Origin of the sequence: Luteolibacter arcticus, assembly GCF_025950235.1 — a bacterium.
GTDB classification, from domain to species: domain Bacteria; phylum Verrucomicrobiota; class Verrucomicrobiia; order Verrucomicrobiales; family Akkermansiaceae; genus Haloferula; species Haloferula arctica.
Genome location: NZ_JAPDDT010000003.1, coordinates 228148 through 285243, shown reverse-complemented (window position 1 = coordinate 285243; position 57096 = coordinate 228148). Strand labels below are relative to the sequence as shown.

At 63.1% G+C, this 57096-nt stretch carries 48 protein-coding genes and 1 tRNA gene (2 of these 49 cut by a window edge); 27 read left to right on the top strand and 22 right to left on the bottom strand.

The features are described from left to right. The 4 genes in view from kdsA to OKA05_RS09530 are tightly spaced (at most 40 nt apart) and all read left to right on the top strand, a layout consistent with a single transcriptional unit that may run on beyond the window. Nucleotides 1–689: the 3' portion of a 3-deoxy-8-phosphooctulonate synthase gene (gene kdsA / locus OKA05_RS09545; protein ID WP_264486902.1), read on the top strand. Its footprint begins 136 nt before the window's first position; only the last 689 of its 825 coding nucleotides appear in the window; the start codon falls outside the window, past its left edge; the stop codon is at nt 687–689. Nucleotides 690–706: 17 nt separating this feature from the next. After that, nucleotides 707–2521, top strand: coding sequence for a hypothetical protein (locus OKA05_RS09540; protein ID WP_264486901.1), 1815 nt, complete (start codon nt 707–709; stop codon nt 2519–2521). 7 nt (nt 2522–2528) lie between these two features. Beyond that, complete coding sequence (gene lptB / locus OKA05_RS09535; RefSeq protein ID WP_264486900.1) at nt 2529–3284, top strand: LPS export ABC transporter ATP-binding protein; 756 nt, start codon at nt 2529–2531, stop codon at nt 3282–3284. A 40-nt stretch (nt 3285–3324) separates the two neighbouring features. Continuing rightward, nucleotides 3325–4449, top strand: a complete 1125-nt coding sequence (locus OKA05_RS09530) for a serine hydrolase domain-containing protein (protein WP_264486899.1) — start codon at nt 3325–3327, stop codon at nt 4447–4449. Nucleotides 4450–4767: 318 nt separating this feature from the next. On the opposite strand, the gene OKA05_RS09525 is transcribed toward OKA05_RS09530, so the two are convergent. Next, nucleotides 4768–5139: a glutaredoxin family protein gene (locus tag OKA05_RS09525; RefSeq protein WP_264486898.1), complete on the bottom strand. Its 372-nt coding sequence runs from the start codon at nt 5137–5139 to the stop codon at nt 4768–4770. A 246-nt stretch (nt 5140–5385) separates the two neighbouring features. On the opposite strand from OKA05_RS09525, the gene OKA05_RS09520 reads away from it, so the two are divergent. Together OKA05_RS09520 and OKA05_RS09515 are read left to right on the top strand one after the other, a co-directional pair. Then, a complete protein-coding gene (locus tag OKA05_RS09520; RefSeq protein ID WP_264486897.1) occupies nt 5386–5772 on the top strand; it encodes a hypothetical protein in 387 nt (128 codons plus the stop codon). A gap of 144 nt (nt 5773–5916) precedes the next feature. Continuing rightward, nucleotides 5917–6546, top strand: coding sequence for a RibD family protein (locus tag OKA05_RS09515; RefSeq protein ID WP_264486896.1), 630 nt, complete (start codon nt 5917–5919; stop codon nt 6544–6546). Here the strand turns inward: OKA05_RS09515 and OKA05_RS09510 are convergent. Together OKA05_RS09510 and lpxB are read right to left on the bottom strand one after the other, a co-directional pair. Next, on the bottom strand, nt 6540–6746 hold the full coding sequence (locus tag OKA05_RS09510; protein ID WP_264486895.1) for a hypothetical protein: 207 nt from the start codon (nt 6744–6746) through the stop codon (nt 6540–6542). The genes OKA05_RS09515 and OKA05_RS09510 overlap by 7 nt on opposite strands. A 55-nt stretch (nt 6747–6801) precedes the next feature. Next, nucleotides 6802–7929, bottom strand: a complete 1128-nt coding sequence (gene lpxB / locus OKA05_RS09505) for a lipid-A-disaccharide synthase (RefSeq protein ID WP_264486894.1) — start codon at nt 7927–7929, stop codon at nt 6802–6804. Nucleotides 7930–8060: 131 nt separating this feature from the next. Here lpxB and OKA05_RS09500 point away from each other — a divergent pair, with 131 nt between their 5' ends. The 3 genes from OKA05_RS09500 (at nt 8061) to nadA (ending at nt 10768) form a co-directional block, all read left to right on the top strand. Then, the gene (locus OKA05_RS09500; protein WP_264486893.1) at nt 8061–8918 is read left to right on the top strand and encodes a tetratricopeptide repeat protein; all 858 of its coding nucleotides are present in this window, start codon (nt 8061–8063) and stop codon (nt 8916–8918) included. Nucleotides 8919–8976: 58 nt separating this feature from the next. Then, nucleotides 8977–9594 carry a bactofilin family protein gene (locus OKA05_RS09495; protein ID WP_264486892.1) on the top strand — a complete coding sequence of 206 codons (618 nt, stop codon included), beginning with the start codon at nt 8977–8979 and terminating at the stop codon, nt 9592–9594. A 235-nt stretch (nt 9595–9829) separates the two neighbouring features. After that, entirely contained in the window at nt 9830–10768 is a 939-nt protein-coding gene (nadA, locus tag OKA05_RS09490) for a quinolinate synthase NadA (RefSeq protein ID WP_264486891.1), read from the top strand. On the opposite strand, the gene OKA05_RS09485 is transcribed toward nadA, so the two are convergent. Further along, the gene (locus OKA05_RS09485; protein WP_264486890.1) at nt 10686–11366 is read right to left on the bottom strand and encodes a hypothetical protein; all 681 of its coding nucleotides are present in this window, start codon (nt 11364–11366) and stop codon (nt 10686–10688) included. The genes nadA and OKA05_RS09485 overlap by 83 nt on opposite strands. Before the next feature lie 227 nt (nt 11367–11593). Between OKA05_RS09485 and OKA05_RS09480 the strand changes: the two genes are divergently transcribed. After that, nucleotides 11594–11670, top strand: a tRNA-Arg gene (locus tag OKA05_RS09480). A gap of 92 nt (nt 11671–11762) precedes the next feature. On the opposite strand, the gene OKA05_RS09475 is transcribed toward OKA05_RS09480, so the two are convergent. The 4 genes from OKA05_RS09475 to OKA05_RS09460 all read right to left on the bottom strand — a co-directional run bounded on the left by OKA05_RS09475 (nt 11763) and on the right by OKA05_RS09460 (nt 21260). After that, nucleotides 11763–15410, bottom strand: a complete 3648-nt coding sequence (locus tag OKA05_RS09475; protein ID WP_264486889.1) for a PQQ-dependent sugar dehydrogenase — start codon at nt 15408–15410, stop codon at nt 11763–11765. A gap of 50 nt (nt 15411–15460) precedes the next feature. Next, complete coding sequence (locus OKA05_RS09470) at nt 15461–18043, bottom strand: LamG domain-containing protein (RefSeq protein WP_264486888.1); 2583 nt, start codon at nt 18041–18043, stop codon at nt 15461–15463. A 473-nt stretch (nt 18044–18516) separates the two neighbouring features. Further along, complete coding sequence (locus OKA05_RS09465; RefSeq protein ID WP_264486887.1) at nt 18517–20694, bottom strand: serine/threonine protein kinase; 2178 nt, start codon at nt 20692–20694, stop codon at nt 18517–18519. Continuing rightward, a complete protein-coding gene (locus tag OKA05_RS09460) occupies nt 20691–21260 on the bottom strand; it encodes an ECF-type sigma factor (protein WP_264486886.1) in 570 nt (189 codons plus the stop codon). The genes OKA05_RS09465 and OKA05_RS09460 overlap by 4 nt, the downstream gene beginning before the upstream one ends. A 190-nt stretch (nt 21261–21450) precedes the next feature. Here OKA05_RS09460 and OKA05_RS09455 point away from each other — a divergent pair, with 190 nt between their 5' ends. Further along, nucleotides 21451–22206: a DUF4339 domain-containing protein gene (locus OKA05_RS09455; protein ID WP_264486885.1), complete on the top strand. Its 756-nt coding sequence runs from the start codon at nt 21451–21453 to the stop codon at nt 22204–22206. 1 nt (nt 22207) lies between these two features. On the opposite strand, the gene OKA05_RS09450 is transcribed toward OKA05_RS09455, so the two are convergent. Both OKA05_RS09450 and OKA05_RS09445 read right to left on the bottom strand, forming a co-directional pair. Beyond that, the gene (locus tag OKA05_RS09450) at nt 22208–23335 is read right to left on the bottom strand and encodes a redoxin family protein (RefSeq protein ID WP_264486884.1); all 1128 of its coding nucleotides are present in this window, start codon (nt 23333–23335) and stop codon (nt 22208–22210) included. Continuing rightward, nucleotides 23332–25095 carry an ABC transporter ATP-binding protein gene (locus OKA05_RS09445; protein ID WP_264486883.1) on the bottom strand — a complete coding sequence of 588 codons (1764 nt, stop codon included), beginning with the start codon at nt 25093–25095 and terminating at the stop codon, nt 23332–23334. Before OKA05_RS09445 ends, OKA05_RS09450 begins: the two co-directional genes overlap by 4 nt. A 137-nt stretch (nt 25096–25232) precedes the next feature. Between OKA05_RS09445 and OKA05_RS09440 the strand changes: the two genes are divergently transcribed. From OKA05_RS09440 to OKA05_RS09410, 7 genes are all read left to right on the top strand, one after another. Next, the gene (locus OKA05_RS09440) at nt 25233–26009 is read left to right on the top strand and encodes a hypothetical protein (protein WP_264486882.1); all 777 of its coding nucleotides are present in this window, start codon (nt 25233–25235) and stop codon (nt 26007–26009) included. A gap of 39 nt (nt 26010–26048) precedes the next feature. Then, on the top strand, nt 26049–26852 hold the full coding sequence (locus OKA05_RS09435) for a hypothetical protein (RefSeq protein ID WP_264486881.1): 804 nt from the start codon (nt 26049–26051) through the stop codon (nt 26850–26852). A 71-nt stretch (nt 26853–26923) separates the two neighbouring features. Further along, a complete protein-coding gene (locus OKA05_RS09430) occupies nt 26924–27103 on the top strand; it encodes a hypothetical protein (RefSeq protein ID WP_264486880.1) in 180 nt (59 codons plus the stop codon). After that, nucleotides 27100–27279, top strand: a complete 180-nt coding sequence (locus OKA05_RS09425; protein WP_264486879.1) for a hypothetical protein — start codon at nt 27100–27102, stop codon at nt 27277–27279. The genes OKA05_RS09430 and OKA05_RS09425 overlap by 4 nt, the downstream gene beginning before the upstream one ends. Beyond that, nucleotides 27276–27473, top strand: coding sequence for a hypothetical protein (locus OKA05_RS09420; RefSeq protein WP_264486878.1), 198 nt, complete (start codon nt 27276–27278; stop codon nt 27471–27473). Before OKA05_RS09425 ends, OKA05_RS09420 begins: the two co-directional genes overlap by 4 nt. A 70-nt stretch (nt 27474–27543) precedes the next feature. After that, a complete protein-coding gene (locus OKA05_RS09415; RefSeq protein WP_264486877.1) occupies nt 27544–27960 on the top strand; it encodes a SufE family protein in 417 nt (138 codons plus the stop codon). Nucleotides 27961–28060: 100 nt separating this feature from the next. Further along, nucleotides 28061–28876, top strand: coding sequence for a TerC family protein (locus OKA05_RS09410; RefSeq protein ID WP_343226959.1), 816 nt, complete (start codon nt 28061–28063; stop codon nt 28874–28876). Nucleotides 28877–29191: 315 nt separating this feature from the next. Here OKA05_RS09410 and OKA05_RS09405 read toward each other — a convergent pair whose 3' ends face one another. Together OKA05_RS09405 and OKA05_RS09400 are read right to left on the bottom strand one after the other, a co-directional pair. Then, nucleotides 29192–29626, bottom strand: coding sequence for a hypothetical protein (locus OKA05_RS09405; protein WP_264486875.1), 435 nt, complete (start codon nt 29624–29626; stop codon nt 29192–29194). Between the two features lie 26 nt (nt 29627–29652). Further along, complete coding sequence (locus OKA05_RS09400; protein WP_264486874.1) at nt 29653–35019, bottom strand: choice-of-anchor D domain-containing protein; 5367 nt, start codon at nt 35017–35019, stop codon at nt 29653–29655. A gap of 306 nt (nt 35020–35325) precedes the next feature. Here OKA05_RS09400 and OKA05_RS09395 point away from each other — a divergent pair, with 306 nt between their 5' ends. Together OKA05_RS09395 and OKA05_RS09390 are read left to right on the top strand one after the other, a co-directional pair. Further along, nucleotides 35326–36237 (top strand): hypothetical protein, encoded by a 912-nt coding sequence (locus tag OKA05_RS09395; RefSeq protein ID WP_264486873.1) that lies wholly within the window; start codon nt 35326–35328, stop codon nt 36235–36237. Next, nucleotides 36234–37571, top strand: a complete 1338-nt coding sequence (locus tag OKA05_RS09390) for a hypothetical protein (protein ID WP_264486872.1) — start codon at nt 36234–36236, stop codon at nt 37569–37571. The genes OKA05_RS09395 and OKA05_RS09390 overlap by 4 nt, the downstream gene beginning before the upstream one ends. Nucleotides 37572–38448: 877 nt before the next feature. Here the strand turns inward: OKA05_RS09390 and rpoD are convergent. After that, nucleotides 38449–40446 carry an RNA polymerase sigma factor RpoD gene (gene rpoD / locus OKA05_RS29280; RefSeq protein WP_319800646.1) on the bottom strand — a complete coding sequence of 666 codons (1998 nt, stop codon included), beginning with the start codon at nt 40444–40446 and terminating at the stop codon, nt 38449–38451. Nucleotides 40447–40577: 131 nt separating this feature from the next. Next, complete coding sequence (dnaG, locus tag OKA05_RS09375) at nt 40578–42452, bottom strand: DNA primase (RefSeq protein ID WP_264486871.1); 1875 nt, start codon at nt 42450–42452, stop codon at nt 40578–40580. Between the two features lie 129 nt (nt 42453–42581). On the opposite strand from dnaG, the gene OKA05_RS09370 reads away from it, so the two are divergent. Together OKA05_RS09370 and OKA05_RS09365 are read left to right on the top strand one after the other, a co-directional pair. Beyond that, nucleotides 42582–42749: a hypothetical protein gene (locus OKA05_RS09370; RefSeq protein ID WP_264486870.1), complete on the top strand. Its 168-nt coding sequence runs from the start codon at nt 42582–42584 to the stop codon at nt 42747–42749. Between the two features lie 62 nt (nt 42750–42811). Further along, nucleotides 42812–43276 (top strand): tetratricopeptide repeat protein, encoded by a 465-nt coding sequence (locus OKA05_RS09365; protein WP_264486869.1) that lies wholly within the window; start codon nt 42812–42814, stop codon nt 43274–43276. Between the two features lie 502 nt (nt 43277–43778). Here OKA05_RS09365 and sucD read toward each other — a convergent pair. The 5 genes from sucD to OKA05_RS09340 all read right to left on the bottom strand — a co-directional run bounded on the left by sucD (nt 43779) and on the right by OKA05_RS09340 (nt 49655). Next, nucleotides 43779–44675, bottom strand: a complete 897-nt coding sequence (gene sucD / locus OKA05_RS09360; RefSeq protein WP_264486868.1) for a succinate--CoA ligase subunit alpha — start codon at nt 44673–44675, stop codon at nt 43779–43781. Nucleotides 44676–44740: 65 nt separating this feature from the next. Next, a complete protein-coding gene (locus OKA05_RS09355; RefSeq protein ID WP_264486867.1) occupies nt 44741–45118 on the bottom strand; it encodes a VOC family protein in 378 nt (125 codons plus the stop codon). Nucleotides 45119–45131: 13 nt separating this feature from the next. Beyond that, nucleotides 45132–45533, bottom strand: coding sequence for a VOC family protein (locus tag OKA05_RS09350; RefSeq protein ID WP_264486866.1), 402 nt, complete (start codon nt 45531–45533; stop codon nt 45132–45134). A gap of 21 nt (nt 45534–45554) precedes the next feature. Further along, on the bottom strand, nt 45555–46736 hold the full coding sequence (gene sucC / locus OKA05_RS09345; RefSeq protein ID WP_264486865.1) for an ADP-forming succinate--CoA ligase subunit beta: 1182 nt from the start codon (nt 46734–46736) through the stop codon (nt 45555–45557). Nucleotides 46737–46865: 129 nt separating this feature from the next. Further along, a complete protein-coding gene (locus tag OKA05_RS09340; RefSeq protein WP_264486864.1) occupies nt 46866–49655 on the bottom strand; it encodes a hypothetical protein in 2790 nt (929 codons plus the stop codon). Between the two features lie 192 nt (nt 49656–49847). Here OKA05_RS09340 and truA point away from each other — a divergent pair, with 192 nt between their 5' ends. From truA to OKA05_RS09320, 4 genes are read left to right on the top strand one after another with little or no spacing between them, the layout of a single operon-like run. Then, on the top strand, nt 49848–50606 hold the full coding sequence (truA, locus tag OKA05_RS09335; protein ID WP_264486863.1) for a tRNA pseudouridine(38-40) synthase TruA: 759 nt from the start codon (nt 49848–49850) through the stop codon (nt 50604–50606). Nucleotides 50607–50612: 6 nt separating this feature from the next. Further along, nucleotides 50613–51311, top strand: coding sequence for a tRNA (N6-threonylcarbamoyladenosine(37)-N6)-methyltransferase TrmO (gene tsaA, locus OKA05_RS09330; RefSeq protein ID WP_264486862.1), 699 nt, complete (start codon nt 50613–50615; stop codon nt 51309–51311). 24 nt (nt 51312–51335) lie between these two features. After that, nucleotides 51336–52841, top strand: a complete 1506-nt coding sequence (locus OKA05_RS09325) for an ankyrin repeat domain-containing protein (RefSeq protein WP_264486861.1) — start codon at nt 51336–51338, stop codon at nt 52839–52841. Nucleotides 52842–52854: 13 nt separating this feature from the next. Then, nucleotides 52855–53310, top strand: coding sequence for an ACT domain-containing protein (locus OKA05_RS09320; RefSeq protein WP_264486860.1), 456 nt, complete (start codon nt 52855–52857; stop codon nt 53308–53310). A gap of 186 nt (nt 53311–53496) precedes the next feature. Here the strand turns inward: OKA05_RS09320 and OKA05_RS09315 are convergent, their stop codons facing one another. After that, nucleotides 53497–54288: a glycoside hydrolase N-terminal domain-containing protein gene (locus tag OKA05_RS09315; protein WP_264486859.1), complete on the bottom strand. Its 792-nt coding sequence runs from the start codon at nt 54286–54288 to the stop codon at nt 53497–53499. Nucleotides 54289–54397: 109 nt separating this feature from the next. Between OKA05_RS09315 and OKA05_RS09310 the strand changes: the two genes are divergently transcribed. Beyond that, nucleotides 54398–54916: a hypothetical protein gene (locus OKA05_RS09310; RefSeq protein ID WP_264486858.1), complete on the top strand. Its 519-nt coding sequence runs from the start codon at nt 54398–54400 to the stop codon at nt 54914–54916. Between the two features lie 259 nt (nt 54917–55175). Here OKA05_RS09310 and OKA05_RS09305 read toward each other — a convergent pair whose 3' ends face one another. Together OKA05_RS09305 and OKA05_RS09300 are read right to left on the bottom strand one after the other, a co-directional pair. Next, nucleotides 55176–56789, bottom strand: a complete 1614-nt coding sequence (locus OKA05_RS09305) for a solute symporter family protein (RefSeq protein ID WP_264486857.1) — start codon at nt 56787–56789, stop codon at nt 55176–55178. A 4-nt stretch (nt 56790–56793) separates the two neighbouring features. After that, on the bottom strand, nt 56794–57096 hold the 3' portion of the coding sequence (locus tag OKA05_RS09300) for a DUF485 domain-containing protein (RefSeq protein WP_264486856.1). It continues 21 nt past the right edge of the window; only the last 303 of its 324 coding nucleotides appear in the window; its start codon lies off the right edge, out of view; the stop codon is at nt 56794–56796.

Below are 57096 nucleotides of genomic sequence, written 5' to 3'. Positions count from 1 at the left end.
GCACCGGCATCAACTACCTCTTCAAGGCGTCCTACGACAAAGCGAACCGGACCTCGGTGAAGTCATTCCGCGGCCCCGGCGTCGAGGAAGGCTGCCGGATTCTGGGCGAGATCGGGAAAGAGCTGGGCGTGCCGGTGACCACCGACGTCCACAGCCCGCAGGACGCGGAGATCGCCGCGGAACACATCGACCTGCTGCAAATACCGGCCTTCCTGTGCCGCCAGACCGACCTGCTGGAGGCCGCGGCCAAGACCGGCCGCGCGGTGAATGTGAAGAAGGGCCAATTCCTCGCGCCGTGGGACACGGTGAACATCGCCGACAAGCTCCGCTCCTTCGAATGCCGGAATTTCCTGATCACCGAGCGCGGCACCACTTTCGGCTACAACAACCTGGTGGCCGACATGCGCTCGCTCTACTGGATGCGGAAGGAAGGCCTGCCGGTCATTTTCGACGCCACCCACTCGGTCCAGCGCCCCGGCGGCCTCGGTGGCACGACCGGCGGCGATGGCGAACTCGCTCCGGTCCTGGCCCGTGCGGCCATCGCCACCGGCATCGATGGCATTTTCATGGAAACGCACTCCGACCCGGCGAACGCGCTTTCGGATGGACCGAATCAAATTCCTCTCGAATTTCTGGAGGACTTGCTCGTCCGACTGGTCGCCATTCACCACGCTGCGCACGGCGCTTGATCTGATCCGCCCCGCCTATGCCCCTCCGCCCCCTGCGTTCGAAATTCTCCCTGCCCGGCCCGCTCGTCGTCAGCCTGATGGGAGCGGCGCTCGGGCTAGCGGTCGCCACGGCGCAGACGACTGTCCCCGAACGCGTCCCGCAGACGGACGGTGAGGAGTCGGCGGATGAATCGGGCGGGCTGTTTTCCGGCGGACTGCTGCCGAATGGCAGCATCCTCAAGAATGTGGTGCTGCCGAGCTACGATCTGAAGAACAACCAGACCTCCTCGGTGAATGCCGGGGATCTGACCATCTTCACGCGGGAGGAATCCCGGATGGATGCCAAGACCGGCAAGCCGAAGACCGTCGCCGTGCTCGACAAGGTGAAGATCAATGACCTGCGCATCCGCTTCTTCAATCCCGATCGCACGCTGAAGGGCAACATCGCCATGTCGCGAGCGCTGCTCGAGATCCGGAAAAAGATCTCCCTGCTCACTTCGGAGGAGCCTGTCTCCTTTGTTTCCGACGATTTGAAAGTCGACGGATCCGCCTTGGCCTTCGACACCAAGAACAACCGTGGATTCCTGCACGGCCCCGTCACGGCGGTGGCCAAAACCACCGACAAGCGAACTTCCATGAATGCCTCTCCCGCCCAACGCGCCCTCGCGGCCGGAGCCATGATGATGGCTGCCGCCACTGCTCAGGAAGCCGCTCCGGCCCAGCCGGCGACTACTCCGGCCGCTCCCGCGGCTACCACGACCGAGCGCTTCGCCAGGGCCCGGCTGTCCCAGGTCGAACTCGACCAACTGGCTGCGGAAAAGGCGAGCCGCGCCTCCCAGCATGATGCAGGCACCAAGGCTGCCGACGAGGAACTCGGGGCGGTGAAGGCCAAGTCCGAGGATGCCCGAATCACCATGAACAGCTTCCTGCAGGCGGCCTCGCTGGCCAGCGTGATGGCCGCGCCGACACCGGGCGTCTTGCCGGATGTTCCGCGTCCGCCTGCCCTCGACGACCCGAACGACACCGTGGTGAAGTCCAAGGATGGTGCCTATTTCGACTCGGAGGAAGGCCTGCTGATTTTCCTCGGCGATGTGACCGTGAAAAATCCCGAGCTCGACCTGAGCGGTGCGAGCGAGGTGAAGATTTTCATGGAGCCGCAGAAGGATGAGAAGACTGCTAGCGTGGATCCCAATGCCCCGCCGAAGGAGGTGACTCCGGAGATGCTGGAGAAAATGGCAGCGGCCAAGGCTGCCAAGGATGCGCAGCAGACGACGCCAACGCCGCAGCCGACGGAAAAGAAGCCGGGGGACCCTGCCGCGGAGAAGCCTCTCGATCCCGCTACCCAACTGACGCCGGAGCAACTGGAGAAGATGAAGGCCACGAAGGGGCAGAAGACTGCGCCGACCCCCGAACAACTGGAAAAGGTGAAGGCAGCCCAACTGGCCGCCGGTCTCGACGCGGGTGGAAAAGGCGGCAAGTTTGGCGACATCAAGCGCATGGTCGCCACCGGGCCAGCCGTTCGCATTCGCTACAAGTCCGGAAGAGAAGGGGACGCGCCGGTCGAAGCCTCCGCACACACCGTGGTCTACGATTTCGAGAAGCACCAGATCCTCCTGCAAGGCGGTTCGCCGTGGGTCTATCAGGAAGGTGAAGACGGCATGAGGGGACAGGCGCACGGACCCAACGCTTACATCCTCGTTTACACCGACGATGACGGCAACTTGACCAAGGTGCTCTTTGAGAACCAAGGGGGACACTCCACCTTCAACGTGAAGACGCCAGAGAAGGACGACCCGAAGAAGAATCAGAAGCCCAAGCAGGATAAGCCAAAGCAGGTGCAACCGAACCGCTGACCGATCGATGTCATCTCCCTCCTCCTCGAACGGCCACCGGCTCCTCACCGCCACCGGCCTCCGCAAGTGCTACGGTGGCCGTGCCGTGGTCGATGGCGTCAGCCTCGCGGTCTGCCCCGGTGAAATCGTCGGCCTGTTAGGCCCGAACGGCGCTGGCAAGACCACGTCCTTCTACATGATCGCCGGCCTGATCCCGCCGGACGCGGGCTCGGTGCAATTCAATGGCACCGACATTTCCCGGATGCCGATGCATCGTCGGGCGCGTCTCGGCCTCGGCTACCTGCCGCAGGAAGAGTCGGTATTCCGCAAGCTGACCGCTTTCGAGAACCTACTCGCGGTGTTGGAAACCCGGCCGGGGCTCTCGAAGAAAGAGCGCAAGGCCCGTGCGGAGGAACTGCTGGAGCGCTTCAAGATCACCAAGGTCCGCAACTCCGAGGCGATCGCGCTTTCCGGTGGTGAGAAACGGCGCCTCGCCATCGCGCGCTCGCTGTGCACGGAGCCGCGGTTGCTGATGCTGGACGAGCCGTTCGCCGGCATCGACCCGATCGCGGTGGAAGACATCAAGAGCATCGTGCGTGAGTTGCGCGAGCGGGATGGGCTGACCATCCTGATCACCGACCACTCGGTGCGTGAGACGTTGTCGATCGTCGATCGCGCTTTCCTGATCCACGACGGCCGGGTGATCCTCGAAGGGGACTCGGACGTGCTGGTGAATGATCCGGTGGCGCGGAAGTACTACCTCGGCGAGGATTTCAGGCTCTGAGCGGTTGCCAAGCCCGGCTGCTTGGTTCACGCCATCGGCCGTGTCTCCGTCCGCGCTCGGTGAATTGCTGTCCGTCTTCGAAGAGAACTTCCGCAGCCGCGGTGAGATCGGCGCGTCGGTGAGCGTCTGGTGGCGCGGCGAGGAAGTCCTGTCGGCCGCGGAAGGCTGGTGCGAAAAGGAACGGACGCGCGCTTGGACTGCGGACGCCTTGGTGCCGGTTTACTCTGCGACGAAGGGGCCGGCGGCGGCGACGCTGTTGCTCGCGCTGGATGCCAAGGGCCTCGGCCCGGACACGCTGGTGCGCGAGGTGTGGCCGGCGTTTCCCGTGGCGGAGGCTACGTTTGCGCATCTGCTTTCCCATCAGTGTGGATTGGCCGCGCTCGATCAACGCGCGCTGATCTGGGATCACGCTGCGGTTGTCGCGGCGATCGAGGCGCAGGCTCCTGCCTGGCGACCGGGCGAGGGGCACGGCTACCATCCGCGGACTTTCGGGGCCTTGGTGGAAGAGCCGGTGCGGCGTCTAACAGGGAGGCCGCTTGGGGCGGTGTGGCAGGAGACGATTGCCGCTCCGCTTGGCCTAGAATTCTGGATCGGCCTGCCGGAAAGCGAGTGGCCGCGGGTTGCCCGGCTTTATCCGGGCAAGGCATCTGCGGAGGATATGCAGGATGGCTTTTACAAGGAGTTCAATACCGAGGGGACCGTGACGCGCCGGGCCTTTGGCTCGCCTGCCGGACTGAGATCGGTGCAGGACGTGAATGACCCGAAGGCATGGTCGGCCGGCCTGCCGGCGATGGGTGGCGTGGGGACGGCCTCGGCCTTGGGGAAGTTCTATCAGGCGGCGATCGGCGCGATCGAGAGCCCGCTGAATGATCGCGTGCGGCAGGCGCTTTCGCAGGTCCGCGTTACTGGCGATGACCGGGTGCTGATGCAGCCCACGGCTTTCTCCTGCGGCTGCCAGCTCGATCCGCTGGATGCATCGGGGAAGAAGGTCCGGGAGCTTTATGGGCCGTCGGTTCACGCCTTCGGCCATCCTGGTGCGGGCGGTAGCCATGCGCTTGGGGATCCCGAGAGTGGCGTGAGCTTCACGTACGTGATGAACCAGATGGAGCTCAGTGTTCTCCCTGGAAAGAAGAGCGTGGAGATGGTGCGGGCGTTGTTTTCGTAGGGCTTCTCATTCGGTAGGCGCGTTGGTGACAACGCGGAAGCACGGGGGCGGGTCGGCTTGAAGGGACCGCTCCGCACTGTCACCAGTGCGCCTACGCTAAAGGCGGGGACGTGGAAGGTAGGCGCGTGGGTGACAACGCGGAAGCACGGGAGGAGTCGGCTGCCGGGTACCGCTCCGCACTGTCACCAGTGCGCCTACGCCAAAGGCGGGGAGGTGGAAGGTAGGCGCGTTGGTGACAACGCGGAAGCACGGGAGGAGTCGGCTCCAAGGGACCACTCCGCACTGTCACCAGTGCGCCTACGCTGAAAACCCAGAGGCTCAGCCCAGGAACTTGATCTTGCCCGGCAACTTGAAATCGCCGCGGGCCATTGCCTCGTGCTGTTCGTCGCTGCAGGCGGAGTTTGTCGGCGCGTCAGCCGCGGCTTCGTTCTTCTCGAAGTAGCCGTTCTTGGTCAGCCATGCCTCGACCTCGTCGCCGGAAATGTCGGGCAGCATGGTGCCGTCGATCTCGACGCAGGGCGACAGCGATTGGCCGCTGCGCTGCTCCATTTCCCAACGGAAGGCGGGATTCTTGATGATGTCCTTCTCCTCGAACTCGAGATCGTACTTCCGCATGATCGCGCGGACGCCTTCGCTCCAGCCGCAGAAGGTCTTGAGGTAGGCGGTGATTTTCGGTGCGGGCTTGCTCATGGCGCGGAAAATACATGCCGGGGCCGTTCCCGCAAGCCTTGCCACCCATTTCGGCGGTCTGCTGAGTCTATCCAGGGCCGGAGCAGCCCCACAGGGGACGAGGACATTCCATTTACGCCATGTCGACGGAACGTCGACACCCCTTATTCCGGGCCTGCGACATGCCAGGGAATGAGGGCGGTGATCTCCCGATTGGGGCTTGCTCAGGCGCGGCACGGTGTTTCCGATGGGAAGACCGCATGAATCATGGACGCCGATGTCAATGACCCGCAATCGTGGACGCGCGCCGATAGCGTGAAGGCGGTGATATCGCTGTTCCTCGGAGTCGCTCCGATACTCTTCATCGTTCTCGAATGGTCGGTGGCATGGTGGACTCTCGGTCATCGTCCACGACCGATGGTCGATGATCCGAAGTGGATCGGGGAACTGGTTTCATTCCTCCACTGGCTTTCGCTGCTCGCTCTTATGGCGCTGATTCTGATCTTTCCGTGGTCGGCGCTTCACTGGATGGCACGCCATGGCGGCAGCAGGGGCGGTCAATTGGTGGCGCTCGGCTGTTTCCTTTTTCCTCTCTCTACATTGGTGATCCTTTATTACTCCAACTTCGAGCCCATCGGCTGGTGGATGGACTGATCCATGCAGAATCGCATGCGCCACGGCCGTCGACCCGCCTTGGCAAGGTGATGGCGCTTGCCAATTTCCTGCTGCCAGTGGCGTCTTTCTGTATCCCGACATGGATCCTCTGGGAATCGTGAGCGGGTGGTTTGACTGAAAATAATGGATCGTCCGCTCGTCAGCATCAACTTCGCCCTCTCCGCCGATGGGAAGATCTCGTCGGTGCAGAAGCGGCCGTCGGGATGGACGTCGAATGACGATAACGCGCGTTTGTTAGAGCTGCGGAAAGAGGCCGATGCTCTGTTGGTGGGTCGTGGGACCTTGGAGTCGGACCGGATGACGATGAAGGCCCTGCAGAATCCGCTGCGCTGCGTCGTTTCGCGGAGCGGGGAGTTCGATCCGCAGCATCCGTTGTTTCATACGCCGGGCGGGGCGGTGCATCTGTTAGCCACGGAGGGCACGTGCCGTGAAATCCCGGGCGCGATCCTTCATCGGGGCAGCCTCGCGGAGTTTCTAACGGAACTCAGCGCGCTCGGTGTGGGCCGCGTGCACTGCGAGGGTGGGGGAGAGTTGGTCCGCGAGCTTCTGGAGCTCGATGCGGTCGATGAGATCCATCTGACCTGGGCGGGCCACAAGCTATTCGGTGGGCGCGAGGCACCCACCTTGAGCGGCGTGCCGGGGGACTTCCTGCCGGCGTCTCGGGAGTATGAGCTGACGGAATTCGATCCTCGGCCGGAGACCGGCGAGTGCTTTCTCAGCTACCGGCGGAAGCGCGAGGCTAGGGCTCAGTGAGCCTTTTCCTCACCGTGCTTTTCGACCTTGTGGTCGTCGCCGTGAGCTTCTCCATGGGCCGCGTCGTGACCTTCGCCATGGGCGGCGTGGCCGTGCTTCTCGTGGAGCTTCCTGGTTTCTTCCCACTCGTGGCGTTCGCAGGAGGTCGCAACAAGGAACAGCCCGGCGGCAGCGGCGGCGAAAAGCGTGGTCGGTTTCATCCCGGCGCGGGTGTAGCGAATCGACCGCCGATGGCAAGCGGTGAAAGCTTTCCGCTCAGCGGGAAATCCATTTCGAGATCGCGGTGGCGGCCCGCAGGTGGGCGCCGGGACCGCCGAGCTTGGCGGCGGTGGCTAGCAGCCGACGCCGGGTTTCCTCGCGATGGGCGTCGTCGGCGAGGAAGCGGGCCAGCGATTGCTCGACGCGCAGCGGATCGGCTTCGGACTGGATGAATTCCTCCACCACACGCTCGCCGGCGAGGATGTTGATCAGGCCGATGAACTCGATCTTCACGAGCATTTTGGCAGCCAGGTAGGTGGGCCACGCGACCTTGTAAACGAGGCAGTAGGGGAGGCCGAAGTAGGCCGCTTCGAGGGTGGCGGTGCCGCTGGCGACCACGCCGCAGGCGGCGCGTTGCATCAACTCGTGCGCCCCGCCGTCGCTGATCCGCACGACCTCGTCGAGCTTCGCGGCGGTGGTCAGTTCGCGCATCCGGGCGGCGAGCTTCACCGAGGCCCCGCAGGCTTCGAAGCGGGTCTCGGGGCGCTTCGAGTGGAGGCGGCGGGCCGACTCCAGCATCATCGGGAAAAGCCGGGCCACCTCGCGCTCGCGGCTGCCGGGCAGCAGGGCGACCAGATTTTCCTCGCGAGGTTCGCTCGCACGTTCCTCTTCAAGTTCGTCCACCAGTGGATGGCCGACGAAGGTGGTAGGCAGTCCGGCGCCCTCGAAAATCGGCTTCTCGAAGGGGAAGAGGCAGAGCATTTCATCCAGCAGACGCGCCATTTTCGGCAGCCGGCCCTTGTTCCATGCCCACACCTGCGGGCTGATGTAGTAGATGATTTTCGTCTGCGGAAGCTCGCTGCGGACGGCCTCGGCGAAGCGCAGGTTGAAGCCGGGATAGTCGATGAGGATCAGCAGGTCGGGCTTGAGGGCGCGGACTTCGGCAAGCATCTCGTCGAAGCGCTGCTTGAACCATCCGTAGCGTTTGAGGACCTCCCAGAGGCCCATCACGGCGGCTTCCTCGACCCAGTCGCGCAGGCCATCGCCGGCGATTTCGCGCATTTCCGGGCCGCCGGCACCGTGGATTTTCAGGTCCGGATGCTTGGACAGCAGAGCGCGCAGCATTCCCGCGCCGTGCGCATCGCCACTCAATTCCCCCGCGATGACATACAGCGCCTTGGCCATCTGCGGCGGAGCTTAGGGATGGCGTTTGCGGGCTGGCCATGAAAATCCCGGCGGCCCGGCGAAACGATGTGGCGGAGGTGGGAATTCGTCATTGCTTTCGCGGAACCCGCCTCCTTAATCGCGCCCGCATCATGGCCGAAGACTCCGCCGAAACCCCGCGCCCGCTCGCCGAAATTTCTCACGGCCCCTCCGCCTTTGAGGCCTTCCTGGACCGCAACCAGAAGGGCATGATCGCCCTCGGCGTCGTCCTGGTGGTTGCCACCGCATCTTGGATCGTGATCAAGGGTTTCAAGGATGACGCGGAGAAGACCGCCGGTGCCGTCCTGGTGAAATCCGAGGGCATTCCCCAGCTCCAGGCCTTGGTGAAGGACAAGCCCGACACCGCTGCCGCGGGCAGCGCGCAGCTCGTGATCGCTGACAAGCAGTGGGAAGCCGACGAAAAGGATGCCGCGATTGAAACGCTGCGCGGATTCATCTCCACCAAGCCTGAGCATCCGGCCGCGATCAGTGCCAAGGCGAGCCTCGCCTCACGTCTGATGCAGCTCCGCAAAAACGACGAGGCTACCAAGCTTTTCCAAGAGCTGGCCAGTGACCCGGTGGCCAAGTTCATCGCACCGTATGCCCTGATTTCGCTCGGCGACATGCAGAAGGCGGACGGGAAGCTCGATGAAGCCGAGCAGTCCTACAAGAAGGCAGAGAGCGAATACGCTTCCAACCCGCTGGCCAACCTCGCCGGCCAACGCCTGAAGCTGTTGCGTTTCAAGGCCCCGGCGGAAATCGAGCCGCCAGCCGCACCACCGGCCCCCAAGGAACTGGAGATGCCGAAATTGGACGGGCTTGAGGACGCCGCCTTGCCAAAGGGACTCGACGGACCGCTGGGCGACATCCTTTCCGGCGAAACGACCACGCCACCTGCGGAAACCCCGGCCGAAGCTCCCGCGACGCCCGCCGAACCGCCGGCCCCGCCCGTGGAAGCGCCCAAGGAGTAGCCCTGAAAGGGGAAATCCAATTGACTTTCAACCACACCGCATTCCCTATTCCCACGCCATGAGCAATAGCTTCGGATTTCGCAAGATCACCGGTAAGCCGGAGGAGCCCGCCGCCCCCACTCCTGCCGCCACGCCATCCTATACCCCGGCGCCGGCCCCCGCTCCGGCCAGCTACAGCCCCGAGCCAGTAGCGCCTGCCGCCGCCGCCTCGGTTCCCTCCACGGCCGCGCCCCAGCGCCCGGTGGGACCGTCCCGCAACGTCCTCAGCTCGGACGTTGAAATCAAGGGCATCGTCAAGTTCACCAACGACCTCGTGGTGGACGGCCGCATCGAGGGTGAGATTCACTCTGACGGCAACCTGACCGTTGGCGAAAACGCCCGCCTCAAGGCGGAGATCAAGACCGGCACCGTGGTCGTCTACGGCAAGGTCCATGGGAACATCCACGCCAGTGATCGCGTCGAGCTGAAGGCCTCCGCCGAGGTCGTCGGCGACATCAAGGCCAAGACCCTTTCGATCGAGCCGGGTGCGATCTTCGTCGGCAAGTCCGCCGTCGGCACTCCTTCGACCCCGGCTGGCGCTGCTGCCAAGCCCGCGGGTGGCCAGGCAGCCGCCGCGCCTGCGGCCAAGTCGGCCGACTCCACGAAGCAGGGCACGCTCTCTGGCGTCGATTCCTGATCGGCTTCTGAGCAAGTTTCCCAAGCCCGCCCGGTTCACGCCGCGGCGGGCTTTTTTGGGTCGGGATCGTCTCCCCTTTGCCTACCTAGGGAAACTTTGAACCGCCAAGACGCGAAGTTCGCAAAGATTTGAAACTTGGCGTCCTTTGCGTCTTGGCGGTTCCATCTTCTTCAACGGACGTTGCTTCCCGGACTTCCTCATTGAGCCCGCCGGTAGCCGCGTCCATGTTCCCGCCATGCCCGCCGTCGCGCTCGATCTCAAGGAAGCGATCCTCGCCCTGAAAAAGGAACGGAACGCCGTCATCCTCGCCCATAATTACCAGACTGGCGATATCCAGGACATTGCGGACTACGTCGGCGACTCGCTCGGTCTGGCTTACCACGCGAAGGAGACGGATGCCGACGTGATCGCCTTCTGCGGCGTCCATTTCATGGCGGAGACCGCGAAGATCGTGAATCCTACGAAGGTCGTCGTACTTCCCGACAAGGACGCCGGCTGCTCGCTCGAGCAAAGCTGCCCCGGTCCGGAACTGGAGGCCTTTCTCAACGCGAATGCGGAGAAGAACTACTACGTCATCGCCTACATCAACTGCTCGGCCCACGTGAAGGCGCTGTGCGATGTGATCTGCACCTCCGGCAACGCGGTGAAGATCGTGAACAAGGCGCCGCAGGACCGGCCCATCCTCTTCGTGCCCGACGCCAATCTCGGCGCGTGGGTGATGGAGCAGACCGGCCGGAAGATGGACCTGTGGCAGGGCTCTTGCTACGTCCACGTCGAGTTCACCCGCGACTCGATCAACCGGATCAAGGCGGAGTATCCCGACGCGCTGGTCGTCGCCCACCCGGAGTGCACGCAGGCCGTGCGGCTGTTAGCCGATGAAGTCTGCTCGACCGAGAAGATGATCACCTTTTGCCGCAATGCGCCGGTGAAGGACATCATCGTGGTGACCGAGAGCGGCATGCTTCACCGCCTGCGCCGTGAGTGTCCGGACAAGAACCTCATTCCGGGACCGACCGACCGCTGCGCCTGCGCCGACTGCCGCTACATGAAGATGAACACGCTTCAAAAGCTGCACGATTGCCTGGCGAACCTCAGCCCGCAGGTTGAGCTGCCGGAAGATATTCGCCGCCGCGCGGAAATCCCGCTGCTGCGGATGCTCGAGCAATCGCGCTGACCCGCTCCAGCAGCGTCAGCAACGGAATACTGAGCAGCAAGCCCAGCGAGGCCACGCCTGCGCAGCCGAGCACGATCCGCATCCCGTGCGGCACGCCGACCGGAGCGGCCTCGGGGGGGGCGGCATAGACCAGCAGTCGCGTGCCTTGGCCGGCGTGTTGGCGTTCGTAGGACTCGACCACCGCCATCAGGGTCCGCTGTGCCTCCTGGGGGTCGTGGCCTCTCGCGGCCACTTGGATCAGGTTGCCGCCGATCCCGCGCTCCAGCGTGACATCGGAACACAGCACCTGCTTCGCCATCGGATCGGGCGTCGCCCCGGCTGCGAGGGCCGAGGCAGCGGCGTCGATGACCGAAGGGGAGCGCAGCGGGTCGGCGGTCCTCGGCGTGGCGGCAGGCAGCCGCAGCACGGCCTGCGAGCGGTAAACGGGCGGCGTCACCCGGACGATGGCTGTCCCGAGCATCCACATCGCCAACGGCGCGAACCCGAGCACGGTGATCAGGGTGAGCGCTTTCCGGAAACCAAGTGAACCGACGCCTTGGAAAGGCAGTCTTGCTCCGATCCCGGCCATCGCGGCGCGAATGCGAATTTTCCAAGTCATTCGCAAAATATGACCTAAGAAGCGCAGGGAAGTTCAAAAATCGTTAAAAATAAAGGTATTATGAAATTGATGGTTAAGTTAACCTAACAAAATTCTGGAAGGGCATTGTGGGAGGGCTGCAGACGGTAGGCAAATTCTTCGCGGAAAAATGAATCGCGCCGGTGATTTCCTTGACAGGAGACGTCTGCTTCGGCTTCTTTCCCGCCCGCGCCGCAAGGCACGTCAAAGCACCCATAGCTCAATTGGATAGAGCGTCTGACTACGGATCAGAAGGTTAGGAGTTCGAGTCTCTTTGGGTGTGCCACTTTCGGAAAAGCCCTGCAAGTCGATGACTTGCAGGGCTTTTTGTTTGCCTTCCCGTCGCTGCCGCTTGGCGGCTTGGCACAGGCCGGGGTCTCACGGCTCCTCGATTTGAAATCGGAAGAAGCGGTGGGCGTCGCTGGGGTCACGGGGGAAGGTCCGGGTCGGGCCGGTGACGGGTAGGCCGTTGTTACCGGGGACATTCCAGAGGCTCCAGCTTTGCAAGTCCGTGCTGCTCTCCAGCCATGTCTTGCGATTCTCGAGATTCGGGAAGGTCAGCGATGAGGTTCCGAGTGTGAGGCCGGGGTTCCAGAGGCTGGAGCCGCTGTTAGGATCGGTGCCGGTGAGGAACTCATGGTGGTTGCTCAGGCCGTCGGTGTCGGGGTCCTCGTTGGGATCGCCGTCTTGGGAAATGAGGGTGCCGAATTGTTCGAGCCGCCATGGGTCGTAGAACTGGCGATCGGGGAGGGTGTCGTCGATCCATTCCTGCAGGAGTTGGATGGCTGACTGATCGAGTTGGGAGGTGGCCAGCGGGGGCATGCGGGTGAAGCCGTTGGCGGTGGCGATGCGGTTCCAGATGACCGACAGGTCGTGATCGCCGGGCACGATGAGTTGGTAGGGCGGGCCGGCGCTGGAGGTGGCCCCGTTGACGATGCCGGTGGACTCCAGCGAGAGGGGTGCGCGGAGATCGAAGTCACCGCCGCCGGTGCCGCCGCTCTGGTGGCAATAGGAGCAATTGACGGTGAGGTAGGAGCGGACCCTGGTCTCCAAGGTGTAGGCCGTTTCATCGGGCCTGACATGGCGCGGCAGGAGGTTCGGGGACTGCGGCAGTGAGTCGAGATAGCCGGCTTGGCCGAGCAGGGTGAGGAAGTTGCCACTGGTGCCGGCCAGCGAGCCGGGACGATTGAGCTGGCGGGTGTTGAGGCTGAGGAAGTGCCCTGCCTGCGGGGTGTGGCAGGTGTTGCATTGGGAGCGGCTGGGGATCTGCCACGTTTGGACAACGGGATTGCCGTGATCGGTGATGCTTAGGTCGAAGCTTACTCCCTCGTCCGCGACGAGATCTGCCTCCGTTCCCGCTTCGTTCCAGCGGTAGCTGACGCCATAGACTCCTTCGGCGGTTCGCACGAGCAGGCGGGTTTCGATCCGCTTTTTGGTGGCCGGGTTTCCGCGCTCCAGTTCGAGGTCGAAGTGTTTCGCGAAGACTGCGCCCACCGGTGACTGCCACGGTCCCTCTGCGGCGTAGGTGAATTGGTCGGACGTGTTCCCGATCGCGAACCACCGTTTCTTGATGGCATGATCCGACCAGAACGGGAGATTGGGTTCATAGGCCACGACGCCCGGATTCGGGGACAGGTCGGTGAGATCGGCGAAGACGCCGGTGGCGCTCAGGGTTTGAGGAAAGCCTCCGCTGGTGGTGGTGCCGACCAAGCGGCGGACCACTCCGTCGCCGTGATCTAACAGCAAGAGGCTGGAGTCCGATGGATCAAGGGCGAAGGAAGCGATGCCGGATTCACCGGCGATGCGCTCGACGACCGGCGGGCCGCCCTCTGCATTCATCGACCAGATGTTGCCGGACAGGTGGTCGGCGAAAATGTATTTCCCATAAAGCGAGGGGTAGCGGTTGCCCCGATAGACGAGGCCGCCGATGACGGCGTTGCCTTGGAACGGGCCGGCGCCGTGGTTGTATTGCCAGACCGGGCCGGTGAGCGTGGCGGCCGCCGGCGGCACGCCCTTGGTGGGCAGGTCGCCTTCCAGAAACGCCCAGCCGTAGTTCCCGCCCTTGGTGATGAGGTTGATCTCTTCCCGGGTATTATATCCGACCTCGCCGAGCCAAAGGTTGCCATTGAGTGAGTCCCAGGTGAACTGCCACGGATTGCGCAAACCGACCGCGTAAAACTCGTTGCGCACGTTGGCCGGATTGACGGGGAGCCCGTTGAAGCTGGTCGCGCCGACGAAGGGGTTGTCCGCCGGGACTTCATACAGCGGGAAGCCTCCGTGGAGCACCACCGCGGGGTGACTGTTAGGCGGGACGTTCGCGTCATCACCGCCGGTGCCATCGGCAGGAGTGTGGTCTTCCGGTTCGAGATCAACGTCGATGCTCAACAATGCAGCCCAGAAGTCCTTGTCGATGCGTTGGGAGTTGTTGCTCGGATCCGGGTGTCCGTCCGCATCGCCGGAGCCGATGTAGAGATAGCCATCCGGGCCGAAGTTGCATTCGGCGATGTTGTGGATCCGCGGTTGGTTGCCGGATTCCGGCAGGTAGAGCTGGTTGATGAGGATTTCCTCGGTGGCGACGGGGATCGGGGTGTTGGTCGCGGGGCTGTCCGACTTGAAACGGGAAACGCGGACATATTCGAAACCCGCCTCCAGGTGGTTGTAGCAGGCGAAGACGTAGCCGTTCGTCGCGAAGTCCGGATGGAAGGCGAATCCCTTGAGCCCTTGCTCGTTGCCATCGTCGAGGGTGACCGGGGAGAGGTCGAGGTAGAGGAGCTTCACCGGCGATGCCGCGTTGATATCCGGGATCACGTAGATTCTTCCGCCCCGTTCCGCCACGAAGAGCCGGTTCGGATCGCCCGCGGGACTTTCCATGGTCGCCGGCTTGGTGAAGGTCACTCCGGGAAACGCGTTCACCACGGAGAAACTCATGGCAGGCGGTCCAGCGGGCATCTGCACGGTCGTGTTGGCAATCCGAAGCGCGGTGCTGAAGTCGACCGTCACCGTGGCCGGGGCAGAGAATACTCCGGACGAACCCTTGACCCGATACGTGAAGGTGTCAGTCGCCGGAGTGCCAGTGAGATGCTTGTAGAGGATTTTTCCCTTTGCATCGGGAACCGCGGTTCCGGACGAAGGGCTTGCTAGAATCTCCACGGTTGCCGCTTGCACTCCCGGTTCGTCATTGCCGATCACGTCCAGCAACGCGCTGCCGAGGTGGTGCATCGTGACTGCATCCGCAGCGACCATCGGCGGCAGCCCGGTGGAAAGAGACAGTCCGGGATGGCTGTGGAGATACTGCACGTGGCTCTCGGAAAGCACCTCATTGTAAACCTGCACATCGTCGATGAAGCCATCGAACGGGTCCGCGGGAGTGGCGCGACCGAGGCGGCCGATTTCGAAATTATTGAAGTCCGGGAAATCCGCGACCGCCATGGTCTGGGTATTCGCCAGCGTCCCGTCCACCCACACGGCGAGCTGGGCACCCGACAGATCCACCGTCATGACGAGGTGGTGCCACGCCCCATCGTTCACCGCGGGCACGGCGGGCAAACTGAAGATGCCGGTCTGTTGGACGGCGGCGGCTCCCACCGGGCGATTGCGGGCGCTGGCGGCACCGGGGAAGCCCGCTTGTCCCGCGGCGACGCCGAGGTCGGCATAGACGTTGGCAACGGTGTTGTCTCCGGCGAAGACCGCCGTGTTGCGATTGCCGGTGGTGTCGGTGGTCTTGACCCAGGCGGAGATGGTCAGCTCGCCGCTGTCGTGGATGGCGGAAAAGAACGAGGCGTCGCCCATGTCCACGATCCCGGCTTGGGCGACGCTGTTGTTGAAACGGTAGGCGTTGCCCGCGATTCCCGCGGCACCGGTCGTGACGGTGGAGCCCACCGCGCCGGTGGAAGAGCCGGCCACCTGGTTGAGAGCGATGGTCGCCCCCGCGTTCTCGTCGAACTTGTAATGGCCGACGAGGGCCGCATCAAGCTGGCCGCCCCACAAGAGGGCGGCCAGCAAGAGAGGATCGGTCAGTGCTCGCATGAATGGCTCCGGAAATTTCCCCTCGCGGGGGTTGGATGGCGTTCCGGAGCTTACGGGGTTTCCAGCCGGTAGAAGCCCGCGGTGCCCGCGGCCTGGGCGGCTGGCACGATGGCAGTGCCAACTCCGCTGCCATCGGTCGCGGCGGTGACCGGTGGAGCCATCTCGGTGAAGCCTTCGAGGTTGGTCGACTTCGTGACGCGGAAGGTGGTGTTCGCGTTGCCGGTGAAGTGGATGGTGTAGTCGCCACCGGGAACGAAGTTCACCGCAGTGATCGTGGCAAGTGCCGCCGGAGAGGTGCCCGCAGTTTCCTCGGCCTCGTTGTCGATGGTGTCTCCATCCGGATCGCCGGAGCCATTTTGGGCGGAGATGCTGCCGAAGTTGTCGATCTCCCACTGGTCATCGAGCCGGTCGTGATCCTCATCCGCCGAGACGCCGGGCATGGCGTGGAGGGCGGCGATGCGGGCCGGGGAGAGCGCCTCGTTGTAAATCTGCACATCGTCGACGAGTCCTGCGAATCCGTCGGTGGGGACCTTGCGGCCGAGTCGTCCGATCTCGAAGTTGTTGAACACCGGAAACACGGCCACCGGGATGGCGGTGTTCTCGCCGGTCGGGACGCCGTCCACGTAGAGCTTGATGCTGGTGGTCGCGAGATCGACGGTCAGCGCGACGTGGTGCCAGACATCGTCGTTCACCAGGGTGGTATGGGGTGCGGTGTTGCTGAAGATCTCGGCGATGTTGACGTTGCCATTCGGCCGGAGCCGGCCGCTCAGCGCGCCGACATTGCCCACCTGACCGGCGACCCCGAAGTCGACGTAGCTATTGTCGAGTGTGGTATTCGCTGCGGAGATGAAGGCGTTGCGACCGCTTGAGACGTCGGTGGACTTGATCCATGCCGAGTAGGTCAGCGCCTTCGCCGCGAGGATGTCGGTAAGGAAGGGGGCATTGCCCATGTCCACGATATCGGCCTGCCCGATCCCGTTGCTGAACCGGTAGGCATTGCCGGCGATGCCGGTCTCGCCGGTGATGACTCCGGAGCCTACCGTTCCCGGGTTGTTGGCCAGCGCGCTGACGGCCGTGGTTGCCGCTGCCGCTTCGTTGAACTTGTAGTGGGCGACGAGTCCCTTCGCGACGATCGGAATTACGGCCGTATCGGTGGGATCGCTCCCGAATACGAACTCGGCCTGGTCGTTGAAGCCATCGGTATCGCTGTCGTAGAGGTTAGGATTGGTGCCGGAGGTCACGCCGGGCACGTAGTCGACGTCGGGGTTTTCCTGGCCATCGAGGAAGCCGTCACCATCGGTGTCCGGGATGAGTGGATTGGTTCCGGTGAAGGGCAGGGGATTCGGCTCGATGATGCCGCTCCATGTGCCGGTGCGATCTTCCTGGAGGTCGGTGTAGCCGTCATCATCGGTATCCCCGTCGTTGGGATTGGTGCTGTTGAGCCCCGCATGGTATTCGCCGGAGTTATCCAGATCATCGTTGTCGGGGTCGCCGGTGGCTCCGTCGTCTTCATCGCCGCTCTTCGGATCCAGCAGGTTGGCGACCTCCCATCCATCCGGGAGGCTGTCGAAATCGCTGTCGGCGTTGTTAGGGTCGGTGTCGGTGCCGGGAACATTCACCTCGGCGCCGTCGTTGAGGCCGTCGTCGTCGGAGTCGGGATCCAGTGGCAGCGTGAGGGGTGCCGTATGAAGTTCCGCGCCATCGGTGCGACCGTCCCCGTCGGTATCGGCGACCTTGGGGTTGGTTCCGGCAGCCTGCTCCTCCAGGTTGGTCGCCCCGTCATTGTCGGGACCGATGTCGGTGCCCGATTGGGCGGTGATCACATCGAAGTGCAGGATTTCCCAGGTATCTTCGAGGCCGTCGTTGTCGGTGTCTGCCGGGTCAAACGCCTCGCCGGGATGGTCCTTGAGGAAGGTGATCTGGACCGGCGTGAGGACCTGGTTGTAAACCTGCACGTCATCGATCAGACCGCCGAAGTAATCGGTCGGCACCGACCGTCCGAGGCGCCCGATCTCAAAGTTGTTGAAGGCCGGGAAGGTGGAGGTGGTCATCGTCTGGGTGTTCTCCAGGACGCCGTTCACGTAGAGGGAGATCAAGTTCGTGGACAGCTCCACGGTCATGGCGAGGTGCTGCCATTCGCCGTTGTTCACCACGGTGCCATCGCTGAAGAACCCGGCGGATTGGGCACCGGTGCCCAGGTTCGGGCGGTTGCGAGTGTATGCCTCGCCGGCGTGGACCATGTCGGCACCGGAATAGCCGAGATCGGTGTAGTTCTGGGTGCTCGTGTCGACGCCCGCGAAGACCACCACATTGCGCCCGCCGGTGGTGACGGTGGTCTTGATCCATGCGGACAAGGTCAACTTGCCAGTGGCGTTGATGGACGGGAGGAAATTGGCATTTCCCATGTCCACGTGACCCGTGGAGTCGTTGAATTGGTAGGCGTTCCCGGCGATGCCGGTGAGGCCGGTGGTGACACCGGCTTGGACCGCACCGGTCGCATTGCCCGCCACCTCGTTGAGCGCGGTGGTCGCCGCCGCGGGTTCGTCGAACTTGTAGTGGGCGATCAAGTCGGCATGGCTCGACGTGGCGAGACCGCAGACGCCGGAGGCGAAGGAGAGGAGTTTTCGATTCATGGGTTTGGGCATTAGGGGGAGGGCTGGGTTGGCGATCCGTCCGCAGACTGGAACTCGCCCCCTCTAATATTGAGGGACGACGTTTTCCCCCGGAACCCGACGCACTATTTTCGCCGCCGTGGAAAAAGCCTCGCTTCGCAAGCGCGACCGAGGAGCGGCTGGAACGGGATCCACGCTCCAGCCGCATCCCCGCCCGCGACCGCAGTGCCACTGGAAAAACCCAAACCAGAAGGACGGCAGCCGCTTCACGGGGAGAATGTCGGATCAGCAAAGAGGTGCTCGCGGGAAGTCAGCCCTTTTTCATGAAGAACGCCGAATCGCCTCCGATGCCGACATCAGCGGCAGGCACATTTTTACGCGCAGCGTCAGGTTGGCTGATGGTTTTGCCGGCGCTCCAGGGACATGGCCATTTATCCCAGCAGCCCGGGTCTCCGACCGTGGGTGCGGGCAGCCTTGGTTCCCGGGCGCGCGTGTCAGCCGCCCCGCTCGGCCGACATCTTCTCCGCCTCCCTGAGGAGGATCAGGACGGCCCATTGGTTGTACCAGAGCGTGCCGTCGGCGTTTAGGAGCTGCAGAGGTTCCTTCGTCCACAGATCCACCTTCCTCCGCATCTCCGTGAGCGGGATGTCGGATGCCGGGGCGCGTCGCTGCTGCATGTCGATCATCGCGAGGATGAGATGATTGGAAACTGCCCGATGATCGCTGGACGTGGATCTGGCCAGGCTGCTTCGCGCGAGTTCCGCGGCTTCTTCGAAGTGACCCTCACCCTGACGGTAAGCCATCAGTGCGAGGGAGAATTCCCGCCAGGCCACCATGTGCGGCCCCTTGCCGGTTGGCGGATCATCCAGGGAGCCTTCGAGGACCCTGGCCAGCGGGAGAATCTTTTCGAGGATGGCAGGGGAGGCCGGCTTCAGCAGGGTGGCCTTGACGACATGCTCCGCCACGACCGGGTTCGCCGTGTCGGCGAAGCGCTTGATCACGAGCAGGCGAAGCTCTTCGAATTGACCCGGCTCGCCCCACTCGCATACGGCGGTCATCACCGAGAGGAGATCGAAGGAGATATACTGGGAGTCGGTCATGTCCACGCTGGTGAGCACATGCCCGAGCAGATAGAAACGCTCGGCCGCCGCGTCCAGGCGTCCCTTGCCCAGATTCCAGTTCGCCACCCGCATCAAGGTGCCCACGGCTTCGAGCGAACGCGGCACCCGCTCGGCAGGCAGACCGTCCAACAGTCTGTCCGCTTCCTCATCGTCATTGTACTTCAGCCGCACCGCCGCCTGCGTCACCAGATCTCCGGCTTCCGCTTTCGCCCTGGCCTCCTCAGCCACCAGCCGCAGTCTCGCCTGCTCCTGGCGGGCGTCCCGCTCGCGCAGGAACAACCACGTGGACAGCGTGAGGCCACCTAACAGGCCGAACAGCGCGATGCCGGCCGCCGCGAAGGTGACCCGGTTCCTCCGGACCAGCTTGGCGAGCAAGTAGCGGCGGCTCGGTGGACGTGCCAGCACCGCCTCCTCATGCAGGTAGCGCTGCACGTCCATCGCCAGCCCGTTGGCCGTCTCGTAGCGGCGGTGCCGCTCGGTCTCGACCGCCTTCATCACGATCCAATCGAGATCTCCGGCGAGCATCGAGGGCAAGCGCTGTGGATCGACCCCGCGGTCACCGGCGATCCTGCCGATGTCGTCCTGAGGAATGTCCCTCAGGCGAACCGAGGGCACGCCGGTATCGCTTTCCCGCACGATGGTGCGGATCTCCTCGATGCCACGGTCCTTGAAATGATCATGGGTCAAGGGCGGCCTGCCCGTGAGCAACTCGCAGAGCAGGGCACCGAGACTGTAGATATCGGTGCGGGTGTCGATGTCCACACCGCCTTCCGCTTGCTCCGGACTCATGTAGGCGGGCGTGCCGATGATTTGCCCGGCCATCGTCACCGTCCCTTCCGCATCGAGTCCGCCCCCCGTAGCCTTGGCGATGCCGAAGTCGATCACCTTTGGCTCCGCCCGACCGTCATGCTCCCGAACGAGGACATTGGACGGCTTGATGTCGCGGTGGATCACGCCCTTCTGGTGCGCGTGCTGGATGGCCTCGCAGACGAGGGTGAACAATTCCAGGCGGGCACGGATGCCCAGGCGCTTGCGGTCGCAGTAGTCGGTGATCTTCTCACCATCCACCAGTTCCATCACGAAGTACGGTCGGCCCGAAGGCGTGGCCCCGCCGTCCAGCACCCGCGCGATATTCGGGTGATCCATCATGGCGAGCGCCTCGCGTTCCAGATTGAAGCGGGCGATCACGCTCTCGGTATCCATCCCGAGGCGGACGATCTTCAGCGCGACCTTCCGCTTCACCGGCTCGCGCTGTTCTGCCAGATAGACCACGCCGCAGCCGCCGGCACCGAGACGATCGATCAGGTGATAGGGGCCGATGCGCGCGTCGAGGCCGGCCTCGCCTTCACCGGTGAACTCGTTCATGGCCGGCGCCACCGGCTGGAGGTCGAAGAAGTCTTCGGCATCCTCCTGGATCTCTAACATCTCCTCGAGCCGCTTGAGCCGCGCTTCGTCGCCGTGGCAGGCGAACTGGAGGAAGGCGCGGCGCACCGCCGATTCGCGGAAGTTCGCCGCGGCGGTGAACAGCATCTCATTGATGGACGGGTTCATCGCGCAATCTCCTCGCGAATCATGTGGAAGAGCCGCGTCTTGGCATACGCCCAGCGGCGCTCGATGGTACGCTCCGTCACCCCGTCCATGGCTGCGATTTCGTGATTCGAGAGGCCGCCGAAGAATTTCAGCGAGATGACCCGCACGCACTCGGGTTCGTCCTGCTCGAGGCGGGTCATCATCTCATCGATCAGCAGGACCCGCTCGTCGGGCGTGGTGGCCGGGACGTCGAGCCCGTGGAGATCGATGTCGAGAAGCTCGAGGTTCTCTCCACGCTTCACTCGCGCCTTGGCCCGGGCCCGGTCCACCAGAATGTGGCGCATGGCCTGCGCTGCCGCGCGGAAAAAGTGGGCGCGCCCGCTCCACGAACGCCCTTCGTCCCCCGAAATTTTTAGCCATGCCTCGTGGACCAGTGCGGTGGCCTGCAAGGTTTCTCCCGGCGGCACGCTGGACATCCGCCGCTGGGCGAGGCTGCGGAGCTCATCATACACCAGCGGGAGGAGTTCTGCGGAAATGAGGCTGCTGCTACCACTTGCGGATTGCAGAATTCGGGTGAGTTCTTCCACGCCAGCAAATTAGGGCGCAGCCCGAAATTTGTCGATGAAGGATGGGGCGGGTGACGGAACCCGCCCTCGGCCATGGAACGAAGGTTCTTCCAAGAAAGCCTGTCCATCGCCGGGAAATGGCCAAGGCTTCCGGATGGGGGCGGCCTTGATGTTTGACCGTTCCGGAATTTTTAGATATTTAAAGGGGGCAATGATCGCCCAGCAGCAACAGTGGTTCTTTTCGACCGGTGGCGAACGATTCGGTCCGGTCGGCTTCGATTACCTTCTCGACTTGGCCAAGACGGGGAAGCTGGACCCTCGCAACGACATGGTCTGGACGACGTCACTGAGTGACTGGGAGCCTGCGGGTGAGGTCGAGGGCTTGTTCGAGCGCCGCGCGGTCAAGGGTGGGGATGGCTCGATGGACGGCAGCGGTGACTTTGCCAGCACGGGCAACTTCGAAGCGAAGGCGATCCCCAAGGCTCATTTCCCCGGCACCGGGCGGGTCGGCTACCTGATGGGAACAGTGGTGGTGCCGGTGGTTCTGATTGTGGCCTGGCAGTTTATCGCGCCGATCCTTCAGCCCTACGTGCCGGAAAACCTCCGGAACTATCTGCCACCGGTGATCCTCCCGTTGGCGGCATTGTTGGCGTTGGCGACGCTGGTGAAACGCTTCCGTAATGTGGGCATGAGCGGCTGGTGGGTTTTTGGCCTGATCGTGCCCGTGCTGAACTTGTGGCTCGGCTACCGCTTGCTGGCCTGTCCGGGAGGTTACGCGACCGGCCTGAAGCTGGACGGTGCCGGCAAGTTCGTCGCCGTTCTCTACTGGGGTACGCTAGTCGCCGGCATTGGCCTTGTGACCGCCGCCGGCGTGGGAGCATTCGGTGAGTTGAAGGAGTCCGGTTTCTTGCAGGACATCACCACCCAGTTCAACGAGCTGCGGAAGTCCGCCTTGCCCGAGCGCTGAATCAGCCCTCCTTCGGGACGACCTTTGCCGCGGGACGAGCGTTGGGCATGGCCTCGCGCAGCCAGCCGTTCATTTCCTCGTCGCTCGGCATCTCGCCTTTCTCGAGGGCTTCGGAGAACTTCTCGAATGGCGCGGTGGGGATGCCCGTCTTGCTGCCTTGGGGGGACTTGGTCCACTCCACGGCGCGCTTGGCGCTGGCCTTGGCGGCGTCCTTGTCACCGAGCTCCCATTGGAGCTTGGCGAGGGTCTGGAATTGCACGGCGTGGCCGCCCTTCTCCAGTTGCTTGGCCAAGCTGGTGGTCACGGCCTTGCGGAAGCTTTCCGGGGCGTCGGGAAGTTGCTTCAGCTTCTGCGCGGTGGTGGTCACGGCCATTCCTGCCATGGGATTGTCGGAAAGCTTGGCCAGCGCGGACTCGGCCGCCGTCCACTCGCCCTTGCCGATGAGGAGGTCGAGTTCGAGCAGCGGCAGCGAGCGGCTTTCAGGATCGAGCTTCTTGAGGTCGGCGAAGGCTGCTTCCATGGCCGGGACATCCTTTTTGGCGGCGGCCTGGCGGAATGCCTGGGTTGCCTTGCCGGATTCCTCCTGCTTGCGCTGCGCCTCCTTGATGCCGTCCAGTGCCTTGGTTTCCGCATCGCCGCCAGCGAGCAGGGCCTCGATGACCGCCTCGCTGAGTTGCATCGGGTGGGTGGTCAGCAGGACCTTGCCGTCCTTGACCACGAAGGCGTGGGGAATGCCGCGGACGCCGGCCGGCTTCAGCCATTCGGTTTCGAAGACGCCGCCCTTGCCGGTGTAGGCGACCGGGTAGGACATGCCGTCGCCCTTGGTCTTCACAAAATCGGCGACCTTGTCCTTGCCGTCTTCCCAGACATTGACGCCGATGACGCGCAGGCCCTTCTCCTGATACTTGTCGTAAAGCTCATCGACATGCGGGATCGCGGCGATGCAGGGACCGCACCAGGTGGCCCAGCATTCGAGGACGTAGACCTTGCCCGGCTCCCATGCGGTGGGGGCGGTCCCTTGAACCCATTCGAGCTTGCCGAGGGCTTCCGGGGTGACCTGATCGCCGGCCTTTTGGGCCAAGGCGGGCAGGGAGGCGGCGAGAAACAGGGAAGCGTAGGTGGTTTTCACGGCATGGAAACGACATCCGGTGCCGGATTTGCTTCTTGCTGGTGAAGAAAAGATTTCCGGCACAGCTCGGCGTACTTGCCGCCGCGCGCCCAGAGTTCGTCGTGGGTGCCTTCCTCGATCACGCGGCCCTTTTCGAGGACGTAGATCTTGTCGGCATTGCGGATGGTGGAGAGCCGGTGGGCGATGACGAAGGCGGTGCGGTTCTGCATCAGACGGTCGAGCGCGTTCTGGATCTGGCGCTCGGTCTCGCTGTCCACCGAGGCGGTCGCTTCATCCAGCAGCAGGATGGGGGCGTTCTTCAGCAGCGCCCGGGCGATGGAAAGCCGCTGCTTTTCCCCGCCGGAGAGCTTCACCCCGCGCTCGCCGACATTGGTGTCGAGCCCCTGCGGCAGCGCCTTCACGAATGCCGCGGCGTGGGCGGCCTCAAGAGCGGACCACATTTCGGTATCGGGCGCGTCGCGTTTCGCCAAGGCCATGTTCTCGCGGACGGTGCCATTGAAGAGGAAGGGTTCCTGGGTCACGTAGCCGAGTTGTTCGCGCAACGAGGCCTTCGAGAGGGTGGCGATGTCGACGCCATCGATGGTGACCGAGCCGCTGTCGCGCTCGTAGAAGCGGGTTAGGATGGACAGGACGGTGGACTTGCCCGCGCCCGTGGTGCCGACCAGCGCGATGGTCTGGCCGGGCCGGGCTTCGAGATCGACCTCGTGCAGGGTCGGCTGCTCACCGTAGGCGAAGGAGACATTCTCGAAGCGGACGTGAGCTTGGATTTTCTCCGGCAGTTCCGCGCCACCGGAGGCATTCGGCTCGTCTTCGGAATCGACGATTTCAAACACCCGGTCCGCTGCGGCGCGGCCCGAGAGGATCATCTGGTTCAGGCCATTGAGGCGGTCGATCGGCTCGTAGAAGAGCGACAGCGACAGGAAGAAGGCGGTGAAATCGCCGATCTTCAGCGAGCCGTCCATCACCGCCCGGCCGCCCACCGCGAGAACGAAGACGTAGCCGGTCATCCGGACGAACGACATCGTCGGCGAATAGATGGCCCACCATTTCATCATCCGCAGGGTGGCCTGGCGGAGCGCTTCGGAGTAGCGATTGAAGCGGTCGTGCTCGGCCTCCTCCGCGGCATAGGCCTTGATCTGGCGTATGCCGGAAATGTTGTCGTGGAGGATGGCATTGAGGTCGGAGGACGCGTCGCGCTGGTTCCGGTAGCGGTCCCGGCCCCGAGTGGAGTAGATCCACGCGCCCACGGCCAGCAGCGGCACCGGCAGGGTGGCCCACAACGCCACGTTGGCATTCAAGTAGAAGAGGAAAATCCCGACCCCGATGACCTGCAGCGCCGCCACCAGGCCTTGCTCGACGCCGTCGATCAGCACCCGCTCCATGTTCGTCACGTCCTCGACCACACGAGTCATCACGTCGCCAGTGCGGCGGGTGTCGAACCACCGCAGCGGCAGCCGCTGGATCTTGGAGTAGAGCTCGGAGCGGATGTCGTAGATGACCTTTTGTTCAAAGGTGTTGTTGATAAAGATCCGCAGGGCATTCAGCCCGTCCTTGATCAGGAAACCCACCAGCGCCACTCCGATCCAGATGCCGAATTCACCGTGGCGCGCCGGGTTCGGAATGATCGTGTCGATCACGTGCCGGGTGGCATTCGGGAAAACGAATACGGCCAGGGTCATCCCGACGGCGCAGAAAAGCTGAGCGGTGGCGAGCCCGGGGTAGTGACGGAGGTAAGAAAAGACGCGCAGGACGGAATTCATCGGTAGGCGGTTGATGCCCTGTGCATCCTTTGTAAATCCACGTGACACAATCGCGAAATTTGGTGTTGCGGGGTCCAAGCGTGCGTCCCTAGTTTGCGCCTTAGAACAAGACCCAACCAGTCACCTGTCAAAACCCCATGGCCAACGTATTTGCCATCCTAACTGCCATTGTCCTCGCTGCCGCCGCCTTCATCGCTTCTAAGAACCGATCAATGTATGAAGCGGAAATCGAGGCACGCAAGGGCGAGGAAACTCGCCTCGCCAAGTCCGTCGCCCGGTTCGATGACCTCTCGAAGCAGTACACCAGTACAGCTGCCGACCGGAAGTCCACCGACGAAACCAACGTCTCCCTGACTGAGCAGCAGGCCGCCCAGCAAAAGAAGAACAGCGGCCTAGAGAGCGCCCTTGCCGAGAAACAAACTCTGGCAGATTCCAACGCCAAGAAGATCTCGACGGCTGAGCAAGGTCTCGCGGAACTCGGTCCCATCGATGAGATGGTCGGCAAGATCAAGCAGACCAGTCAGGATCTGGCTCAGCTCAAAGACGATATCGCTTCCAACGAAGCCCGCCTCGCGGACCTTACCGGCGAGAAGGGTCGAACCGAAGGAGTCATCGCCAGCTATCGCACGAAGGACAGCAACTACTCCAACAAGCGCTCCTTCTTCTCCTCCACCCGCATCAGCTCGATCTTCCCGGCCTACGGTTTCGTGACCCTACCGGTGGGTAACAGCAGCGGCGTGGTTTCCGGATCCCCGCTCAACGTCGTCCGTGACGGTGCCGTGGTCGCCAAGCTCCGCGTCAGCTCCGTGGAAGCCAGCCGCGCCGCCGCCGAGATCGTGCCGGATTCGCTCGCCGAGGGAACCACCCTGATGGTGGGCGACCGCGTGGTCCCCGCCGGTGAAGCCGACAAGTAATACCAGCCCGGATTTCCAGCATTTGATCTTCAAACCCGCATGAAAGCCATTTTTTACGTTCTCGCGCTCCTCGTAACCATCGGGGCCGCTTACTTCTCCTACGATAGCCTCGGGAAGTTCAAGGCCCAGCAGGAGCAAAAGCTCGCCACGATCGACGCCAACAAGGCCAAGACCAAAGAGGGCGACGACAAGAATGACGAGCTCACGAAGGAGCTGGCCGCTTTGGACGAGGCGAACAAGAAGAAAGACGAACTCGAAGCCTCCATTGATACTCTCAAGAGCAAGGAGCGCACTCTCGTCTCGGACACGAAGAAGGTGGAAGCGACCTTGGAGGAGCAGAAGGTCAAGTTCGCCCAACTTGAGGAAATCCGCGCCAAGGCGATGGAGACCCTCAAGGGTGTGGATGTGAGTCTTGAGGATTTGCCTGCCGAAGTCGTCAAGATGGAGGAAGACAAGAAGGCCAAGACCAAGGCGCTCGCCGAAGTCCAAGCGCTGGTCGAAGCCGCCCAGAAGAATGTCGAGGCCAACCAGGCTGAAATCGCCCGCCTTGGCGATCGCGACGCCAGCCGCAATTCCCGCATGCGCCGGAACGCCATGGAATCGGTGGTGACCGCCGTGAATGAGGACTGGGGCTTCGTCATCATCGGTGCCGGCAGCAACACCGGCTTCACCCCGCAGACGAAGCTGCTGGTGAAGCGCGATGGCCGCCTGATCGCTGAAGTCCAGCCGTCCGCCATCGAGCCTTCCCAGACGATCGCCGAGATCGACCGCGAGACCGTCGCTGCCGGTGCTCGCATCCAACCGGGCGACCGCGTGATCCTCGCCAACCCGGCGACCAACTGATCGTTCGAGATTCCTGAATTTCCCAGCCTCCGCGTGCTTGCAAGCCGCGGAGGCTTTTTTATGTTCCGGGCATGCGCCTGATTCTTGCCGCTGCTGCCATTGCCGTGCTGTCGCCTTCCTGTGCTGACAAGGAGACCGAACGCAAGCCGGTGCCGCCGCCGTCTACCTCCAGCCAGATCCCGTGGAACAAGCCGCAGCCTGGCCAAGGTGGCGGTGCCTTCGGCGCGCTTCCCCAACAGCCTCGCCGATGAACCGTGCCCGTTTCGCGGCGATCTTGCTCGCCTGCGGGAGCCTGACCGCTTGTCCGGCGCCCGCCGACAAGCCGGTGGGGCCGGTGTCGGACAAGACCACGCGGCCATGGAATCCGCCTGTGCCCGGTCAAGGTGCCGGTGCCTTGGGTGTAATGCCGCAACAACCCCGCCGATGAAGCTTCCTGTGGTCATCCTGCTGCTGGTCGCCGCCTGCGGCCTGAGTTCCTGCTCCGCCTTCGGCTTCGGCTCACGCACGAAGCGGGCGGTGACGCCGCTTTCAGAGGGGATGATGCTGCCGGGAGGCGGTCCGGCCCTCGGCGGGAGCGCGCCGTCCCTTGACGGGAGCGGGATTGACCTGGGCACGCCGTGATCATTCCCCCCGACGTGAACGTGACTTTCCGCGTGCAATCCCCGGCCTCCGGCCTTTCCCTGTCGGCGCGATGAGCATCGCCGACAAACAGCAGGAGATCCTTGGGGAGCTGTCCTTTTTCCCGGACTGGCAGGAGCGCTACGAGTACGTTATCGGACTCGGCCGCAAGCTTTCGGCCATGCCGGAGGAGATGAAGACCGGTGACAAGCTGATCAAGGGCTGCCAGTCGCAGGTCTGGCTCGATGCCCGGATCTCCGACGGCAAGGTCCATTACCTCGCCGACTCCGACTCGGTTATCACCAAGGGGATGATCGCGCTCTTCGTGCGCGTGCTCGATGGCGAAACGCCGGACGCGATTTTGTCCACGGACCTTTCCTTCATTGATAAGACCGGCCTGAAGGAGCACCTGGCCCCGACCCGGGCGAACGCGCTGAACCTGATGGCCACCCAGATGAAGCAGCGCGCGCTGGAATTCAGTGTTCCCTGAGCTTGCAGCCGCTTGGGGAGCGGTTTATCTCCCGCTCGTGATTGTCGATTGCCTTTCTTCCATGGGTGCCGGGCTCTCCCTGCTGGCGGCGAATGTGGCGATGCCGGAGATTTCCGGCCCTTGGTATTCTAGCCCGGATGCTTGGGCAGCCCTGCTCACGCTGACGCTGCTAGAGATCGTTCTCGGCATCGACAACATCGTGTTCATCTCGATCCTGGTCGATCGCCTGCCAGAGGAGCACCGCAAGAAGGCCCGCCTGATCGGCCTCGGCCTCGCGATGGTAATGCGCCTGCTGCTGCTCTTCACCCTCAAGTGGATCATGGGATTGGTCGCGCCTCTTTTCTTCATCCCGATTCACCCGGCCCTCCATCAGGCGATGTACAGCGAGGAGGTCGTCAGGGCGCTCGCCGCGTCCGGCGGTAAGCTCGGGATTTCCGTGAAGGATCTCATCCTTCTTGGCGGGGGCTTCTTCCTGATCTGGAAATCGACCAAGGAGATTCACCACAAGCTCGAAGGGCAGGAGGAAGGTCATGCCACCAAAGCCGTGGCCACCTTCGGGGCGATCTTGGTGCAGATCGCGATGATCGATATCATCTTCTCGCTCGACTCGGTCATCACCGCGGTGGGCATGGCGAAAGATCTGACAGTCATGGCCCTGGCGGTCATCATCTCGGTCCTCGTGATGATGGTGTCATCCGGTGCAATCAGCTCCTACGTGTCGAAGCATCCGTCGGTGAAGATGCTGGCGCTTTCCTTCCTGATCCTCATCGGCACCGCGCTGATGGCGGAGGGCCTGCACTTCCACATCCCGAAGGGCTACATCTACTTCGCCATGGCCTTCTCGCTGGGCGTGGAGATGCTGAACCTGAAGCTGCGGTCGAAGGGCTCGGTGGCGCAGCAGATCGTGGAGCAGTGACGAGGGAGGCGGGATGGATGACATCGCTCGCGGGTGCGGGCGATGGATTCCGGCGAGCGCGTTTTGATGCAACCGCGAAAGAACGCGAAAAGGCGCGAAATTTGAAAGGCAGGGAGGGATTCCCGGGCTGACGATTTTCGCGAGTTTCGGGTGGTTTTGCGGTTTGAGGGGAAGTTGGAGGGTTCCCGGGGGAATTACGGTGTGTCTCGTACTTCGAGCCTTGTGGCGCCCCATAAGGATCGTGGACGTTCCGTCCACACCGTTTCGACGGAACGTCGACACTCCTTATCGCGCCCCTTTGGCGGCGGTGGAGCGCTATTCGAACCCGGGGTGGGGGAGTTTCTGGTTGCGGGACCAGCGCTTCTTCCATTCCTTGCAGAGGCGTTCGAAGTTCTCCGTGTCTTCGAACATCGGCTCGACGGTGAAGTGCGAGCAAAGGAGGTCGACGTCGCCCCAATCGAGATAGTCGAGGCAGCCGGTCTTCGCGTGCTTGGTTTGGAGGATGCGGTCGAAGAACCAATCGGCGAGCCAGCCTTTCAATCGGTCGTCGGCGGTGTTGCGGATCGACCATCGAACGAAGGGGTAGATGCGGTTCAAGAGGGCGGTGTCACCGGTGCGGTGTGCCTCTTCCGCGAGATAGGCGAGGTTTTCCAGCGAGTCGGAGGCCGCCGGTGATGCGGTGGACAAGGCCAAGGGTTCCAGCTCAGGAAAGAATTTCGTGGCGAGTTCCTGCCAATGGGCGGCGTCCATGGAGGGAGTAGACAGGGACAAGGGGCTCAGGGGAACTCGACCTTCACCGTCACGAACCTGCGCGGGGCGGTGGTGAGGTTGACCGGTTCGCTGACGATCACGCGCTCCCAGGTGGCGTTGATGGAGGTCACCTGCGGGACGGCGGTGGTGGGCTGGAACAAGGCGAGCGCCAAGGTGTCCGAGACCTGCGGGGTGTAGATGAGGCCGCTGCCTTTCCGGCGGAGGTATTCGATGCGGATCGTGCCATCGGGACCGGTGCCGATCAGTTGGATGGCCGGGAGACCGGAGGTGCCGGTGGCGGGCACCAGTGTCCGCGGAACGACGGAGGGTAACGAGGGGTCGATGTTGAAGGCATACTTCAGCAGGTTGCTGATGCCGTCGTGACGCGGCTCGGCGGTGGCCAAGGCATCGTTCCCGGTGAGGCCTGCCTGGGTCATGGCGGTGGCGAAGGCATCGGCGGCGGTGATGCCCGTGCCAGTGAGGGTCAGGTCGAAGGGGCCTTCGTTGGGGTCGTTGTTAGGCAGGGAGAGCGTGGCGGTCTTGGCACCGGAGGAGCCGGGCGAGAAGCGCACGGTGAACTGCGTGGTGCCCCCGGATGCGCTCACGCTGGTGGCTGCCGGGTGGGCGATGACGGCGAATGACGAGGCATCGGTGCCCGCGATGGCGACCGTCGGCGAGCCGGTGAGCTGGAGCGCGGAGCTTCCCGGGTTCCGGATGAAGAAAACGAGGTCTTTCGCTTGCCCGGCCACCGCGGATCCGAAGTTGAAATTGCCCCCGTCGGCGAGATCGATGCCGTTTTGGTCGATGGCGATTTCGGCGCCCAGGGAGAGGAACTCGACCTGGTCGACCCAGCCCTTGTCGGAGCCGTTGTTTGCGCTGCGATCCTTATAGTAGCGCCAGCGGACGGTGTTGTTTCCGTCACCCAGGACGATGGTCTTCTTCACCCACGCCTTTTCGCCGGAGATCTTATCGAGTTCGCCGCCGTTCACGAGGATGGACAGGTAATCGTAGTTTTCTTCCGACGATACCTTCCACCAGAAGGACAGCGTGCCGGGGCCGTCGAAGGTGGCCTCCATCCAGGATTCCTGAAGGTGCGGGATGGTCCCGCTGACGGCGGCGTCCTGGCCATCGTGATGGACCGCCGTTTGTTCCGTCCACGGAGTGGTGCCGCCGGTGGTCCATGTGGCTGCCGTGTAGTCGAGTGCATTTCCGAGGGAGACGAAGGGAGTGCCGGTGCCGGTGAGGATGATGTCGAATGGATTCTCATCCGGATCATTGTTCTGGATGGAGAGCGTGGCGGTCTTGGCACCGGTGGAGCCGGGGGTAAACCGTACGGTGAACGGAGTGCTGCCGCCAAGACCACTCACGCTGGTGGACGCCGGTGGTGCGACGACGGTGAACGACGAGGCATCGGTGCCCGTGATGGAGACGACCGGTGTGCCGGTGAGCAGGAGTGCGGAGCTACCGGAATTCCGGATGGTGAAATCGACGTTTCTCCCTTGTCCGGTCATCATCGGTCCGAAGTCGAAAGCTCCCCCGTCGGCGAGATTCGCACCTGCCTGGTCCACCGCCATTTCGGCAGCCTGCGGGACGAGCTCCACCTGATCCACCCAGCCCTTGTCAGAGCCCGCGCTGGAGGTTGCATCCTTGTAGTAACGCCAGCGGATCGTGTTGTTTCCTGCACCCAGGACGATGGTCTTCTTCTCCCACGCCTTTTCGCCGGAGATCTTCTCGAGTTCGCTGCCATTCACGAGGACGGACAGGTAATCATAGTTTTCTTCCGACGAAACCTTCCACCAGAAGGACAGTGTGCCGGGCTCCGTGAAGGTGGCCTGCATCCACGACTCCTGGCCGTGCGAGATGGTCCCGCTGGCGGCGGCGTCCTGGCCATCGTGATGGATGGAGGTCTGTCCTGCCCACGAGGCATCGCCGCCGGTGGTCCATGTCACTGCCGTGTAATCGAGTGCATCTCCCGTGAGGACGGCGCCGGTGCCAGTGAGGGGGATGTCGTAGGGCCCTTCGTTGGCGTCATTGTTAGGGATGCTGAGGGCCGCGCTCTTGGGTCCCGAGCTGGTAGGGGTGAACCGCACGGTGAAGGTCGTGCTGCCACCGGGGACGACCGGGGAGGCGGGCATGGAGGTGACCACGAATTGAGCGGCATTCGTGCCGGTGACCGCGACGCGCGGAGATCCGCTCAGGACGAGGTCCGCGTTGCCGGAATTCCGGATGGTGAAGGTGATGTCGCTGCTACCGCCCAGGGAGACGAGTCCGAAGCCGGCGCTGCCGCCATCAGCCACGTTGGCACCATCCTTTTCCACGGCGATCTCCGGTGCGGGAGCGACGACGGTGCCTGTCAGGCTGATGTCATAGGGGCTTTCGTTCGGATCCGAGCTGGTGATGCGGAGGGTGGCGGGTTTCGAGCCGGCCGTGGTGCTGGTGAACTTGACGGTGAAATAAGCGACATTCCGCGCGGGGACGGAGGAGGGCAGGGAGAGGATGGTGTAGGCAGCGGCACCCGTGCCCGAGAGGCTGCCGGAGATGCTGGTAAGAGGGAGGCCGCCACGATTGACGAGGGCGAAGGTGAGCGTGGACTCCTGACCCGTGACGAGCGTGCCGAAGGCGACCGTGCCGGTGCCCGGCGATCGTGGGGTGCCCGGCGGCTGTTCGATATCGGCGTCCGACTGCACCGCGCCGGGCGGGCCGAAGCCATCCGCGAGCGAGCCGACGATCACCGCGTTTGCCGAGGAGGTGTAGTCCTTCGTGATGGGGATGATGAAATTACCCTGGGGTGCATCGATGATGGCCTCTCGCAGATTCATGCCCTGGGCGGCAGAGGTGACGCAGTTGCCAATGTTTAGCGAGCCGGTCAGGCCGGTGCTGCCATCGCCCCATGCCACGCGCTTCCATCGTTCCGCCGCCGTAGGAGCCGACAGGCTGTTGCGCACGAGATAGTTTCCCCCTGGAAGCGCGAGGAGCCCCGGGGTGGAGGGCGTGTAGGCGTCATTGGAAACCTCCAATCCCAGCCCCTCGTTGACGGTGGTACCCACCAGCGAGTTCAGCGCGGAGACGGCCCCGGTCGCCCCAGTGGTGCCATTTCCCCAGGTGACGGCCCCGGCATCCGTGATCGCGCCATTGTCCCAGGCGAAACTGCGAACGACGTAGTTTCCGTTAGCCAGGGTGATGTGGCCGTAGCCGGTCCCGCCGACGCGGTCGCCGGTGGTGGAGCCCACGAGTGAATTCGCGGAGGAAATGACGCCGGACTTGCCGGTTGCCTGGGAGCACCAGGTGACGGCACCGACGTTCGTGACCGCACCGGCATCCCACTCCGGCGTGAAGACGAGGTAGTTCCCGTTGGAGAGGATGCTGATCTCTTGCTGGCCGACCCGATCATCCGCTGTGGATCCCATGAGCGAATTCGCCGGAGAAAGGACGGCCGAGGTGGGTCCGCTTCCCGAACACCAGGTGACCGCACCGGCATTGATGACAGCGCCATTGCGGCAGAAGGAAGTCCTGATCACGTAGTTTCCTCCCGGCAAGGCGACGACGCCATCGTAGCCAATCATGTCGTTGTGCTGGCTTCCTGTCATGGAATTCGCCGGCGTCACGGGGCCGGTAGTGCCGGTAGAGCCGTTTCCCCAGGTGACGGCACCCAGATACTCAGGTCCGGGAAAGATGCCGTCGTCCCAAGACGGGCTGATCACCACATAGTTTCCATTGGCGAGCGCGACCGCTCCTTGGCTTCCGACAAAATCCGCTCCTCCTCGTCCCACAAGGGAATTGGCAGAGGAGACGAGGCCGGTCGTCCCGGTCATGCCATTGCACCAGGTGGCCGCACCCTCGCCACCGGGACCCCACAGGCCGCTGCACACGACGTAGTTGCCATTGGTCAGGGCGACGACGCCATCTGTGCCCACCCAATAGGTTTCCACTTCGCCGGTCAGGGAGTTCGCCGTGGAAACCGCCCCGACCAGGCCGGTGGTGCCATTTGCCCAAGTGACCGCGCCGGATTTCGCCTTCCAATAGCGGCTGCACACCACGTAGTTGCCATTGCTCAGGACGGTCACCCCCTTGTTCTCCGGCCCGTCGTGGCCGACCTTGTCCTCATGAAGCGTGCCCACGAGGGAATTGGCGGCGGAGACGACACCCTTGACGCCGCTGGAGCCACTGCCCCAGGTCACCGCCCCCGCGTCGACCACGGCGCCATTGTTCCAATCGGGCGATTGGACCAAGTAGTCGCCACTGGGGAGCTCGATGAGGGGCTTCTCTGCAATGCCATCATAGGCGGCGGTGCCTACGAGGGAATTCGCAGCGGAGACCATGCCGGTCACGCCGCTGGTATTGCTGCCCCAGGTGACGGCGCCGGTGTGTACTGCACCGCCGCTGCCGTGCCACCACATGCTTGGGACGAGGTAGTTGCCGTTCGCGAGAATGTGAGGGTCTTGATAACCGACGAAATCGTCGGCCGTTGAGCCAATGAGGGAATTCGACGCGGAGATGGTTCCCGTGATGCCGGACGTCCCGCTTGCCCAGGTGACCGCTCCGGCATTGGTGGCGGAGCCGTTGTCCCAGTTGGCACTCCTGATCAGGTAGCTTCCGTTCGGGAGGGGGGTGATTTCCTCGCCGACCTGGTCCCCGCTGTTGGATCCCACCAGCGAGTTCGCGGCCGACACGGTGCCGATCAACCCGGTGGTGCCATCCACCCAGGTGGACGCCCCCCTGTCGCCTTGCAAGCGGCTGTAAACCACGAAATTCCCGTTGGTGAGCGGGGTGATCTCAAGACCAACCTGGTGGAGGAGGTCTGAGCCGGTCAGCGAGTTCGACGTGGAGATCACTCCTTTCACGCCGATGGTGCCGTTTCCCCAAGTGACGGAGCCGGCGGCACCCAGGCTTCCGTTCTTCCATTCGTCATTGGTCACCACATAGTTGCCATTGGTGAGGGGGAAGACCTCCAGGTCGACGGCGTATGGGACGGAATTGAGCAGGGAGTTGGCGGCGGAGACGACGCCACTGACACCGAGGGTGCCACTGCCCCAGGTGGCCGCAGCCCGATAACCATCGAAAGCCGGGCTGATCACCACGAAGTTTCCGTTGGTGAGCGCTTTGACCCCACCGCTGCCGATTTGATCATAGTCGGCCGCGCCGCGGAGTGTGCTGATCAGCGCGCCGGTGGCTCCATTGAAGAGATAGACTGCGCCCCTGGCTTCGCCGCCGAGATCGACGGTCGGATCCGTGATGACGACATTCCCCGTGCTGAGGAGGGTGACGGATTGACCGAAGGAGCCGTTGCTGACGTTTGAGTTCGGATTGACGAACTTGGAAAACGCCGGGCCGCCGAAAGCCGGGCAGAGGGCAAGAAGGAGGGTGGCGAGGAGGGGGATGAGCGGGGATGTCATCGGATTCTGGGAGGGATAGGAGGAAGATGAGTATTCTTCCGGGGGATGTCTCACTTTTTTTCGGACAGATGACGGAGTGAGTTGCTGCGGATTTCCGGATTGTTCGCTGGTTGGCTTCGGGCAGGCTTAGGCAGCCGGAGGGCGCTTCACGGCGACAAGTCGCCTGCATGAAAGCGGCGACGAGTCACCGCAGTCCAAGGGCGCGGGCCAGAAGCGACCTTTGCAAAGCGGTTCGGGTGAATATTCTTGTGGGATTCGGAGTCTTTAAGGTTCCGACATCTTTTGGACCGGCTGGTTCGCTCTCCTATGTACTCCCCTCGAAAGCCAGATGCTGTTAGCCACGCTTGGTTCGTGGCGGCCATGGTTTTGGCTGCTGGTGCGGGTGCGGGGTATTGGTGGGGCTCGGTGAGGGATGACGCGGCGGTGGCGGATGCGGAACGGGGTGTTAGCACTGCAACGAAGGTCAGGGAGAGGCCACCGGAGGCGAGGGCGGCGGGGTCGGCTACAGCGCGCGGGTTCGTTCAGTCGGTCATCGATGGATCGCTCGATGTACGGGAGCATTGGCGGCATATTCGGTCGTTCACCGAGGAAGAGGTGAAGGCCGCGGTCGGGGATCTGGAGGCGCGGCCGCGACCGAACATGCAGTCGGGGGATTTGGCGGAGATGCTTTTCTATCGCTGGGGGGAGCTTGATCCGGTGGCGGCGAATGCGGCGGCGAAGGCGAGGGATCCGAAGGGGTTTTCGTGGCGACGGCAGGCGGTTATCGCGGCGTGGATCAAGCAGGGTGGCGGAGTGGCGGCTTGGAAGGCGGTGAGCAGGGACGGGGGAATCTGGAACTGCACCCAGACCGTGCAGGGAGAAGTTGCTGAGATGCTGGTCGCCAGTCTTTCGGATCGGGACGACAAGACTGCCTTCAAGGAGGTGCTGCGGCTGGATGATGAGAACTGCGAGGTGGCGGAGCTGCTGTGCAGAGCCCGTGCGGGCAAGGCCGCCGGTTCACCTGAGTCGCGGGCCGCGTTTCTAGCTGCCGCGGATCTCCATCCCCGGGCCTACGTGAGATACTATTGCGCCCGCAATACGCTGGCTGAGGAGTGGGCGAAAGTGGATGCCGAAGCGGCCGAGGCGGCTTCCTTGATCTGGGAGAAGGAGGGGAAAGCGGCGCAAGAGGAAGAGGATGCGCGGGAGGAGGCGGAGGAGGCTACCGGGGACGAACGATGAAGCGCAGGGCCATGTTGCAAGGGCTGATGGTTGCCGGGATCGCGGTGGCGTTCGCTGCGGGTCACAAAGTGGCGAGAAGGTCCGCCGGCGCGCGGGATCGCGACGGCGGTTCGCCGAGTCACCCCACAGCAGGATTTGAGGCGGGCTTCAGAGGTAGCCTGACGCGGGATGTCGCGGGTGCCCGCTCGTGGCAGGAAGCGAAAGAGAAAGTGAGGGAGCGCTGGGAGGCATCTCCGGCACCGAGGGTGGACTATGAGCTGCGCGACGACACCCTGAGGTTGCTGGAGAAAGCTCCGGTTGCGGATCTCGAGGCGTGGCTGAGGGAGCTGAAGTCGCTCGATCAGACAGACTACGACAGGGATGTGCCGCTGCTGTTGCGCCAGATGGTGCTGAAGATACTAGCCCGGCGCAGCGGGAGTTCTTTGATTCGTTCATTGGTCGGAAATCCGACGGAAGAAGGCGAGGGTGACGTGGACGACGCCATGGATCATTGGTTGGAACATGATCCCGTCGCAGCGTTGGATTGGTTGGATGGCGAAGTTCCGGAAGTGATCGCGGAATACCTCGACTCCTACCGGGAGAAAGCACTGGTAGCGCTTGCGGAGAGCGATCCCGCCGAATTCGAACGGCGTCTCGCCAAGGTGGATGCCGAGATTCGGGAAAATGTGTTAGAAAGCTACGCCCGACGTGAAGGCGTTCCGGAGGGTCGCGCTGACCTGCTCGCCCGGGCGGCGGATTCACCTCATGGAGAGGCGATGGCCCTGTGGAAGGGGTTGCTCAGGCGAGAGGGTGATGACGATCCGATGCGCGCTTATTCAACATTGTCAGAGCTGAAGGTTTCCCCGGACGACCGCGCCGCGCTGGATCAGGCACTCGTATCCTGGCTTCTGATTACCACAGGACAAAGGGACGGCGGTGAGGTCATGCAGGCGTGGGTGGAGCGGAATCCAGGCGATCAGGTTCCCGAGGGAATGCTCGAGTCATTTGATGATTGGAGCGAATTTTATTCGGATGATGCTCAAGCTTGGGTCGCTGAACAGCCGGCAGGTCCTCGCTTTGATGTCTTCGCGGGGGTGCTCATCGAGCGAGGACTTGGCATTCATGAGTCAGCCGATGGCATGATCGCGCGCCTCAGTGATACGACGCTCCGTGCTGCGATGCTGCGTCGCTTGAAGGAGTCGTGGGAGAAGAAGGATGCGGCTGCTGCGGCGGAGTGGGAGAGGGGATTGCCGGAGGAGGAGCGGGAGAGGTTGAAGGAGGCGGAGGTCAAGAGGGTCTCGCCCTCTGACAAGCCCGCGCCCAAGAGTGATTTCACCGAGCGAGAGTTGGAGTGAATATGAGGAGACCAAGAACAGTCATTCTGATCTTCGGGCTATTGTTGGCGCTGGCATTCTCGACCCGTTTTCCCAAATGGGATGGCAACCGAGAGACCCCTCGAGATGTTGTGAGGAACTTTGTGACCTCGGTTCAAGCTGGGGATTTTGACAAAGCCCGCGGGTGCTGGAGCACCGGCTCCGTGGCGAACATCGAACGATACTTTGAGATGTCGTTCAGGGATTTTTGTCAGGCTCGATTCGATTGTCGTGAGTTCCGTGTTGGATCAGCACTGAAGCAGAAGGGAGAATACTGGACGGTCGATTATCTTCCCAATTGTAGTTCTTCCGAGGGTTGTGAATTCTATGTCGCGCCCATCGATGGAGTGTATCAGCTGACTTATCATGTATGGGAGCCGCCGAAGTCGGGTGAGTCGGAATCGGAATCGAAGGCCCCTGAAGATTGAATGGTTACGGGTCACGGGCTTATGCGTGAAGGTCTCGGAGCCGTGCGCGGATTGAGACTGTTAGACTAGACGCATGAGGCGTCACGTTGTGACGCGGTGCTCGAGGTGCATTTACCCGGCACTGCGTGCCGGGCTTTTATGAGTCGTCCCGTTGGGACGAAGAGGGGGCCGTGATGTTGGGGTGCGGCGCGAGGACGGACCGGCGGCGGCGGGAAGCTGCATCGAGAGGCTTGTATTCGCCAGCACAAGGATGCGGCTGATGCCGCTGAAGTGCGACTCATCCTCCTTCGCCAAGGCTACGGAGGACAGGTAGACGCGCCGCTACATGCGAGGTGCGCAGCTGCAGGCGGGACGCGTCGCTCTAGATGTGCCAAAGAAAAAGGTCGGCCTCGTGAGAGAGGCCGGCCTTTTCTTGGAAAGCGTTGCGTGGCTTACGCGCCCGGGAGCTCGATGAATCCTTCGAGCTTCCGGATACGGGTGGGGTGGCGCATCTTGCGGAGGGCCTTGGCTTCGATCTGGCGGATACGCTCGCGGGTGACTTGGAACTGGCGGCCGACTTCCTCGAGCGTGCGGCTGTAGCCGTCCTTGAGGCCGAAGCGCTGCTCGAGGACTTCGCGCTCGCGCTCGGTGAGGGTGTCGAGGACGTCCTTGATCTTGTCCTTGAGCATCGAGAAGCCGGCTTCCTCCATCGGGTTGTCGGCGCTCTTGTCTTCGATGAAGTCACCGAACGAGGTGTCGTCGGAGTCGCCCACGGGTGCCTGCAGCGAGATCGGCTGCTGGGCCATCTTGAGCACGGCGCGGACACGCTCGACGGGCAGGTGGATTTCCTCGGCGATTTCTTCCGGGGAAGGTTCGCGGCCGTATTCTTGCACGAGCTGCTTCTGCACGCGCATCAGCTTGTTGATCGTCTCGATCATGTGCACCGGGATACGGATGGTGCGGGCCTGGTCGGCGATCGAGCGGGTGATGGCTTGGCGAATCCACCAGGTGGCGTAGGTCGAGAACTTGTAGCCGCGGCGGTATTCGAATTTCTCGACCGCCTTCATCAGGCCCATGTTGCCTTCCTGGATGAGGTCGAGGAAGGAGAGGCCGCGGTTGGTGTACTTCTTCGCGATCGAAATCACGAGGCGCAGGTTGGCCTCGACCATCTCGGTCTTCGCCTTGAGCGCTTCCTTGAGCCAGTGGCGGAGGCGCTTGTTGGTCTCGTCGAATTGCTCGATCTCATGCCAGCAGCGCTGCTGGACTTCGCGGAGCTTGGTGACGAATTCCTTGTCCTCCGGATCGGCTTGGACCTTGCGGCCATACTTCCAGAACTTCTGCTGGTAGTCCTCCACCTGCTCGCAGAAGTCCTCGACGACCTTCTGCTTGAAGTAGAAGCGGGTGTAGAGGCGGTGAAGGGTCTGCAAGTTCTTCTCGAACTGCTCTTCGAGCTTCTTCTTGCCGCGCGGGTTCTTGGCGGACATCTGGCGGAAGAGATCCTCGTTCTCCTCGTGGAGCTGCTTGAGCTGCTCGCACTGCTTGGGGAGGATCTTCATGTAGCGCTCGCGGCTCTCGATCTTCTTGTCGAGGATCACGCGGTCAAAGCGCTCCTTGCCCTTGAGCAGCTTGTCGGCGAGCTCCAGGTAGCACTCGGAAACGAAGCCGAAGAGGTGAAGCTGCTTGGCGACCTCGATTTCGGCGTCTTCGATGCGCTTGGAGATTTCAACTTCCTGCTCGCGGGTCAGCAGCGGGACCTGGCCCATCTGCTTGAGATACATGCGGACCGGGTCGTCGAGGATGTCGAGCTTCTGGTCCTTGGTGTCATCTTCGAGGTCGTCGTCGGCGTCGCGCTTCTTGTCCTTGAAGCGGTCGACCTCGGAGGCGTCGATGATGTCGAACTCCATGTTACGGAGTCGCTCCATGATCGCCTCAACGTCCGCCGGTTCGACCAGGTCGTTCGGCAGGATCTCGTTGATGTCGTCGTAGGTGAGGTACTCCTGCTCCTTGGCGAGCTTGATGAGTTCGCGGATCTTTTCCTGGATCTCCGGGGTATCGATACGCGGCTTGTCGCCATCGGCGCGGGCCGGGGCTTCGGTGGCCACGCCATCGACCTTCTTGGCCTCGGCCTTGGAGTCGCCCTTCTTGCCTTCGGCTTTCTTCGGCTCGGGCTTCTTGTCGGCGACCGGCGCAGCCTTCTTTGGCGCTTCGGCGGCTTTCACCGGGGCCTTGGCAGGGGCGGCAGCCTTGGGGGCTGGCTTGGCGGGAGCGGCGGCCTTTGGAGCGGGCTTCTTGGCCACGGTCTTGGCTTCCGGCTTCTTGGCGGTCTTCGCGGGCGCGGCCGGCTGCTTGGCTTTCGTCGGAGCTGGCTTTTTGGCGGGCGCGGGTTTCGCTTTGGACGTCGGCTTGGTGACCTTCGATTTGGCAGCGGAAGCGGCTTTCTTGGTGGACATGGACAGAATGAATGGAGGGAGTTTCAGGACAAAATTCTCCCATTATAGCGCAAGCGGACCGGGGTCCGAAGCGGGCGGGAATATTCGGAGCGTCTAGTAGCCCGTCAAGGATTGATTTCGGGCCTTGAGAGTTAAGGAGTTTTACGAGGAAATTGCTTGGGAGGAGGCTTGCGATTCGGGGCGAAACGGTCACTGAAAACGAACCTCTGTCCGACACCTTTGAGCAGTTCGGCGACCAACTTCGACTCGTTGAGCAAGCGGTTCATTTCGCCGAACTCAAGGCCCTGCTGGCTCAGGCGTGCCTTGATCGCCGCGTCGCGCCGGTGCAGCGCCTTCGCGCAGATTTCCCCCAAGGCGGACTCCGCGGCGCTCACCGGGTCTTCCGGCGGGTCGTCGTGGAAGGTCGGATCCGCGGTCAAGGCGAGCCGCTGAGGCTCGGTGAGGTCGCCCAGGAAGGCATTCACCGAGACGTGCGAGGCGGGATCGGGGCGTGCTGAGAGGATCTCCTCCAGCAACGACACGCCCTCAAGGTATTCGGCGGCCTCGTGCAGGGTCTCGAATTGCTCGGCCAGCCACTCCTGCGCCACGCCCGAGTGCAGCGCCAGGCTGCAGAGGTAGGACACGGTCGGATCGATCGCCATGCCTTCGATTTTCTCCGGCTCGGGAGGCGCGTTGCGGTCGATCGGCTGGGGCTTGTTCTTCGCCGCCCGCGCGGTGCGGAAGACGGCGTCGCGGAGCTCGATGGTGCCGGCATTCAGTCGGGTGCCGACGTGCTGGATCATCCCCTCGCGAGTCACGGCATCGGGGATCAGAGAGAGCAAGGATGTGCATTCCCTGGCGAATGCCAGACGCTGCTGCGGATCGGTGAGCAGACCGGCGGCGGCGGCTTGGTCGATCTTGAAATCGAAGAAGTCCACCGCCCCGGCGAGTTGCTCGCGGAATGCGTCCGCGCCGTGCTTCTGCATGAAGGAATCCGGGTCCTCACCGGCGGGCATGCGGACGACGCGAACGGCGATGTTCTCGAGGGCGAGCTCGCGGTAGGCCCGCTCCGCGGCGGTGAAGCCTGCCTTGTCAGCATCGAAGCAGAGCAGCGCGGTCTTCGCGTAGCGGCGCAGCAGCTTGGCGTGGTTCGGCGTGAAGGCGGTGCCGAGCGGCGCGATGGCGTGCTCGATCCCTTGCTCGTGGCAGGAGATCGCGTCGATCTGGCCTTCGCAGAGCAAGACGGCGCCCTCCTTCAGGATCGCCTTGCGGGCGCGTTCGAGGGCGAACAGCACGTTCGATTTCTTGAAGACCGGTGTCTCCGGAGAGTTGATGTATTTTCCGCTGTTCGGGTCATGCTGGAGCTGGCGGCCGGAAAAGGCGATCACGTCGCCGTGCTCGTTGCGGATGGGGAACATCAGCCGGTCGCGGAAGCGCACGTAGATGCCTCCACGGTCCTTTTCCACGAAGATGCCGGCGTCGATCCACTCGCCGCGCTTGAAGCTCGTCGTGCGTGCCCAGTTCATGAACACCTCCTGGTTTTCCGGCATCCAGCCGAGCTGCCAGCGGACCGCCATCTCCTTCCCGAAACCGCGTGACTTCAGGTAATCCCGCGCATGCTCGCCGGGGCGGGTCAGGAGCATCTTGTGAAGGAATTCCGAGGTCTCGCGATGTAAGTCGAGCAAGCGCCCGCGATGCCGCCGTGCGCGGTCCTCCTTCGGATCGACGGCTTCCTCCTTCACCGTGATCCCGGCGCGCGCGGCGAGCTTCTTGACGGCGTCGGAGTAGGTGAGGTTTTCGTATTCGCGGACGAAGGTGATCGCGTCACCGCTCTTTTTGCAGCCGAAGCAGTGGAAGAACTGGCGGACCGGGTTGATGTTGAAGGACGGCGACTTCTCGTTGTGGAAGGGGCAGAGGGCCTGGAAGCCAGCCCCTGCGCGCTTCACCGGAATGTAGGATTCGATCAAGGCCACGATGTCCGTGGCGGCGAGGATCTGCTCCTTGGTTTCCGGCGAAATCTGCGACACGCCCGGAGTAAAGCGCCCTCCGCGGAAAATCAAAAGCGTGCATGCCTAACTTTTCGGATGCGGACACGAAACCCCGGTGCAGCTTCGCTTGATCGATGGAATCCATCCGTGGATCGAAATCAAAAGATCATGAAAGTTGTCCGTAAGAACGCCAAGGGAGAAACCCGCGAGCTGCTGCTGAAGGAATACTTCCTCAATGCCTACCTCATCGCCCTGCTCAAGCGGGTCGGGGAAGGTGCTGCGAAATTCTCCAAAACGCCTGAATTGCAGCCTGTGAGGGTGCGCTCGGACCGTTAACCGGCCTTGACGTTTGAAATGGGAAGTTGCCTTGCCGGGAGCCATCGGGTAGCTTCCCGGCAATGGACGACCTCCAGATCATGAGGTCCGCACTGGGCTGGCTGGAACTGGGATTACCGGAGGAGGCCTTGTCGGAACTCGCCTCGCTTTCCGCGAGGGACCGGATGCGCCGCCACGCGCTTGAACTCCGGCTGATCGCGGAAATGGAGTCGCATCGCTGGAACGCAGCGGCGGATACTGGTCGGCTGCTGTGTTTGAAGGAGCCGAAGGAGGCGCGTTTTTTTATTCACGCGGCCTACTGCCTGCATGAAACGGGGGACACGCTCGCGGCGCGCGACTGGTTGTTGCGGGGGCCGGCGACGTTGATCGAGGATCCGTTGTTTCATTACAACATCGCGTGCTATCTAGCTGTGCTGGGGGATCGGAAGCGGGCGGAGTCGCACTTGGAGCGGGCCTTTGAGATGGATGCCTCGCTGCGGGTATCGGCGCAGGAGGATACCGATTTGGCGGCGCTCCATAAGAAGTGAGGTGGTCGCCATGGTGGTCGGAGACCCGGACTGTGGCAGCCCTGCCGCCGCCCGAAGCCAGTATCCCTTTCATACCGGGCGCGGACCTCGGCCCGTCTCTCAGCCCTACAGGCCGCCATTGTCTTCGGTCCGGAGACCCCGCCCGTTGGGCGGGGCTGAGGGATCGCGCCCCATTGGGGCTGGAGAAGTGAGATGCAACGGATTTTTGGACCGGTTGTTGGTAAGACCAGCCCAGAAGGGACTCCGGAAGCGTGGACACGAGACCATCCGTGAACCTTGCCTCCATTGGACCGGTGAGGTGCAAGGAAGCCACCCGGGTGCTTCCCCGCAGCAGGGCTGCTGGCTTCGGGCGGCAGCCGGGCCGCCGCAGTCCGGGCCTCCGGCTGCTGGGTTCGGGCCGTCGGGTGATTCACTCCTGTGAGGCCGGGTGAATCGCGAAAAAGAAAAAGCCCGCACCTTGAAAGGGGCGGGCTTCTTTGTGAGTGGTTCGGTCTGGAGGCAGTTACTTGCCCCAGCGCTCAAGCAGCGTGGTCGCCATGTCGCTCGGTGTTTCGGCGACGGCGATGCCGCACTCGGCGAGGATGCGCTTCTTGGCCTGCGCGGTGTCTTCTTCGCCGCCGACGATCGCACCGGCGTGGCCCATGCGACGTCCTGGAGGAGCGGTGGCTCCAGCGATGAAGCCAGCGATCGGCTTCTTGCAGTTTTCCTTGGCCCAGCGGGCGGCTTCGACCTCGGCGTTGCCGCCGATTTCGCCGATCAGGATGATGGCTTCGGTCTCCGGGTCGTTGTTGAACATCTCGAGCACGTCGAGGTGGCTGGTGCCATTGATCGGGTCGCCGCCGATGCCGACGAGCGTGCTCTGGCCGTAGCCGAGCTGGGTGAGCTGGAAGACGGCCTCGTAGGTGAGGGTGCCGGAGCGTGAGACGACGCCGACATTGCCGCGCTTGCAGATCTGGCTCGGGGTGATGCCGATGCGGCAGCCGCCGTGCGACTTTTCGCCAAGGCCTGGAGTGACAAGGCCGGGGCAATTCGGGCCGATCAGGCGGGACTTGGAGCCGCGCATGGCTTCCTTCACGCGCATCATGTCCATGACCGGGATGCCTTCGGTGATGCAGACGACGAGTTCGACGCCGGCATCGACCGCTTCAAGGATCGCATCGGCGGCGAATGGCGGCGGGACGAAGATGGCGGATGCGGTGGCACCGGTTTCCTTCACGGCCTGCTCGACGGTGTCGAAGATCGGCACGACGTTGGCGAACTTCTGGCCCGCTTTGCCCGGCGTGACGCCGGCGACGAGCTTGGTGCCGTAGTCGAGGGACAACTGCGCGTGGCGCGCGCCGAAGCTGCCGGTGATGCCCTGCACGAGGAGCTTGGTATTTTCGTCAACGAGGATGGCCATAACGGAACTGTGGGGAAGTGATCGGTGAAAGGGGATAAGGGAAGCCCTCAGTGAATGGGACGCCTTCAGGCGTGGCCGGGCTTGCGTTTGTGAATGATGAGCGGACTGCCGTCGGGATCGGAGATCATGAGCATGTGGCAGACCGGGGTTTCGATCGGACCCATGTTGATGGTGACTCCGGAGTCCTTCATGTGCAGGACCGCGGCGTCGAAGTCATCGACTTCCAGGCCCACGGTGCAACCACTCGGGCTGGGATCCCAACCGGGAGTCTTGCCGAGGCTGAGCGTGCCGGCACCGATGTCGAATTCGACCCAGTGACCGCTGCCATCCTCCATCTTGTGGTCCATGGTCTTGGTCAGTCCGAGCACGCCTTCGTAAAAGGCGATGGACCGTGCCATGTCGGTGACCGGGTAGCAGGAGAATGCGAGTTCGGTGACTTTCACGGCCTTCGGTGGTTCAGTGCGAACACTCGGGGTGGTTCGGCTTCTTCTGGTGAAGGGCCACGGTATTGCCGCTGGGGTCGGCGATCAGCGCCATGCGGCAGATCGGGTAATCCTGAACCGGCAGGATGACCTTCACTCCTGCGGCTTTCAGTTTTTCCACTGCGGCGTCGAGGTCTTCGAGTTCGAAGGCCAGGCCGCCGCCGCCAGCGTTCGGTTGCCACTGCTCGTTCGCCTGGGCGATGGCGAGGGTATGGCCGCCGGGAATCTCGAATTCCACCCAGCCGACCTTCCCTTCGTGCTCGAGAACCATGCCCTCCTTGAGGCCCATGATCTCGCCGTAAAACTTGCGCGTCGCTGCGATGTCGAGCGCCGGGTATCCCGTGAAGCCTGCTTCTTTAATGCCGATTCCATTCATAGCGGGACACCGGTAAGCGCGTCAGGCGACGGCTGCCACGATCTTTTGGGCACCTTCCGACATGGTGCTGGCGGAGACGATGTTCAGGCCGCTGGCGTCGAGCGTGGCCTTGCCGGCATCGACGTTGTTACCTTCGAGGCGGACGACAAGCGGGATCGGCAGGCCGGTTTCCTTGGCTGCGGCGATCACGCCTTCGGCGATGACGTTGCAGTCCATGATGCCGCCGAAGATGTTGATCAGGATGCCCTTCACCTGCGGGTCGCCGAGGATGATCTTGAAGGCCGCGGTGACCTGTTCCTTGGAAGCGCCACCCCCCACGTCGAGGAAGTTGGCCGGTTCGCCGCCGTAGTGCTTGATGATGTCCATGGTGGCCATCGCGAGGCCGGCGCCGTTGACGAGGCAGGCGATGTTGCCGTCGAGGCCGATGTAGTTGAGGTCGTATTCGGAAGCGGCGACTTCGCGCGGATCTTCCTCTTCCTTGTCGCGCATGGCGACGATCTCCGGGTGGCGGAAGAGCGCGTTGTCATCGAAGCCGAACTTGGCATCGAGCGCGAGCAGGCGGCCGTCGGGCGTGGTGACCAGCGGATTGATCTCGAGCATCGCGCAATCGAGCGAGATGAAGAGCTTGTAGAGGTTGGAAAGCAGCTTGCCGAATTGCTTGCCGAGGTCGCCGGAAAGTCCGAGTGCGGCGGCCAGCTTGCGGACCTCGTAGCCCTGCAGGCCGAGGAGCGGGTGGACGAACTGGCGGATGATTTTCTCCGGCGTGTTGTGCGCCACGTCCTCGATGCTCATGCCGCCTTCGGTGGAGGCGACGATGACCGGGCGGCAGGTTGTGCGGTCCATGAGGATCGCGAGGTAGTACTCGTGGGTGATGTCCACGGCCTCGGCGATCATCACCTTGCGGACCAGCTTGCCGGCGTCGCCGGTTTGCACGGTCACCAGGGTTTCATTGAGCATCTTGCTCGCGAACTCGGAGGCCTGCTCGGGCGACTCGATGAGATGGACGCCGCCTTGGAAGCCATTCTTGAAGTGACCCTTGCCGCGGCCACCTGCGTGGACCTGGGCCTTGATCACCAGCTTCGCTCCGGCGAATTCCTTCGCGGCGGCGGCTGCTTCTTCGGGGGTGGAAGCGACCTTGCCCTGCGGGCTCGGTACTTGGAAGCGGTCGAAAAGCTCCTTCGCCTGGTATTCGTGGATATTCATGGGGCCGTCGGAAAATCGCGGCGACGCTAAGGGACGGGCCGGACCGGTCAAGGAAAACGCCGGAGGACGATCATTCGTGACCGATTACAGCGAGTTTGGCGGGGAAACGATCCATCATTTCCGCGGAACTCAATCGATCTCTAGCCGGAAGAACGCGGCAGGATCCGGCGCAGAAAACTCGAATTCGATATCGCCCGCCGGACTGATCGAAACGCCCGAGCCTGCTGGCGCCGGGAAATCGACGAAATCGACCAGATCCGTCGACTTTTTCCAATCCATCGACAGCGTGAATTTTCCGGTCGCCGGATTCTTGGAGATCAGGGGCGTGCCGGCATGCAGCTCCTGCACCTGGTTCAATGAATAGTAGCCCGCACCGTTGGCGTTTGTCTTGAAGGTGTTGACCAAACTTACCTGGCTCGTCTGCCAGTTGAAACCCAGCGCTGCCATATTGAGTTCCGAGGCGTCGTTCATGCCGTCGCCGTCGGTATCGAACGAATAGGACAGGCTGGTGCCGGCCAGTCGGAAGACGTAGGGGCCTTCATCGAGGTCGTTGTTGGGAATCGAAAGCACAGCTGTTTTCAAACCTCCGCTGGTCGGCCTGAATAGCAGTGCCATGGCAGTGAAACCGCTGGGAGTGAGGGGGCCGACGGGTTGGGTGGACACGGAGAATTCGCTGCCGCCGGTGACGATCGCGGCTGGAGAGCCGCTCAGGACCAGATCGGCGGTGCCGCCGCCGCGGATGTAAAAGATCTGCTGGGTGATCCCACCCTCTACCAAGGGGCCAAAGGACAGCGTCCCGCCATTTACAAGCTCCGTTCCTGTGGCGGTGGTGATGGAGATTTCCGGTGCCGGAGGTGCCTCCAAATCGAACACGTACGCTGCGCCTGCCTCGAGGGCGCTATCGGACGATTGGTTGCCATTCACGCCGGTGGCGTTGCTGCTCTCCCTGTTGGCCCCGACGACGATGGTGCTTCCTGAAAAAGCCACTCGCGCGCCGAATTCATCGCCTGCCCCGGTGTTGCTCGCCTTGAGGTAGGATTGCTGGGTCCAGGTCGTCCCGCTGCGCGTGAAGATGTAGGCTGCTCCGGAGTTCGGGGAGTTGTTGTTGGCCTGGTGGCCGTTGATGCTGGTCGAGATGCTGTCCTCGTAGCGGGCCCCTGCCACGATGGTGTCCCCGGAAACTGCGACCGAGTAGCCGAAGTAGTCCACGGTTTCGAGGTTGCTCGGATTGAGGAATCCCTGCGAGGTCCACGTGGTGCCGCTGCGGGAGAAAACGGCGACTGCCCCGGTCCAGTCGTTGATGGCTCCCGCGACGACCGTGTCTCCGGACACCGCGACCGACCAACCCAATTTCCACCGCGTCGCACTCGCAGGACCCTTGAGGTAGGCTTGCTGTGACCAGTCGGTGCCATTCCGCACAAAGACATAGGCCGCGCCTGAATCGGTGCCCCCGGTCCCGTTGGTCTGGGCGCCATTGACCCCGCCGGCATTGCTGTCCTCGTTGATCGCGCCGACCACAATGGTGTTGTCCGAGACGGCGACCGACCAACCGAAGATGTCGTCAGCCCCTGCATTGCTCGCCTTGAGATAGGCCTGCTGGCTCCAGGTGGTGCCGCTGCGCGTGAAGACGTATGCCGCACCCGCTCCGGCTGCGAAATTGTCAGCCTGATTGCCATTCACGCCGGTGGTCATGCTGTCTTCTTGAATCGCCCCGACCACGATCGTGTCCCCAAAGATGGCCACATCGTAGCCGAAGGAGTCGCCTGCGCCGGTATTGCTGGCCTTGAGGTAGGCTTGCTGTGTCCATTCCCCGTTGCTCCGGGTGAAGACGTATGCTGCTCCGGAATTCGAGCTGCCGGTGTTCGTCTCATCCCCATTGACGCCGGTGGCGCTGCTGTCATCGCCTGAGGCTCCCACGACGACGGTGTCGCCCGAGATCGCCACGGCGGCTCCGAATTGTTCCATGGCGGAGGTGTTGCTCGCCTTCAGGTAAGCTTGCTGCGTCCACTGCGTGCCATTGCGGACGAAAAGGTAGGCGGCTCCGGCGCGATTGCTTGCGTTGTTCGCCTGGTCACCGTTGACCCCCGTGGCATTGCTGTCCTCGTCAAAGGCTCCGATCACCACGGTATCGCCGGAGATGTCCACGTCCCATCCGAAGAAGTCGCCTGGGTTCGTATTGCTGGCTTTGAGATAGGCCTGCTGGGCGACGGGATCGATGGTGACCGGGTAGCGCGCCTGCTGGTCCTCCACGACGATGCGAAGTTGCTTCGATCCGGCCTGCTCGAAGCGCACGGAGAGCGTCTTGCCATCGGCATCCCATGCTTTCAGGCCGCCGTAGCTCAAGGCGATGTCGCGATCAGGAGCCTCGAAAGAGACGTTCTCGCCCTGGCCGGTGACCCGGGGCAACAGGTTGCCTCGGGTGGTCAGGTGAAGGTGGAGCGGTTCAGCAGGGTTCGGGCGGGACGGACGATCCTGAAAAGTCCAGCCCTGCTCCAGGCCGCGGGTGTCATTGATGAACCACTCGGTGAGTGACTCATCCCGCCGGCAACTGATCTTTCCGCCTTCGTGGTGGAGGTCAGGTGGAGGAGGCAAGAAGGCGCGCTCGCCATAACCGGTGAGTTCCAATCCCCAGGTCCACTCTCCGTGGTCGGGGGTGACGGTGAAGCCCCTGCCATCGAACTCCGCTTGCCACTGCTGGGATGGATTCCGGGCGATGAGATTCCCGTCGTCCTGTCGATACGCTGCATGCCGGCCTTTTTCATATGCGGCGCGGATGCTCGACCAATCGGACGTTGGGAGATCCTTGGGGGCAACAGGCTCTACGGCATGGGAGGATCTCGTTAGTCCGAGAAGGAAGAATGCGAGGACGGTCGTCAGGCGGAAGGCTAGAGCCGGAAGTCGGCGGGGAGTTGTCAACAAGGAGATCCTCATCGCGAAAAGGGGAACATTTCATATCCCGAGGTCCAGTGCTGAGTTGTGAAATTACGATGGCGAAACAAAGTTCATCACGTTTCGGGGGGAAGAATGGAGGCAGCGGATTCAGGTGGGAGACGGCCAAAGGGGAGGGTAACCCGCGATTGACCGGCAGACTCCAACAGGCACCCTGCCGCGGTGCGTCTGAAATTGATCCTCGCTTACGACGGCCGCGATATCGAGGGCTGGCAGTCCCAAGCCGGTGGCAACACCGTGCAGGACTTGGTCGAGAAGGCCCTCGCCGAGACGGCGAAGCAGCCGGTCCGCCTGCATGGCTCGGGACGCACGGATGCCGGGGTGCATGCGTTGGCGCAGGTGGCGCATTTCGATGCGCCGGACGACCTGACGATGAATCCCTTCAACTGGGTGCCGGCGCTCAACACGAAGCTGCCGGGGTCGATCCGCGTGATGGCTTGTGAAGAGGTGGCAGCCGATTTCCATGCCCGCATTTCGGCTGTTGAGAAGACCTATCGCTACGACCTCTCGACCGAGCCGGTGCTTTCGCCATTCCGCGCCGCGCGGGCTTGGCACCTGCCGCGGCAGCTCGATCCCTTCACGCTGCGCGAGGCACTCGGCTTGTTCGAGGGTCGCCATGACTTCGAGGCCTTTGGCGCGAAGAGGGGCTACGAGACGGAGGAGACCAGCTATGTGCGGAATGTGACGCGGGTGGATCTGGAGGAGATCGAGTTCGGCTGGCGGCTGCGGTACTCCGGGGAAGGTTTCCTTTACAAGATGGTGCGCCTGCTGACTGGCGCGGCGGTGCAGGCGGCGCAGGGGCGGTTGCGGATCGATCAGCTTTTGGCCTACCTCGATCAGCCGACGGGACTGCCGCAGGGGAAGAGTCCGTTTTGCGCGCCGGCGGATGGGTTGTATCTGGAATCCGTGAGATACGATTGATCCGTCATGGAAATTCGTCCGATCGCCCATGTGCGTTCCTGCTTCGGCAGCAAGTTCGCCGTGCCGCGGCAGCCCGGGCTGTGTCCGAGCGCCTGGGGCGAGCTCGTCTTCGAGCCGGAATTCCGGCAGGCGGAAGCATTGCGGGGGATGGAGGGGTTCTCGCATCTCTGGCTGATCTTCGGGTTTCACCTCACGGTGGACGGGGGGTGGACGCCCACCGTGCGACCGCCGCGGCTTGGAGGGAACGAGCGCGTCGGCGTCTTCGCCACCCGCTCGACGTTCCGCCCGAACAACCTCGGCCTGTCGCTGGTCCGACTGGATGGGATCGAGCGGCGGGAGAAGGAGGGGAGCGTGTTGTTGCTCGGCGGGATCGACCTCGTGGACGGCACGCCGGTTTTCGACATCAAGCCGTACATTCCGTATGCGGAAGCGCTGCCGGATGCCCGTGGCGGCTTCGCTCCCGATGAGCCCCATCGGCTGGGGGTCGTGGCCGCCACGCCGGCTTTCGAGGCATTGCCGGAGCGTTCGCAGCGGGTGATCGTGGAGGCTTTGTCGCTCGACCCCCGGCCGCCTGCGGGGCGAGACGAGCCGGGCCGCATTCATGGCGCGAGCCTCTGTGGGCTGGAGGTGAAGTTCCGGATCGAGGGAGATGAGTGCCAGATCCTGTCCGTGGAAGTGTCTTCCGGTTCGGGGTTGAATGGTTAAGATTAGTAAACTAAGTTCCCGGCCATGAACGGGAAGCCCCTCGCGCTGCTGCTGGCCGGTACTGCGCCATTTCTTTGCCTGACCGGTTGCAAGAGCCGCGAGGAATCCGCCCAAAAGGAACTCAAGGACCGGGGCTACGATCTGACCCCCGAGGCTTTCTTCCGAGCGGCGGAAAGCGACGACGTGGCCGCGCTGGAGAAACTCACCGCCAATGGGATCGCCGCCGACACGCGGAATGCCGCCGGGGACACTGCCCTCCACGCCGCGGCGGGAGCGGGAATGAAGAAGGCCGCCGATTTCCTGCTCGATCGCAAGGTGCCGGTGGATGTGACCGGCGCGGACGGGCGCACGCCGCTGATGGTGGCGGTGATGCGCGGCACGCCGGAGATGGTGCGCTACCTTCTTTCGCAAAAAGCCGATCCTCATAAGAAGGACGGGCAGGGCTTCAAGCCGCTGATGCTCGCCGTGCGCGAAGGCCGCGGCGACATGGTCGGCGAGCTCGCTGCTTATGATCGCGACAAGCTGGACGACGCCCTGCTGGTCGCCGCGCTGGAAGGCAAGTCCTCGGTCATCGATGCGCTTACGAACTACGGCGCTTCGGTCTATGCCCGCATGGACGATGGCCGCACGCCGCTGATGCTGGCTGCGCAGAATGGCCAGATCGAGGCAGTGGACATGCTGTTAGATATTGGGGCGAACCGATTTTCGATGGACGATCAGGGCCGCATCGCCGCCGACATGGCGCGCGAATCGGGGCATGAAGAACTCGCGCTGCGCTTGGCGGAGACGCCGCAGGAAGATGAGTTTGCCCTCGAAGAACCCGCCGATCTTGGTGCGGAGATGCTGGCGAAGGTTGTCGAAAAGGAACAAGCGGTCCCAGTCGCTCCGCCGTCGGTCAATCCCGCGGACTTGCCTTGGAACAAGCCTGTCGCCGGCCAAGGTGGTGGCGCATTCGGCGCGCTGCCGGTAGGAGGAGCTGCACCGGGCATGTTAGAGGGGGTGGTGCTTGAGCCGATGGCCAGCAGCGAAGGGGCACCGCCTTCTTCGGCGGACGGCAAGGTCCCGCTGGTCATGCGCGCCTACCGCCAGAAGGATCTCCCGCTGCGGGTGGAAACGGTGCAGGGCCAAGTGGCCACGCTCCGCATTTCCGGTGGCGGCGTGAAGGAGGTGACGCAAGGCGAGATGATCCCGGGGTCAGGCTCTCGTTTGAAGATCGTCCGAGTCGAGCGGCGGATGCAGGACCTCAAGGACGCCGGGGGAATGACGGAAGTCTCGGTGGTGGAGGTCGAGGATTCGGCCAATGGCCGCAAGCGCGAGCTGATTTCCGGCATCGAACCGACCGCGCACGACCCCGTCGCGCTGGTGGAAGACGGGCAGGGTAGGCACTTCGTGGCCAAGGCCGGACAGAAATTCCGGGGGGCCGACGGCTCCGAGTATATCGTGACTGATGTGCGGCCGAATCAAATGGTGATTGAGAACCGTACCAAAGGTGAGGTAATAACGGTTCCGCTCCGCGGCCCGCGGGGTTGAGCATCTCCCATCCATGCCCGCCAAGACGATCGAGCCGGGGAACCCGGTGAAGCAATTTTCCGTGCTGCTCCCGAACCGTGCCGGGGCGCTGGCATCCCTAGTGAAGCTCCTCCGCTCCTCCGCGATCGAGGTCGTGGGGATCAGCGTTCAGGATTCCCGGGATGCGACCATTGCCCGACTGGTGGTCACCGACCCGGACACAACGGAACAGATTTTCGTGGAGAAGGGGATTCCCCACACGACCTGCGAGCTGGTCGTTATTTCGCTGCGCGAATCGGGGCCGGAGTTGCTGCCGGTGCTCGATACCCTGATGGTGGCGGAGACCAATATCGACTTCGCCTACGCGCTGATGCCCTCGCCGAAAGGTCACACGCTGCTGGCGATGCATGTGGAGGATTACGACTTCGCCACCACCGTGCTGAATCAGGCCGGTTTCAAGCTGGTTTATCAGGATGGGTTGAGCCGTTAGAGGTCGTCTGGAATGATGGGCAGGCATGCTGCCGTTCAAAGAGGCTCGCGGATTGCCAGGTCTTACTGGGAGCGCGGGATTCATCCCGCCTGCAAGGTCCCTTTGCGCGAGAGCGCCGGTCTTTATACCGGCATCGAAGGACCATTCAGGCCGGTCTGAAGACCGGCGCTCCTGGGAACCGCTTTCTTACTTGCGGACTGCATCGAGATGGCCCGGGAACGTCGCCGCTTGGTTGGCTTCGCGGTAGGCCTTGCGATGCCGCTCTAACAAGCCGTTCCACAGTGCGAAGGTGTCCGGGTGGCCTTCGCCGGTGAGCGCTTTTATGCGGTCGGGCAGGCGGGGGATCTTGGCTGCGTCGGCGGTTGCAGCGAGCAGGATCAGCGCTTCACCCTCTCCTTTCACGGTGATCTCGTTTTCCCCCGGCGTGACATCCGACTCCATCGGATAGACCCAGGCCCGTGTGGCGAAGTCCTTGTCCTCTACGAAGAGTATCCGGCGATCTTCGACCTTGGCTTTGCGGCCCTTGGCATCGAGTTGCACGCGGAAGCTCAGGGAGCCCGGCTTATCGGTGCGCAGGTGCAGCACTAGCAGCTCGTCCGGCTTGGAGATGAAGGTGGTCCAGGTGAAGCCGGCACCGCCTCGCTTGAAGGTCACGGTGGCGAGTCCGTCGGTGAGGTGGAGTTGGCGCTGGTAGCCGGTTGCTTCGCCTTCGGCATCGAGCCAGTCGAAGATCAATTCGGCGCGCGCAGTGCCGGTGAATCCAAGGGATGGCTTTTTTGGATCGGCGGGCTGGTCTATCTTGGCGAGTTCCGTCCACAGCGGAAAGGTCTCGCGCTTCGTGTCACCGGCGAGCCGGCTGAAAAGCGCGCCATTGCCGAGCGGGAACGCCAGCTCTGCCGACGCGGCGGGCGAGGGAAACGCCAGTTCCTCCGCGATGGCGAAATGGCAGAGGAACGGCAGTACGACGGTCCAGCGCATGCCTCCATCTGCGCCATGTCCGCGGCCTTGGCAAGAGGGAGGCGATTCCAGCTTGCCACTGGATTTCCCATTGCCCCTTCGGACGCCTCCATGAGACACCTTGGATGCTGTGAATACGACCGTCCGCCAACTTTGCTGCCAGGGCTGCGGTGCCTCCTTGCCGGTGACGGAAGGCATCCGTTTCCTCACCTGCAACTACTGCAACGCCCGGCTTGAGGTGGTCCAAGATCAGGCGACCACCCACACCCGGCTGCTGGAAGGCATCGAGCAGCGGACGAAGAAGATCGAGCGCGACGTTGAGGCGATCCGGATCCAAGGTGAACTGAAGCACTTGGACGAGGCTTGGGCGAAGTATGAGGCCCGCGTCGATCCCCGCGACCAACACGGACGACGCACGGAGCCTGCGGGAGGCATCATTGTGATCGGCTTGATCGGGGTCGTTGTGGGGATTGCGCTGCTTTTTTCCGAAGTGTGGTGGCTGGGGGTTTTCCTGGCTCCGGCGGCGGCGTGGTTCATGGTGAAGGCCTTTCGTTGGGAAATGAACCGCGCGCGAATCTTCCAAGGCATGCGCCTGCAGTATGAAATGCGCCGGAAGATGCTGATCCAGCAGAAGAACGGCGGCCGGTGATTTCTGATGCCCGGATGGGCGTGAAGCACCGGCGGCTTCGATCGGAGAATCGGACCGCGGGATGGCTCCGGCCTGGCTGGAAACCCATCCGGGTTTCGATGGTGCGCCCATCGAAACCGGTGGTCTGTGACCACCGGCTACTGGCTGCGATCCCTCCGGGATCAAGAGTGCGTGGCAGTGGGAAGCGCGGTGCCCTACCTCAGTGACACTATCTACCAGTGCCCCAAGTCATTTCCCAGCGACCCGCCGGAGTTCCAGTTCAATGCCCGCTGCCTGCTTTTTCAGATCCGAGGCCGGTCTGGGCGCGGAAATTGAGCTCGGCGAACTTCGCTTCGGACTGGGGATCCGGCTTGGTGAGGATGGTGCCGAGCCATGCACCCAGGAAGCCGAGCGGGATGCTGACGATGCCCGGGTTTTCCAGCGGGAAGATGGCTCCGGCTTTGCCGAAGATGCCATTCGGGCTGAGCACGATCAGGATCACCGCCGAGGCAAGACCGGTGCCGAGGCCGGCGACGGCTCCGGAGGTATTGAAGCGTTTCCAGAAGATCGAGAACAGGATCACCGGCAGGTTCGCCGAGGCGGCCACGGCGAAGGCGAGGCCGACGAGGAAGGCGGCATTGGCCGTGGGGCCCATGTAGATGGCGATGGCGATGCTGACTGCCCCCACGAAGAACGCGGTGATGCGGGCGATGCGGACTTCCTGCCCCGCCTTTGCTTCCTTCCCGTGGTGGATGACATTCGTGTAGAAATCATGCGCGAAAGACGTGCTGGCACTCATCGTGAGGCCCGCAACTACGGCAAGGATCGTAGCAAAGGCGACGGCGCTGATGAAGGCGAAGAACAGCTCGCCGCCCAGGGCCTTCGCGAGGATGGGCGCGACCATGTTGGTGTTTTCCGCGCCCGATTCGGTGAGGATCGCCGCCTTCGGCAGGATGGTTGCGGCACCGAAGCCGAAGAAGGTGGTGAGGATGTAGAAGACGCCGATCACGCCGATCGCCCAGGCGACGCTGACGCGTGCGGTCTTGGCATCGGGCACGGTGTAGAAGCGCACCAGGATGTGGGGCAGGCCGGCCGTGCCGAGCACCAGCCCCAGTGCCAGCGAGATGAAATCGAGCGGCCCCCATGGATTCACGGCGGCTCCGAATTTCAGCCCGGGATCGAGCAGGTTTTTCGGCTCGGCAGTTCCCGCGTAGTCGGCGTGCGCCACGGCATGGAAGAACTTGGTCATGCTGTAGTCGTGCTGGCCCAGGACCAGCCAGCTCAGCGCGAAGGCCCCGCCCATCAGCAGCAGCGCCTTGATGATCTGGACCCAAGTGGTGGCGAGCATCCCGCCGAAGACGACGTAGACGAGCATCAGCACGCCGACGCCGACCACGGCGGGCGCGAATTCAACGTGGATGAGCTCCTTGATGATGACGCCGGAGCCGACCATCTGGGCGATCATGTAGATGGTGGACACCATCAGCGTGCTCAGCGAGGCCATCGCCCGCACCGGCCGCGGGCTCATGCGGTAGGCGAGCAGGTCCGCCATCGTGTATTTGCCGGCATTCCGCAGCGGCTCGGCGACGAGCAGTAGGACCGTTAGATAGGCGACCAGGAAGCCGACCGAATACATGAAGCCATCGTAGCCCTTGAAGGCGATCATGCCGGAGATGCCGAGGAAGCTGGCGGCGCTCATGTAGTCACCGGCGACGGCGAGGCCGTTTTGCCAGCCCTTGATCGAGCGGCCGGCGGCGAAGTAGCTCGCCGAGCCGGTCGCCTTGCGGGCACTGAAGTAGGTGATGACCAGCGTCAGCGCCACGAAGGCGAGGAACATTGCCAGCGCCGGGGTGAATTGGATGGCGGCGGCCATGGAAGAGATCGCGGAAAGCATCGGTTCAGGCGTTGTTCTTAGATTCGATCGAGGACAGCAGCGCGTGCTCCATGGCATCCCACTTGCGGGCGGTGCGCATGTAGAGCCAGGCCATCACGAAGGTCATCAGGAACTGCGAGAAGGCGAAGAGGTAGGCACCGTTCACCTGGCCGACGAGCGGGCGCTTCATCATCTCCGGGAAATAGCCGATGAGCACCGGCAGGGTCATGTAGTAGATCAGGAAAAAGATCGTCGCGGGGACGATGAAGCGCCGTTTGGCCGCCAGCAGCTCGTGAAAGGCGGGCAGCTTGGCGAGAGCTTCCCAGTC

Bases quoted from the DNA above. Each gene is read 5' to 3' on its own strand.
- OKA05_RS09540 (WP_264486901.1), top strand. From the start codon at position 707: ATGCCCCTCCGCCCCCTGCGTTCGAAATTCTCCCTGCCCGGCCCGCTC.
- OKA05_RS09440 (WP_264486882.1), top strand. From the start codon at position 25,233: ATGGCCAACGTATTTGCCATCCTAACTGCCATTGTCCTCGCTGCCGCC.
- lptB (WP_264486900.1), top strand. From the start codon at position 2,529: ATGTCATCTCCCTCCTCCTCGAACGGCCACCGGCTCCTCACCGCCACC.
- OKA05_RS09405 (WP_264486875.1), bottom strand. From the start codon at position 29,626: ATGGACGCCGCCCATTGGCAGGAACTCGCCACGAAATTCTTTCCTGAG.
- OKA05_RS09350 (WP_264486866.1), bottom strand. From the start codon at position 45,533: ATGAATGGAATCGGCATTAAAGAAGCAGGCTTCACGGGATACCCGGCG.
- OKA05_RS09425 (WP_264486879.1), top strand. From the start codon at position 27,100: ATGAACCGTGCCCGTTTCGCGGCGATCTTGCTCGCCTGCGGGAGCCTG.
- OKA05_RS09520 (WP_264486897.1), top strand. From the start codon at position 5,386: ATGGACGCCGATGTCAATGACCCGCAATCGTGGACGCGCGCCGATAGC.
- OKA05_RS09430 (WP_264486880.1), top strand. From the start codon at position 26,924: ATGCGCCTGATTCTTGCCGCTGCTGCCATTGCCGTGCTGTCGCCTTCC.
- sucD (WP_264486868.1), bottom strand. From the start codon at position 44,675: ATGGCCATCCTCGTTGACGAAAATACCAAGCTCCTCGTGCAGGGCATC.
- OKA05_RS09470 (WP_264486888.1), bottom strand. From the start codon at position 18,043: ATGAATCGAAAACTCCTCTCCTTCGCCTCCGGCGTCTGCGGTCTCGCC.
- OKA05_RS09415 (WP_264486877.1), top strand. From the start codon at position 27,544: ATGAGCATCGCCGACAAACAGCAGGAGATCCTTGGGGAGCTGTCCTTT.
- rpoD (WP_319800646.1), bottom strand. From the start codon at position 40,446: ATGTCCACCAAGAAAGCCGCTTCCGCTGCCAAATCGAAGGTCACCAAG.
- OKA05_RS09445 (WP_264486883.1), bottom strand. From the start codon at position 25,095: ATGAATTCCGTCCTGCGCGTCTTTTCTTACCTCCGTCACTACCCCGGG.
- OKA05_RS09400 (WP_264486874.1), bottom strand. From the start codon at position 35,019: ATGACATCCCCGCTCATCCCCCTCCTCGCCACCCTCCTTCTTGCCCTC.
- OKA05_RS09370 (WP_264486870.1), top strand. From the start codon at position 42,582: ATGAAAGTTGTCCGTAAGAACGCCAAGGGAGAAACCCGCGAGCTGCTG.
- OKA05_RS09435 (WP_264486881.1), top strand. From the start codon at position 26,049: ATGAAAGCCATTTTTTACGTTCTCGCGCTCCTCGTAACCATCGGGGCC.
- tsaA (WP_264486862.1), top strand. From the start codon at position 50,613: ATGGAAATTCGTCCGATCGCCCATGTGCGTTCCTGCTTCGGCAGCAAG.
- OKA05_RS09475 (WP_264486889.1), bottom strand. From the start codon at position 15,410: ATGCGAGCACTGACCGATCCTCTCTTGCTGGCCGCCCTCTTGTGGGGC.
- nadA (WP_264486891.1), top strand. From the start codon at position 9,830: ATGCCCGCCGTCGCGCTCGATCTCAAGGAAGCGATCCTCGCCCTGAAA.
- OKA05_RS09320 (WP_264486860.1), top strand. From the start codon at position 52,855: ATGCCCGCCAAGACGATCGAGCCGGGGAACCCGGTGAAGCAATTTTCC.
- OKA05_RS09315 (WP_264486859.1), bottom strand. From the start codon at position 54,288: ATGCGCTGGACCGTCGTACTGCCGTTCCTCTGCCATTTCGCCATCGCG.
- OKA05_RS09485 (WP_264486890.1), bottom strand. From the start codon at position 11,366: ATGACTTGGAAAATTCGCATTCGCGCCGCGATGGCCGGGATCGGAGCA.
- OKA05_RS09395 (WP_264486873.1), top strand. From the start codon at position 35,326: ATGTACTCCCCTCGAAAGCCAGATGCTGTTAGCCACGCTTGGTTCGTG.
- OKA05_RS09365 (WP_264486869.1), top strand. From the start codon at position 42,812: ATGGACGACCTCCAGATCATGAGGTCCGCACTGGGCTGGCTGGAACTG.
- sucC (WP_264486865.1), bottom strand. From the start codon at position 46,736: ATGAATATCCACGAATACCAGGCGAAGGAGCTTTTCGACCGCTTCCAA.
- OKA05_RS09390 (WP_264486872.1), top strand. From the start codon at position 36,234: ATGAAGCGCAGGGCCATGTTGCAAGGGCTGATGGTTGCCGGGATCGCG.
- OKA05_RS09410 (WP_343226959.1), top strand. From the start codon at position 28,061: ATGCCGGAGATTTCCGGCCCTTGGTATTCTAGCCCGGATGCTTGGGCA.
- OKA05_RS09500 (WP_264486893.1), top strand. From the start codon at position 8,061: ATGGCCGAAGACTCCGCCGAAACCCCGCGCCCGCTCGCCGAAATTTCT.
- OKA05_RS09525 (WP_264486898.1), bottom strand. From the start codon at position 5,139: ATGAGCAAGCCCGCACCGAAAATCACCGCCTACCTCAAGACCTTCTGC.
- OKA05_RS09515 (WP_264486896.1), top strand. From the start codon at position 5,917: ATGGATCGTCCGCTCGTCAGCATCAACTTCGCCCTCTCCGCCGATGGG.
- OKA05_RS09455 (WP_264486885.1), top strand. From the start codon at position 21,451: ATGATCGCCCAGCAGCAACAGTGGTTCTTTTCGACCGGTGGCGAACGA.
- OKA05_RS09325 (WP_264486861.1), top strand. From the start codon at position 51,336: ATGAACGGGAAGCCCCTCGCGCTGCTGCTGGCCGGTACTGCGCCATTT.
- OKA05_RS09305 (WP_264486857.1), bottom strand. From the start codon at position 56,789: ATGCTTTCCGCGATCTCTTCCATGGCCGCCGCCATCCAATTCACCCCG.
- OKA05_RS09465 (WP_264486887.1), bottom strand. From the start codon at position 20,694: ATGAACCCGTCCATCAATGAGATGCTGTTCACCGCCGCGGCGAACTTC.
- OKA05_RS09420 (WP_264486878.1), top strand. From the start codon at position 27,276: ATGAAGCTTCCTGTGGTCATCCTGCTGCTGGTCGCCGCCTGCGGCCTG.
- OKA05_RS09495 (WP_264486892.1), top strand. From the start codon at position 8,977: ATGAGCAATAGCTTCGGATTTCGCAAGATCACCGGTAAGCCGGAGGAG.
- lpxB (WP_264486894.1), bottom strand. From the start codon at position 7,929: ATGGCCAAGGCGCTGTATGTCATCGCGGGGGAATTGAGTGGCGATGCG.
- OKA05_RS09510 (WP_264486895.1), bottom strand. From the start codon at position 6,746: ATGAAACCGACCACGCTTTTCGCCGCCGCTGCCGCCGGGCTGTTCCTT.